The organism is Pantoea sp. CFCC18179, assembly GCF_059412405.1.
Map to the genome: position 1 here is coordinate 57,672 of NZ_JBNBPM010000014.1, position 56,843 is coordinate 114,514.

At 53.3% G+C, this 56,843-nt stretch carries 61 protein-coding genes and 1 pseudogene (2 of these 62 cut by a window edge); 23 read left to right on the forward strand and 39 right to left on the reverse strand.

Features of this window, described 5'->3' with window-relative positions; translation table 11 throughout:
• The 4 genes in view from ACPUC7_RS20380 to ACPUC7_RS20395 are tightly spaced (at most 13 nt apart) and all read right to left on the reverse strand, a layout consistent with a single transcriptional unit that may run on beyond the window.
• A protein-coding gene (locus ACPUC7_RS20380) for an ABC transporter permease (protein WP_494924263.1) crosses the window boundary here: on the reverse strand, positions 1–1,051 show its 5' portion. Its footprint begins 47 nt before the window's first position; 1,051 of the gene's 1,098 nt are visible here — the first part of the coding sequence; its start codon is at positions 1,049–1,051; its stop codon lies off the left edge, out of view.
• A 1-nt stretch (position 1,052) separates the two neighbouring features.
• The gene (locus tag ACPUC7_RS20385) at positions 1,053–2,567 is read right to left on the reverse strand and encodes a sugar ABC transporter ATP-binding protein (RefSeq protein WP_494924305.1); all 1,515 of its coding nucleotides are present in this window, start codon (positions 2,565–2,567) and stop codon (positions 1,053–1,055) included.
• Positions 2,567–3,178: a DUF2291 family protein gene (locus tag ACPUC7_RS20390; RefSeq protein WP_494924264.1), complete on the reverse strand. Its 612-nt coding sequence runs from the start codon at positions 3,176–3,178 to the stop codon at positions 2,567–2,569. The genes ACPUC7_RS20385 and ACPUC7_RS20390 overlap by 1 nt, the downstream gene beginning before the upstream one ends.
• 13 nt (positions 3,179–3,191) lie before the next feature.
• Positions 3,192–4,133 (reverse strand): D-ribose ABC transporter substrate-binding protein, encoded by a 942-nt coding sequence (locus ACPUC7_RS20395; RefSeq protein ID WP_343553166.1) that lies wholly within the window; start codon positions 4,131–4,133, stop codon positions 3,192–3,194.
• 183 nt (positions 4,134–4,316) lie between these two features.
• Between ACPUC7_RS20395 and ACPUC7_RS20400 the strand changes: the two genes are divergently transcribed.
• Complete coding sequence (locus ACPUC7_RS20400; protein ID WP_494924265.1) at positions 4,317–5,267, forward strand: sugar-binding transcriptional regulator; 951 nt, start codon at positions 4,317–4,319, stop codon at positions 5,265–5,267.
• A gap of 50 nt (positions 5,268–5,317) precedes the next feature.
• On the opposite strand, the gene emtA is transcribed toward ACPUC7_RS20400, so the two are convergent.
• Entirely contained in the window at positions 5,318–5,947 is a 630-nt protein-coding gene (gene emtA, locus ACPUC7_RS20405) for a membrane-bound lytic murein transglycosylase EmtA (RefSeq protein ID WP_343553168.1), read from the reverse strand.
• Positions 5,948–6,110: 163 nt separating this feature from the next.
• On the opposite strand from emtA, the gene ldcA reads away from it, so the two are divergent.
• Positions 6,111–7,034: a muramoyltetrapeptide carboxypeptidase gene (ldcA, locus tag ACPUC7_RS20410; protein ID WP_494924266.1), complete on the forward strand. Its 924-nt coding sequence runs from the start codon at positions 6,111–6,113 to the stop codon at positions 7,032–7,034.
• A gap of 23 nt (positions 7,035–7,057) precedes the next feature.
• On the forward strand, positions 7,058–7,726 hold the full coding sequence (locus ACPUC7_RS20415; protein ID WP_494924267.1) for an MBL fold metallo-hydrolase: 669 nt from the start codon (positions 7,058–7,060) through the stop codon (positions 7,724–7,726).
• Between the two features lie 54 nt (positions 7,727–7,780).
• On the opposite strand, the gene ACPUC7_RS20420 is transcribed toward ACPUC7_RS20415, so the two are convergent.
• Complete coding sequence (locus ACPUC7_RS20420; RefSeq protein WP_343553171.1) at positions 7,781–8,002, reverse strand: YgdI/YgdR family lipoprotein; 222 nt, start codon at positions 8,000–8,002, stop codon at positions 7,781–7,783.
• 137 nt (positions 8,003–8,139) lie between these two features.
• Positions 8,140–8,319 carry a hypothetical protein gene (locus ACPUC7_RS20425; RefSeq protein WP_494924268.1) on the reverse strand — a complete coding sequence of 60 codons (180 nt, stop codon included), beginning with the start codon at positions 8,317–8,319 and terminating at the stop codon, positions 8,140–8,142.
• Between the two features lie 199 nt (positions 8,320–8,518).
• Between ACPUC7_RS20425 and ACPUC7_RS20430 the strand changes: the two genes are divergently transcribed.
• Together ACPUC7_RS20430 and ACPUC7_RS20435 are read left to right on the forward strand one after the other, a co-directional pair.
• Positions 8,519–8,848 (forward strand): hypothetical protein, encoded by a 330-nt coding sequence (locus tag ACPUC7_RS20430; RefSeq protein ID WP_343553173.1) that lies wholly within the window; start codon positions 8,519–8,521, stop codon positions 8,846–8,848.
• Between the two features lie 61 nt (positions 8,849–8,909).
• Positions 8,910–9,461, forward strand: coding sequence for a hypothetical protein (locus ACPUC7_RS20435; RefSeq protein ID WP_494924306.1), 552 nt, complete (start codon positions 8,910–8,912; stop codon positions 9,459–9,461).
• Positions 9,462–9,466: 5 nt separating this feature from the next.
• Here ACPUC7_RS20435 and ACPUC7_RS20440 read toward each other — a convergent pair whose 3' ends face one another.
• Entirely contained in the window at positions 9,467–9,673 is a 207-nt protein-coding gene (locus ACPUC7_RS20440; protein ID WP_343553175.1) for a DUF2767 family protein, read from the reverse strand.
• 183 nt (positions 9,674–9,856) lie between these two features.
• On the opposite strand from ACPUC7_RS20440, the gene ACPUC7_RS20445 reads away from it, so the two are divergent.
• Entirely contained in the window at positions 9,857–10,105 is a 249-nt protein-coding gene (locus ACPUC7_RS20445; protein ID WP_343553176.1) for a CsbD family protein, read from the forward strand.
• Between the two features lie 32 nt (positions 10,106–10,137).
• Here ACPUC7_RS20445 and ACPUC7_RS20450 read toward each other — a convergent pair whose 3' ends face one another.
• Positions 10,138–10,335, reverse strand: coding sequence for a hypothetical protein (locus ACPUC7_RS20450; RefSeq protein WP_494924269.1), 198 nt, complete (start codon positions 10,333–10,335; stop codon positions 10,138–10,140).
• A 101-nt stretch (positions 10,336–10,436) separates the two neighbouring features.
• Positions 10,437–10,634 carry a DUF6404 family protein gene (locus ACPUC7_RS20455; RefSeq protein ID WP_494924270.1) on the reverse strand — a complete coding sequence of 66 codons (198 nt, stop codon included), beginning with the start codon at positions 10,632–10,634 and terminating at the stop codon, positions 10,437–10,439.
• A 225-nt stretch (positions 10,635–10,859) separates the two neighbouring features.
• On the opposite strand from ACPUC7_RS20455, the gene ACPUC7_RS20460 reads away from it, so the two are divergent.
• The 4 genes from ACPUC7_RS20460 (at position 10,860) to ACPUC7_RS20475 (ending at position 15,124) form a co-directional block, all read left to right on the forward strand.
• Entirely contained in the window at positions 10,860–12,116 is a 1,257-nt protein-coding gene (locus ACPUC7_RS20460; RefSeq protein WP_343553178.1) for a mechanosensitive ion channel family protein, read from the forward strand.
• Between the two features lie 214 nt (positions 12,117–12,330).
• Positions 12,331–12,690 (forward strand): GtrA family protein, encoded by a 360-nt coding sequence (locus tag ACPUC7_RS20465; RefSeq protein WP_494924307.1) that lies wholly within the window; start codon positions 12,331–12,333, stop codon positions 12,688–12,690.
• Positions 12,687–13,610 carry a glycosyltransferase family 2 protein gene (locus ACPUC7_RS20470; RefSeq protein ID WP_494924271.1) on the forward strand — a complete coding sequence of 308 codons (924 nt, stop codon included), beginning with the start codon at positions 12,687–12,689 and terminating at the stop codon, positions 13,608–13,610. Before ACPUC7_RS20465 ends, ACPUC7_RS20470 begins: the two co-directional genes overlap by 4 nt.
• Entirely contained in the window at positions 13,607–15,124 is a 1,518-nt protein-coding gene (locus ACPUC7_RS20475) for a hypothetical protein (protein WP_494924272.1), read from the forward strand. Before ACPUC7_RS20470 ends, ACPUC7_RS20475 begins: the two co-directional genes overlap by 4 nt.
• A gap of 67 nt (positions 15,125–15,191) precedes the next feature.
• Here ACPUC7_RS20475 and icd read toward each other — a convergent pair whose 3' ends face one another.
• Entirely contained in the window at positions 15,192–16,442 is a 1,251-nt protein-coding gene (gene icd / locus ACPUC7_RS20480) for an NADP-dependent isocitrate dehydrogenase (protein WP_494924273.1), read from the reverse strand.
• Positions 16,443–16,543: 101 nt separating this feature from the next.
• On the opposite strand from icd, the gene rluE reads away from it, so the two are divergent.
• The 8 genes from rluE (at position 16,544) to ACPUC7_RS20520 (ending at position 24,397) form a co-directional block, all read left to right on the forward strand.
• On the forward strand, positions 16,544–17,212 hold the full coding sequence (gene rluE, locus ACPUC7_RS20485) for a 23S rRNA pseudouridine(2457) synthase RluE (protein WP_494924274.1): 669 nt from the start codon (positions 16,544–16,546) through the stop codon (positions 17,210–17,212).
• A gap of 30 nt (positions 17,213–17,242) precedes the next feature.
• Positions 17,243–17,716: an NUDIX domain-containing protein gene (locus ACPUC7_RS20490; protein WP_494924275.1), complete on the forward strand. Its 474-nt coding sequence runs from the start codon at positions 17,243–17,245 to the stop codon at positions 17,714–17,716.
• Positions 17,717–17,758: 42 nt separating this feature from the next.
• Entirely contained in the window at positions 17,759–18,871 is a 1,113-nt protein-coding gene (mnmA, locus tag ACPUC7_RS20495; RefSeq protein ID WP_494924276.1) for a tRNA 2-thiouridine(34) synthase MnmA, read from the forward strand.
• 36 nt (positions 18,872–18,907) lie between these two features.
• Positions 18,908–19,549, forward strand: coding sequence for a high frequency lysogenization protein HflD (gene hflD / locus ACPUC7_RS20500; RefSeq protein ID WP_494924277.1), 642 nt, complete (start codon positions 18,908–18,910; stop codon positions 19,547–19,549).
• Positions 19,550–19,593: 44 nt separating this feature from the next.
• The gene (gene purB / locus ACPUC7_RS20505) at positions 19,594–20,964 is read left to right on the forward strand and encodes an adenylosuccinate lyase (RefSeq protein ID WP_494924278.1); all 1,371 of its coding nucleotides are present in this window, start codon (positions 19,594–19,596) and stop codon (positions 20,962–20,964) included.
• Positions 20,965–21,085: 121 nt separating this feature from the next.
• Complete coding sequence (gene phoP, locus ACPUC7_RS20510) at positions 21,086–21,754, forward strand: two-component system response regulator PhoP (RefSeq protein WP_343553187.1); 669 nt, start codon at positions 21,086–21,088, stop codon at positions 21,752–21,754.
• A gap of 3 nt (positions 21,755–21,757) precedes the next feature.
• Positions 21,758–23,218, forward strand: a complete 1,461-nt coding sequence (phoQ, locus tag ACPUC7_RS20515) for a two-component system sensor histidine kinase PhoQ (RefSeq protein WP_494924279.1) — start codon at positions 21,758–21,760, stop codon at positions 23,216–23,218.
• Between the two features lie 57 nt (positions 23,219–23,275).
• Positions 23,276–24,397 (forward strand): ribosomal protein uL16 3-hydroxylase, encoded by a 1,122-nt coding sequence (locus ACPUC7_RS20520; RefSeq protein ID WP_343553189.1) that lies wholly within the window; start codon positions 23,276–23,278, stop codon positions 24,395–24,397.
• Positions 24,398–24,478: 81 nt separating this feature from the next.
• Here the strand turns inward: ACPUC7_RS20520 and pepT are convergent, their stop codons facing one another.
• From pepT to lolC, 5 genes are all read right to left on the reverse strand, one after another.
• Entirely contained in the window at positions 24,479–25,705 is a 1,227-nt protein-coding gene (gene pepT, locus ACPUC7_RS20525) for a peptidase T (protein WP_494924280.1), read from the reverse strand.
• A 130-nt stretch (positions 25,706–25,835) separates the two neighbouring features.
• Positions 25,836–26,669, reverse strand: a complete 834-nt coding sequence (gene cobB, locus ACPUC7_RS20530; RefSeq protein ID WP_494924281.1) for a Sir2 family NAD+-dependent deacetylase — start codon at positions 26,667–26,669, stop codon at positions 25,836–25,838.
• Positions 26,670–26,815: 146 nt separating this feature from the next.
• Entirely contained in the window at positions 26,816–28,060 is a 1,245-nt protein-coding gene (gene lolE, locus ACPUC7_RS20535; RefSeq protein ID WP_494924282.1) for a lipoprotein-releasing ABC transporter permease subunit LolE, read from the reverse strand.
• Positions 28,060–28,761, reverse strand: coding sequence for a lipoprotein-releasing ABC transporter ATP-binding protein LolD (gene lolD, locus ACPUC7_RS20540; RefSeq protein ID WP_494924283.1), 702 nt, complete (start codon positions 28,759–28,761; stop codon positions 28,060–28,062). Before lolD ends, lolE begins: the two co-directional genes overlap by 1 nt.
• Positions 28,754–29,953, reverse strand: a complete 1,200-nt coding sequence (gene lolC / locus ACPUC7_RS20545) for a lipoprotein-releasing ABC transporter permease subunit LolC (RefSeq protein WP_494924284.1) — start codon at positions 29,951–29,953, stop codon at positions 28,754–28,756. Before lolC ends, lolD begins: the two co-directional genes overlap by 8 nt.
• A gap of 240 nt (positions 29,954–30,193) precedes the next feature.
• On the opposite strand from lolC, the gene ACPUC7_RS20550 reads away from it, so the two are divergent.
• On the forward strand, positions 30,194–30,403 hold the full coding sequence (locus ACPUC7_RS20550) for a hypothetical protein (protein ID WP_343553195.1): 210 nt from the start codon (positions 30,194–30,196) through the stop codon (positions 30,401–30,403).
• A 146-nt stretch (positions 30,404–30,549) separates the two neighbouring features.
• Complete coding sequence (mfd, locus tag ACPUC7_RS20555; protein ID WP_494924285.1) at positions 30,550–33,993, forward strand: transcription-repair coupling factor; 3,444 nt, start codon at positions 30,550–30,552, stop codon at positions 33,991–33,993.
• Between the two features lie 137 nt (positions 33,994–34,130).
• Here the strand turns inward: mfd and ACPUC7_RS20560 are convergent, their stop codons facing one another.
• The 8 genes from ACPUC7_RS20560 to hinT all read right to left on the reverse strand — a co-directional run bounded on the left by ACPUC7_RS20560 (position 34,131) and on the right by hinT (position 40,260).
• A complete protein-coding gene (locus tag ACPUC7_RS20560) occupies positions 34,131–34,673 on the reverse strand; it encodes a glycine zipper 2TM domain-containing protein (protein WP_494924286.1) in 543 nt (180 codons plus the stop codon).
• 287 nt (positions 34,674–34,960) lie between these two features.
• The gene (locus ACPUC7_RS20565; RefSeq protein WP_494924287.1) at positions 34,961–36,265 is read right to left on the reverse strand and encodes an NAD(P)/FAD-dependent oxidoreductase; all 1,305 of its coding nucleotides are present in this window, start codon (positions 36,263–36,265) and stop codon (positions 34,961–34,963) included.
• A 212-nt stretch (positions 36,266–36,477) separates the two neighbouring features.
• Positions 36,478–37,020, reverse strand: coding sequence for an alpha/beta hydrolase YcfP (ycfP, locus tag ACPUC7_RS20570; protein ID WP_494924288.1), 543 nt, complete (start codon positions 37,018–37,020; stop codon positions 36,478–36,480).
• 39 nt (positions 37,021–37,059) lie between these two features.
• Complete coding sequence (nagZ, locus tag ACPUC7_RS20575) at positions 37,060–38,103, reverse strand: beta-N-acetylhexosaminidase (RefSeq protein ID WP_494924289.1); 1,044 nt, start codon at positions 38,101–38,103, stop codon at positions 37,060–37,062.
• Between the two features lie 14 nt (positions 38,104–38,117).
• Positions 38,118–38,933, reverse strand: a complete 816-nt coding sequence (gene thiK / locus ACPUC7_RS20580; RefSeq protein WP_494924308.1) for a thiamine kinase — start codon at positions 38,931–38,933, stop codon at positions 38,118–38,120.
• On the reverse strand, positions 38,920–39,516 hold the full coding sequence (gene lpoB, locus ACPUC7_RS20585; RefSeq protein ID WP_343553202.1) for a penicillin-binding protein activator LpoB: 597 nt from the start codon (positions 39,514–39,516) through the stop codon (positions 38,920–38,922). The genes thiK and lpoB overlap by 14 nt, the downstream gene beginning before the upstream one ends.
• Before the next feature lie 10 nt (positions 39,517–39,526).
• Positions 39,527–39,892 (reverse strand): YcfL family putative periplasmic lipoprotein, encoded by a 366-nt coding sequence (locus ACPUC7_RS20590; RefSeq protein ID WP_343553214.1) that lies wholly within the window; start codon positions 39,890–39,892, stop codon positions 39,527–39,529.
• A gap of 17 nt (positions 39,893–39,909) precedes the next feature.
• Positions 39,910–40,260, reverse strand: coding sequence for a purine nucleoside phosphoramidase (gene hinT / locus ACPUC7_RS20595; RefSeq protein ID WP_007885755.1), 351 nt, complete (start codon positions 40,258–40,260; stop codon positions 39,910–39,912).
• A gap of 358 nt (positions 40,261–40,618) precedes the next feature.
• On the opposite strand from hinT, the gene ACPUC7_RS20600 reads away from it, so the two are divergent.
• Together ACPUC7_RS20600 and bglB are read left to right on the forward strand one after the other, a co-directional pair.
• Positions 40,619–42,223: an MFS transporter gene (locus ACPUC7_RS20600; RefSeq protein ID WP_494924290.1), complete on the forward strand. Its 1,605-nt coding sequence runs from the start codon at positions 40,619–40,621 to the stop codon at positions 42,221–42,223.
• Positions 42,220–43,359, forward strand: coding sequence for a beta-galactosidase BglB (gene bglB / locus ACPUC7_RS20605; protein ID WP_494924291.1), 1,140 nt, complete (start codon positions 42,220–42,222; stop codon positions 43,357–43,359). Before ACPUC7_RS20600 ends, bglB begins: the two co-directional genes overlap by 4 nt.
• Before the next feature lie 88 nt (positions 43,360–43,447).
• Here bglB and ptsG read toward each other — a convergent pair whose 3' ends face one another.
• From ptsG to yceD, 14 genes and pseudogenes are all read right to left on the reverse strand, one after another.
• Positions 43,448–44,881 carry a PTS glucose transporter subunit IIBC gene (gene ptsG, locus ACPUC7_RS20610; protein WP_494924292.1) on the reverse strand — a complete coding sequence of 478 codons (1,434 nt, stop codon included), beginning with the start codon at positions 44,879–44,881 and terminating at the stop codon, positions 43,448–43,450.
• Between the two features lie 287 nt (positions 44,882–45,168).
• Positions 45,169–46,032: pseudogene (locus ACPUC7_RS20615) on the reverse strand (TatD family hydrolase); the annotation flags it as partial.
• Positions 46,033–46,079: 47 nt separating this feature from the next.
• A complete protein-coding gene (gene holB, locus ACPUC7_RS20620) occupies positions 46,080–47,069 on the reverse strand; it encodes a DNA polymerase III subunit delta' (RefSeq protein ID WP_494924293.1) in 990 nt (329 codons plus the stop codon).
• Positions 47,069–47,701 (reverse strand): dTMP kinase, encoded by a 633-nt coding sequence (gene tmk / locus ACPUC7_RS20625; RefSeq protein ID WP_494924294.1) that lies wholly within the window; start codon positions 47,699–47,701, stop codon positions 47,069–47,071. Before tmk ends, holB begins: the two co-directional genes overlap by 1 nt.
• A complete protein-coding gene (mltG, locus tag ACPUC7_RS20630; protein WP_494924295.1) occupies positions 47,691–48,710 on the reverse strand; it encodes an endolytic transglycosylase MltG in 1,020 nt (339 codons plus the stop codon). The genes tmk and mltG overlap by 11 nt, the downstream gene beginning before the upstream one ends.
• Entirely contained in the window at positions 48,707–49,519 is an 813-nt protein-coding gene (pabC, locus tag ACPUC7_RS20635) for an aminodeoxychorismate lyase (RefSeq protein WP_494924296.1), read from the reverse strand. Before pabC ends, mltG begins: the two co-directional genes overlap by 4 nt.
• 71 nt (positions 49,520–49,590) lie before the next feature.
• Positions 49,591–50,832 (reverse strand): beta-ketoacyl-ACP synthase II, encoded by a 1,242-nt coding sequence (gene fabF / locus ACPUC7_RS20640; RefSeq protein ID WP_494924297.1) that lies wholly within the window; start codon positions 50,830–50,832, stop codon positions 49,591–49,593.
• Between the two features lie 86 nt (positions 50,833–50,918).
• A complete protein-coding gene (gene acpP, locus ACPUC7_RS20645) occupies positions 50,919–51,155 on the reverse strand; it encodes an acyl carrier protein (protein ID WP_007885774.1) in 237 nt (78 codons plus the stop codon).
• A gap of 153 nt (positions 51,156–51,308) precedes the next feature.
• Positions 51,309–52,043 carry a 3-oxoacyl-ACP reductase FabG gene (gene fabG, locus ACPUC7_RS20650; RefSeq protein WP_007885776.1) on the reverse strand — a complete coding sequence of 245 codons (735 nt, stop codon included), beginning with the start codon at positions 52,041–52,043 and terminating at the stop codon, positions 51,309–51,311.
• A gap of 10 nt (positions 52,044–52,053) precedes the next feature.
• Positions 52,054–52,986: an ACP S-malonyltransferase gene (gene fabD, locus ACPUC7_RS20655; RefSeq protein WP_494924298.1), complete on the reverse strand. Its 933-nt coding sequence runs from the start codon at positions 52,984–52,986 to the stop codon at positions 52,054–52,056.
• A 16-nt stretch (positions 52,987–53,002) separates the two neighbouring features.
• The gene (locus ACPUC7_RS20660) at positions 53,003–53,956 is read right to left on the reverse strand and encodes a beta-ketoacyl-ACP synthase III (protein WP_494924299.1); all 954 of its coding nucleotides are present in this window, start codon (positions 53,954–53,956) and stop codon (positions 53,003–53,005) included.
• Positions 53,957–54,997: a phosphate acyltransferase PlsX gene (gene plsX / locus ACPUC7_RS20665; protein WP_494924300.1), complete on the reverse strand. Its 1,041-nt coding sequence runs from the start codon at positions 54,995–54,997 to the stop codon at positions 53,957–53,959.
• A gap of 26 nt (positions 54,998–55,023) precedes the next feature.
• Positions 55,024–55,194: a 50S ribosomal protein L32 gene (gene rpmF / locus ACPUC7_RS20670; protein ID WP_007885783.1), complete on the reverse strand. Its 171-nt coding sequence runs from the start codon at positions 55,192–55,194 to the stop codon at positions 55,024–55,026.
• 14 nt (positions 55,195–55,208) lie between these two features.
• Entirely contained in the window at positions 55,209–55,730 is a 522-nt protein-coding gene (yceD, locus tag ACPUC7_RS20675) for a 23S rRNA accumulation protein YceD (protein WP_494924301.1), read from the reverse strand.
• A gap of 143 nt (positions 55,731–55,873) precedes the next feature.
• Here yceD and ACPUC7_RS20680 point away from each other — a divergent pair, with 143 nt between their 5' ends.
• A complete protein-coding gene (locus tag ACPUC7_RS20680) occupies positions 55,874–56,455 on the forward strand; it encodes a Maf family protein (protein ID WP_494924309.1) in 582 nt (193 codons plus the stop codon).
• 11 nt (positions 56,456–56,466) lie between these two features.
• Here ACPUC7_RS20680 and rluC read toward each other — a convergent pair whose 3' ends face one another.
• Positions 56,467–56,843: the 3' end of a 23S rRNA pseudouridine(955/2504/2580) synthase RluC gene (gene rluC, locus ACPUC7_RS20685; protein WP_494924302.1), read on the reverse strand. It continues 580 nt past the right edge of the window; the window shows 377 of its 957 coding nt (coding positions 581–957); the start codon falls outside the window, past its right edge; the stop codon is at positions 56,467–56,469.

Genomic DNA, 56,843 nt, shown 5'->3' on the forward strand with positions numbered 1-56,843 from the left:
CCGCCTTTTGCTGCATGCGGCTTTGCATTTGGTCGATGATCACCGCCACGATAATCACGATGCCTTTGATCACCATTTGCCAAAATTCGCTGACGCCCATCATGATCAAACCGTCGGCAAGGAAACCGATAACAAAGGCACCAATCAATGTGCCGAGAATGGTGCCGCGTCCACCGGCCAGCGAAGTACCGCCCAGCACCACTGCCGCAATCGCGTTCATTTCAAATGAAGTGCCGTTAGCCGGATGGCTCGCCACCAATTGTGAAGAGACCACGATGCCAGCAATCGCCGCGCAGAAACCGGAGATGGCGTACACCCAGATTTTCACTGACTTCACTTTCACGCCGGAGAGTTCCGCCGCACGTTCGTTGTCACCAATCGCATACACCTGACGACCAAACGGCAGGCGGCGCGCAACGTAGGCAATCACCAGCGCCAGCACCACCATCATCCAAATCGCCCACGGCAGACCGAGGAAGTAACCAGCACCAATTTTGTCGAAACCGGTATTGCCGAGCAGTTCGTTGCCCTGTAAGCCGGGGAACGTTTCACCGCCAGAGGTCAGCATCGCGGTGCCGCGCAGGATGTACATGGTGCCAAGCGTGCAGATGAAGGGTGCGACGTTATAGCGGGTGATGATCCAGCCGTTGACCGCACCAATCAGCCCACCAATCAGCAACACCACGGGCACAATCACCCACACGCTGGGGAAGATGGCGATGCCAAACATCGGCAGCACAATACCTTTGGTGATCAGCCAACCGGCGATCATGCCGCACAGACCGAGCGTGGCGCCGATCGACAGATCGATACCGGCAGTGATGATGACAAAGGTGATACCGAGCGCGAGGAAGGCGTTAATGGCGATGTGTTTCACCATGATCACCATGCTGCCAACCGCGAGGAAATCCGGCACCGTGATGGCAAAGAAGCCGACAATCAGGATCAGCGCAATAAAGGTGCGCAGTTTTAACAGCAACAGAATCAGGCTTTCACGCGAGTTAAAGGCTTTGCCTTGCGTTGCGAGCGCGAGCGCGCCGTGATTTTTCATATCAGAACCCTTGTGCGCTTGCTTTAACCAGCGCTGCCTCTTCCGCTTCTGCACGCGGGAGATCAGCCGTCAATTTGCCGCCGGACATCACGATGATGCGATCGGCAACCGCCATGATTTCTTTTAAATCCGAGGTGGAGAACACCACCGCAATCCCCTGCTCCGACAGCTTCACCATCATGCGGAACACTTCGCCTTTCGCGCCCACGTCGATGCCACGGCTCGGCTCATCCAGCAGCAGCAAACGCGGATTGGTCAGCAACGAACGGCCAATCACCACCTTTTGCTGATTGCCGCCGCTCAAGGCGCTGATGGCAACGTCTGGCGACGAGATTTTGATCGCCAGATTGCCCACCGTGCTCGCCACCACTTCGCGCTCGGCTTGTTCGGAGATCACCGTGCGATGGGAAAGACGCCGCCACAAACTGGCGATGGTGAGATTACTTGCCACCGAAGAGATGGGAAAAATGCCAGAACGTTTGCGATCTTCCGGCACCAAACTCATGCCCATACGAATGCGCTCCGCAGTCGGCAGACGCGTCGGCAGCGGTTTGCTGTCGAGCCACAGTTTGCCGAGATAGTTACGCTGGCTGCCAAGCAGGCACTCAAACAGTTCGGTACGCCCCGCGCCCATCAAGCCGTAAATGCCGACAATTTCACCGGATCGCACCTGGAAACTGACATCATCCACCAGCGTGTTGCCGTTGGGGCTAACGCAGGTGATGTGCTCGGCTTCCAGAATTGGCGCACCAAACTGGCGATTCGGCGGCAGGAAAGTGCTGATCGGCTCGCTACCGAGCATTTCACGTACAATCCACGGCACATCGATGTCGCTGACCTTGGCTTCGGCCTGAAAGCGCCCGTCGCGCAGAATGGTGATCACATCGCCAATCGCCATCAGCTCTTCCAGCCGATGTGAGATGTAGATGATAGAAACGTTCTGCCGTGTCAGTTCACGAATCACCCGGAACAGAATCTCCACTTCGGTTTTGCTCAGTGCCGAGGTCGGTTCATCCAGGATCAAAATGTCAGCATCCTCGGCCAGCGCTTTGGCGATCTCCACCAACTGTTGCTGACCGACTTTCAAGTTGCCGACTTTTTCATCCGGTGAAATCGGTTGATCGAGGCGCTGCATCAACCCCGCAGTGCGACGTTTTTGTTCTGCCTCATTGATCGGACGGATACCGCTTTGGATCTCACGACCGAGGAAAATGTTTTCCGCGACGCTGAGGTTTTCAAACAGATTTAGTTCCTGATGCACCATGCCAATGCCGTGGCGTGCGGCGTCACGCGTGCTGCTAAAGGCGACTTTCTGCCCATTCAGGAACATTTCGCCACTGCTCGGTTGCTGCACGCCCGCCAGAATCTTCATCAACGTCGATTTGCCCGCGCCGTTTTCGCCGATGATGACGTTGACCTTGCCGCGCCACACACGATAATCCACGCGATCCAGCGCTAAGGTGCCGGGGAACAACATCGACATCTGATTGGCTTGCAGGATAATGTCGTCGCTCATCATGGATTCCCCTGCTGTAGCTGAATGGCCACCACGTCATCCACCGTGCCTGCGCCCATGCTCACCGCTAACAGCGCGCTGACCGGTTTGCCGACCCAACTGGCATCCACCGCAGGCAACTGTTTCACCGCATGACGGTTCAACGCTTTGGTCAGCTGCGCGTACTGCACCTGATTGGTGAACTCTTCAAAGCGGAAACCGGCGGCATCACGAATCGCATTACCGCGCAGCACCGGACCGATCAATACTTTCACCGCTTTGCCGTTGATAGTGACGGTCAACGTGCGTTCACGATCGTTACTGTTATCAAATGCCGTTACCGTACCCGATGCACGCACAAACACACTTTCGCTGCCGCCCGCTTTGACGGTGTGGCTTTTGGTTTCCATATCGGCCCAACTCAGCGCCTTCTGCTCTGCCGGTTGTTGCACGCGGCTGGCCCAACTGGCTTCGGCGATCTGTTGCGGCGTTTGGTTGCTGTAACTCGGTTTTGCATTAGGATCTTTCGGCATGATGGGATTGCCGTTGGCATCGAGATCCACCACGGTGCAGGCGGCTAACAGCAACGTCAGCAGCGCGATACTCAGTTTGCCCGCCACTTTCCCCTTCATGCCGACCTCCATGTTATTGCGCCAGCTTGAAGGTTTTCAGCTTCGCCGCGTTGCTGTCGTCAATCAGCACGCAATCCATCAACTGCTTCTCTTCTTTCTGCGCTTTGCCGTTTTTCAGGTAGTAATCAACCTGTTCAACCGCCATCTGCGCCTGATCCCAACCCGGCTGCAATACCGTGGCCTTGATGTTGCCTTTATTGATGATGGAGTCGCGGGTGTAATCGCTGCCGTCGAAGCCGACCACAATCACGTTGGTTTTACCGGCCGCTTTTAACGCCGCTTCTGCACCCAGCGCCATGGTGTCGTTACCGGAGATCACACCGACGATGTTGGGATTTTTTTGCAGGATGGTTTCCATGCGGCTGAAGGCTTCGGTTTGGCTCCAGTTGGCACTTTGCTGCGCCACCATTTTCAGATCGGGATAATCATCCAATACATCGTGATAGCCCTGCGAACGTACGCCCGCATTGGTATCCGACTCTTTGCCCAGCAGCTCAACGTAATCCCCTTTACCGTTCAGCAGCTTGGCAAACTTCTCAGCCCCCAATTGCGCGCCTTGATAGTTGTTAGAAACGATCTGCGCCACCGCAATGCCGGTTTTGTTGATTTCACGGTCAATCAGGAAAGTAGGAATGCCGGCATCTTTGGCCTTTTGCACCGGTCCTACCGTGGCGTCGGCACCGGCGTTATCGAGGATGATGGCTTTGGCTTTACGCGCAATCGCGGTTTCGATCAGCTGGTTTTGCTTGTTCACGTCATCGTCGTGCGAGGCCACCAGCGTGGTGTAGCCGAGCGCTTTGGCCTTTTCCTGCGCACCATCGGCTTCCGCTTTAAAGAAAGGGTTGTCGTGCGATGGCGTGATGATCGCCAGCAAGCCTTTATCTGCCGCCATTGAGGCAGCCGACATCATCATGATTGAAGCCAGTAGGGTGACTTTAAGGACAGATGCTTTCATTTATTTTCTCCGCCTGAATATATATTCAATTGCGATTTTATATGCATAATGACTATGCGCTGGCTTTTCGAGCACGTCCAATGCCCGATCCCGAAAAAGCGAAAACGATCACAAAATGTTCTGCGTTGTTATTTATGACCGGCTGATTAACAATACCAGGCAGGTTAAGAGAGAGAAAAAACCATGGCAAAACAGGATGAACAGCGGCTGATGGTGAAAATCGCCACGCTTTATTATGTGGAAGGCAGGAAGCAATCCGACATTGCCCAGTTGCTGAAATTGTCGCAATCCTTTGTCTCGCGCATTCTCAATCGCAGCGTGAAAGAAGGTGTGGTGAAGATCAGCGTGGTGCCGCCCGCCAATGTGTTTCCTGAACTGGAAAAGGCCATTGAGCAGACGTATAACTTGCCGCAAGTGATTGTGGTGGATGTGCCGGAACAGGCTTCTGCGCTGCAAATTAAGCAATCCATTGGTTCTGCGGCGGCGCACTATCTGGAAACCCGCTTGCGTGCTGATGAACTGATCGGCATCTCTTCGTGGAGCGGCACCATCCGCGCGATGGTCGATGCGCTGCATCCGCTGAGCGCGCCGTGCAAAGGCGTGATTCAACTGCTGGGCGGCGTCGGCGCTAACGGCAACGTGCAGGCGACGATTCTGACGCAGAATCTGGCGGCGCTGCTGGATTGCCCGGCGTGGCTGCTGCCGTCGCAATCGATTGAACATTCGGTGCAGGATCGCCAGCGTTTATCAGTTAATCCGGATGTGGCGGTGGTACTGGAGAAGTTTGATCAGGTTGATTTGGCGATTGTCGGCATCGGCGATCTGGAGCCTTCCGCCCTGCTGCGTAATTCCGGCAACTATTACGACGGCGAGTTGCTACGCATGCTGGCTGAGCGTGGCGCGGTGGGCGATATTTGCCTGCACTATTTTGATGCCGATGGTCAGCCGGTGCTGAGCGCGGCGGAAGATCCGGTGATTGGTATGGAACTGGCGCAGGTGAAACGTTGTCCGCAGGTGGTAGCGTTGGCCGGAGGCGTAGAAAAAGCGCAGGCGATTCGTGGGGCGTTACGCGGCGGCTATGTGCAGGTGTTGATTGTCGATTATCCGACGGCGAGATTGTTGGTGGAAGGTTAGTGCATTGCGGTAGTTAACCAGGTCGCCATAAATGGCGACCCTACTGAATATCAGCCAATGGTGCGGTAGGCGGTAGTGACTTTCCACAAGTAGCGCGGAGCTTGTGCCGCCGGATGTTTGTTCTGCACGTGTTGATAAAACTCATCTGGCGACATGGCGTTAATCATCGCAATGGCGCGATCGCGATCGCGTGAGAAGGTGCGCAATAACGCGCCCGCGCCGTTGGCATACGACACAATGGTGGCGTAACGCAGCGTCAACGGATCGCGAATACCGGCTAACGCGGAATCTTGCAGAATCTTCAGATACGCGGCGCCAATATCAATATTTCTTGCCGGGTCGCGCAGTTCTGATGAGCTTGGCTGACCATGGCGGCCCTGCGTACGATAGACTTCGCGCCCTGCGGTTGACGCTTTAATCTGCATCAATCCGACCGCATTAGAACGGCTCACCACGGTAGGATTGCCCCCGGATTCGACACTAATAATGGCGCTGATTAACTTCTCATCAACGCCATAATGACTGGCGGCATCTTCGGTAAACATTGACCATGCATCATTCACTTTCGACGGCGGTGCCTGGGTTAATGGCGTATTTTTCTCGGGCATTACCGGTTTTTCTGGCTCGCTGGAACAACCAGCAAGCACCAGTGCAGACAGCATAAGTAGTCGAATTTTCACTGATTTTTGGTTCCGCAATAGGATTGGCGCAAGCTATCATACCTGGCGCAGCGCAATGCAAAATTACCGTTTATCCTAAATCGGTAAAAAACCTTGTGCAGTCGTGACATCAATAACGCATTTCGTCATCATCGGCAGGCCAATTTTTAGCAGGATGGAAGGTATGGTTACTCCTCGCACGCTACGTCTGATCGCCCCTTCGGGCTATTGTCACAATCAAGATGCCGCCCAACGCGCGGTGAACCGTTTACAAGCTGAAGGCCATCATCTGCAGAATCTCTCCGCGATTGAGCGTCGTTTTCAGCGCTTTGCCGGTGATGATGCGCAGCGGCTGGATGATGTAAATGGCTTGGCCGCGCTGGAATCGCTGCCCGATATCGTGCTGGCGGTGCGTGGCGGTTACGGTGCTTCGCGTTTGCTCGATAAGATCGATTACATCGGCTTGCAACGCGCGTTGCTCAATCAACCGCTGGCATTGTGCGGTCACAGCGATTTCACCGCCATTCAGTTAGCCTTGCTGGCGCAAATTGGCCTTACCACTTTTAGCGGTCCGATGTTAGCGGGGAATTTTGGTGCAGAGACATTATCTGAATTTACCTACTCTCACTTTTGGCAGGCACTAACTTCACCTACAGTCAAGATAGGTTGGCCTAGCGCCAGCCCCGATCAAGGCCGCTGGCAAGGTACGTTATGGGGCGGCAATCTGGCGATGATTTGCTCGCTGATTGGCACGCCGTGGATGCCGCAGATTGAAGGCGGAATTCTGGTGATCGAGGATGTGAATGAACATCCGTTCCGCATCGAGCGCATGCTAATTCAACTGCAGCAAAGTGGCATTTTGCCGCGCCAGCAGGCGATCATCACCGGTAGCTTTACCAGCACCTCGCTGACGGATTACGACAATGGTTTTGATTTTTCCACCGTTTGGCAGCGTATCCGTGATGAATGGCAGATTCCTGTCATCAGCGATTTGGCATTTGGTCACGGTGTCGATACCGTGACGTTGCCGCTCGGTGCCAGCAGCACCTTGCAGATTGAGAACGGAGAAGCACAGCTCGCCTTCACCGGCCATCCGACTTTGCGCTAACGTTTTGCCGCAGGAGACCGCCAATGAAGCCACTGTATGACGATTTGTGGATCTCCACGCCAGAATTCCCCGCCGAAGAGACGGCGAGTGATTTAATGATGCATGGGTTTATGCTGCGCCATCCGCGCGGCAACTTGCTGATTGGTCGCGTGGAGCATCCGCTCGACCATGAGTTTCTCGACGATGCCGGTGGCATTATCCGTCACTATTTTACCCATTGGCATGAAGCTGCGCCGGGCGCGCTGGCAATTCAGCAGCGTTTTAATAGCGCGCTTTATTGCCACAGCCGTTCGTTGGGGCCGGTGAGTTTGATTATCGAACCCGACGAAACCTTTACTCAGCAAGACACGCATTTCGGCGATTTCCATCTGCTACCGACACCGGGACACACGCCCGGCAGCAGCAGTTTTTTGTATCACTCGCCGCTCGGCCAAACCTACCTGTTTGTCGGCGATACCCTTACCCGTGATTACAATCGCTGGATCAGCGTGCTGATGCCGGAAAGTAATACTACAGAGTTACAGCAGTCGTTGGAGCTGTATCGTTCGTTGCGGCCGGATGTCGTGTTGATGAGCACCACGCGCGGTCATTTGTCGTGGGCGAAGGTGACTTTGCAAAGTTGGCTGGCGGCGATTGATGAAGCTGAGCAGTCACCGCTGGATCTGCGGCAAAGACAATTGATACCGAAATAAATTGCAGTCGGCCCGCTTAAGGCGGGCCGAAACGTCAAAGACAGAAACCTAGAATCAATTAATTGAATTCATATCTTTAATCTGATTGCGATTGATCTGCTGTTCCTTACCATCAATATCTTTGTAAGTAATCATGCCGGTATCGTCATCAACCTTCGGTTTGCCCTGCACCACAATGGTTTGACCATCGGTGGTGTGCAAGACGTGATCGGATGCGCAACCTGCCAGCAGTAGGCCAAGGCTAAAAGTTCCAACTAACAACAGTGTCTTTTTCATCTCATCCTCCTTTTGGATTCACAAACAGGTTTAGCACATCTGACCAGAAAGGAAACCAGGAGAAAGATTAATACCAGAGGACATTGCTGCTGCGTATTGATGTCAGCAGCAATGTTTGCACGATGGGATGCGGGGAATTACTCGGCAGCCACTTGCGCGGCAACCAGCATTAATGCCAAACCGGCCTCTTCGCTGGAATATCCCTGCATCACTTCCTGGATGGCCGCTACACAGTTCATGACCTGCTGTTTTTTGTCGGCTTCTAATTTATCGATCGCGTGCTGAAGAATCATTAAACTCGCTTCTTCTTCTTTCATTAATATGCCCTTGTTTTGCTTACCCGGTGCGCAACGCTGGCAAGAATACCGTTTATCTGCTAGTTAAGTCACCCCTTTACATTCCTTCCGCTTAACGATTATACAAATGACAAATGGGAAGCGGCGTCAGACCTGCTATGATCCAATTATCAGTACGCATTGGCGTGCCATTGCAAACCAGGGAATGAGGCAGGTACTCATGTGGCGAATTACGGTTGTACTCACCTTTTTACTTTTGGCTGGCTGTAGTTCTGCGCCAAAGGGTGTCGATTGTCCCGGCGAAGTCTCGACCATTTATGGTCAGTCGATGGGCAATACGCAAGCGCGTATTTTTGATTTGGTGAGCGCATTTGCCGTCACGCGTGATGGCGTGAAAGTGGAGAGTGGCCCTTTGCACTCCACCGATCGCTTCCAATATGTGCCATCGGCGATTACCGCTGAAGGGTTCTACGCACAACGCCTGTCGGACAAACAGTTCCGCCTGATCAATCCTTATCAGAACACCATGATTACCTGGACCTGCCCTTAAGCCGTGCGTCGCGGCGCGAGATGGTTTATTGTCAGGCAATCTCACGCTGCGGACCTGCATGATGGAAAAGAGTCTGGATAATAACGGCTATATCGATTTCCCCTTCCCTGCGACAACTAATACCGATGGTTCTATCAATCCCTGTGGCTTTGATCTGACGCTGGAAACCGATCGCATCGATGAGATCGCCGTGGTTAAACATTCCGAAAATTTGCGGCGCTTGCTGGAAGAAGTGAATTTGCAGGACGGTTTGTTCATGACGCTGGCTTGCGATTGGCAGCAGCGAGACGATGGTGTATGCGGTTTTATCGATGTGGCGTTTCGCCCTTCACTCGCCAATATCAGCAGCGAAGAGACGCAGAGTTTGGATCAGGCGTTTGAGATGTACCTCAGCCGACAGGAAAAACAACACAGCATGCAAAGCGGCACCTTGATCAACTATGCCCGCGCGGTGCTGGATTGGGGCTGGTCGCCGCTGCACCAGCGCCACATTCGTTATGAGAAAGTCACCGTGCGCTATTACTGCCAGCAAGCGGATGATGCCGAATGGTGTTTTGATCATCTGCGCCACTTTTTGGTCAGCTGGTATCCGGCCTTTCGCGGTAATGCGTAACGCCGTTACGGCCTGACCAGGCGGATGGCGTGTTCCAGCATGCGCTGTTCATCGCGTTCATCATGTGCACGTTGATGGCGCGTGCGCTGTAATAGCTCGGTGATCTCCGCCCTTTTGGTTTCATGACCACATTCCGTTAGCACAATTACCGCATCGCCGATCACCCGGCACACTTCGTCATAATCGTCTTCACTTAATACATCGCGTTTCATGACTCCTCCTGTTGGTGATGAACCGCCTGGCATGGATGCAAAATGCATTTGACCACTTTTCAGTCTGGACAGGATTTTTGCTCCCTGCAAACTGCTGTTACATCCTTTGCTGCTGCGTGATTTGCTGACGGCAGTTTCTCTGACTACGCTATGTAATACATTCATCACGATCAGGGAGTTAACATGAGCGATAAAGCGGAAGCAAAATTGAATGAAGCAGCCGGTGCCGTTCAGGAAAAATTTGGTGAGGTGACGGGTTCACGCCGCCAGCAAGCAAAAGGTGCCGCGCGCCGTTATCCGGCTCAGGCCAGTTATGCCGTCCAGGATGCAGCAGATTGTGTGGTGAAATCAGTGCGGGATAATCCCGTTTCCGGCCTCGCTGTAGCCGCGAGCGTCGGCGTGATTATAGGGTTCCTATTGGGACGTAAATAATCCGACAAAAAGGGGCCATACTGGCCCCATTTTTATTGGTGATAACCGACATCATCAGTGCGTTCTTTAATATGTTCATCCGGCGTTTCTGCCACATCCACCGTATTATTCCCTTCCTGCAAATGCCGCCCCTGATGCGTGGGCAGAGTGATTGAACTCTCAGGTAATTGTGCACAGGCACCAAACGACAGCAGCAGAAAAAACCACGCGGCAATACTCGTCTTTCCCATCGTTCACATTCCAGCAAGCTGATTTAAGTTGGCTCAGATTGCCCGAACGAGTGCAAATTAGCGTCAGCGTCCCGCAAAGCTGTGTGGGGAGTTGTGAACAATCAAACCTGTGAACGCCGCGCTTTGTAACGCGCCACCATCGTCATTAAAGCTTGATATATCAGCCCCGCGTACAAGCTCATCACAATCACCATGCCAAACTCTTTGCCCTGCGCTTTCCAGGAAACAAACCACATGAAGATGCCCCACAACAAGGAAAACAGCAGCCAGCCTTTAACAAACTTGATTACACCTTGCATATCACCTCCTAAACTGAAGCGCTGAAGATAGCGGTTTGCGACGCAATAAACACCGCTGTCAGTGTATAAATGCTAAGTGATTCAAACTTCCGTGCAATGGATTGTAAATATGAATTCAACACCAACAAAACACCGCTCAAAACGATTAATTGCGCACCCATCGCATACCATCAGTGGCCAATTTATGGTTGAATTCCCGCAAACTTTGTCCGGCATGTGGTTGAAATGAATTACTTGAGTACTATTCAAAATTTTATTGAAGGCAATACGGTATTGTCTGCCGGTTTTAGCCTGATATTGCTGATGATCGCGGGCATGTTTGCTCACCTGATCTGCAAATTCTTTGTAGTGAAAGTGGTGAGGAAAGTGTTCTTCAGCACGCATAAGAATCAGGTACCGCTGGATAAAGACGTGCGACTGTCGGAAAAGCTCTCCAACTTTATTCCGGTTATCACCGTCTATTACCTGCTGCAATTTATGCCGGACTTGCCCGAGCATCTATTGATTGCGATAAAAACCATCTGCGGCATTCTGTTCTTTGTCTATTTATCGCTGTTCTTTACCGAAGTGCTGGAAATCGTCAACAACTCGTACTCGAAAAAAGCCAAGCGTAAGAACCACTCGATCAAAGGGTATATTCAGGTCGGCAAGATTCTGGTGCATATTATTTCGGCGATTATGATTCTGGCCATTATGTCGAATAAGTCGCCGGTGATTATTATCTCCAGTTTGGGGGCGGTAGCAGCGGTATTAATGTTGGTATTCCAGCATACGCTGATGTCGTTGGTAGCGAATATTCAGGTGTCATCCAATGACGTGCTGCAACTCGGCGATTGGATTGAAATGCCGGACAACGGCATCAGTGGCGAAGTGATCGATATCGCGCTGCACACCATCACCATTCGCAATTGGGACAATACGCTGTCGCGCATCCCCACTAAAAACTTTCTTACCGAGACCTACACCAACTGGCAAGCGATGTTCTCTTCTGGTGCACGCCGCATTATGCGCAGCTTCCATCTCGATCAGATGTCGATACGTTTTCTTGATCACGAAATGGTGCAGCAAATGAGCCAGATTCGCGGTGTAAACGAGCAACTTTCCGCGCTGATGGATGGCCGCGATACCAATGCAGTCGGCGAGCGTTGGTTCGCCGAAAACGGCATCACCAATCTCACGGTGTTTCGTAAATATCTCACGGCGTGGTTGTCGCAGCGTGACGATATCAAGAAAGATATGTACATCGTGGTACGTGCGATGAAGCCGTCGCCAGAAGGCTTGCCGGTGGAAGTGTACTGCTTTACGTCTTCGGTATTGTGGGTGGATTACGAGAACTCGCAGTCGGCGATTTTCGAGTACATCTACGCGATTGTTGGGCAGTTCTCATTGCGCATGTACCAACATCCCGGCGGCAGTGATTTTTGGCGGTTGTCGCAACCACGTGAAACTTCCGTCAGCCAGGCTGATTCTTCACAAGGCTGACCCCAATCAATGCGTTTAAAACAGGAACTTTTGCTTCCTGTTTTGCGCTTTGTCCTGCAGTGATAAGGTTTTTTCTCCAGGCTCGTTCTGATACCATTTTCAGCCAATTTGGCTGTTGCCGTTTAAAATTTCATTTATTTTGAGAAGTATTTGTTGCGTGCTAGTTGCGCCGGACATAATCATCTTTTCGCCAGGATAACACTGCCCTTTCATGATGCTAAAACTGTTCGCGCGATATTCCTCGATTGGTGTCATCAACACGTTGTTGCATTGGGCAGTTTTTGCTCTGCTTTATGCATTGGGTTCAAGCCAGTCCATTGCCAACATTACTGCGTTTTGTCTCGCCGTCACTTTTTCTTTTTATGCCAATGCACGCTGGACCTTTAATAGCGAGGCGACTGGTAAACGTTATTCTCTGTATGTCATTTTCATGGGTGCAGTCGCGCTAGGAATTGGCCATCTAGCTGATCGAATCGTCCTCAACCCGCTGATCACCTTGATAACATTTTCGCTGGTCAGTTTAATCACTGGCTTTATCTACTCACATTTCATTGTTTTCAGGATTAAAAAGTGAAAATTTCCCTTATCGTTCCCGTCTTCAATGAACAAGACGCGATTCCCATTTTTTATCGGGCAGTGAAAGAAAAACTCAGTGGCTACGAAATCGAAATTCTGTTCGTCAATGACGGCAGTCATGATGCAAGTGAACGCGTGATCAATGCGCTAGCTGATGCCGATCCCACAGTGAAAGCGCTGAATTTTGTGCGTAACTTCGGCAAAGAACCGGCATTGCTGGCCGGACTTGAACATGCAACCGGTGATGCGATGATCCCGATTGACGTTGATTTGCAGGATCCGATTGAAGTGATCCCGGCGTTAATCCGTAAATGGCAAGAGGGTTGGCCGGTAGTGCTGGCAAAACGCACTGACCGCAGCAGCGACACGAACTTCAAGCGTAAAAGTGCCGAGTGGTTTTATCGTCTGCATAATAAAATCAGCTCACCAAGAATAGAAGAGAACGTCGGCGATTTCCGCTTATTATCCCGTGAAACCGTAGAAAATATTAAACAATTGCAGGAGCGCAATCTGTTTATGAAAGGCTTGCTGAGTTGGGTGGAGGGCGAAGCAGCAATTGTTGAGTATTCCCGCTCAGAGCGTATTACCGGTGAAAGTAAATTCAATGGCTGGAGGTTATGGAATTTAGCGTTAGAGGGACTGACCAGTTTCTCAACTTTCCCCCTGCGGGTCTGGAGCTATATTGGTTTTACCGTGGCGCTATTCTCGCTTCTTTATGGCTTGTGGATGACGATTGATAAATTGATATGGGGCAATCCAGTTCCTGGCTACTCATCCATATTGGTGTCGATTCTGTTTCTGGGTGGTGTGCAATTAATTGGCATTGGTGTATTGGGTGAATATATCGGTCGCATTTATGTCGAGACCAAAAGAAGACCACGTTATTTAGTTAAAAACTCAAAAGGATTTAATAAATGATAGCTTCACAATTGACGAACAGGCTAGTGTGGTTGTTCGTTATAGTAGTGACCTTTGCAGCTTCGTGGTATTTAACTTTCCGTTATTTCCCTTTTGAGCCTGATGTGGCTAACAGCCCGCTAGTATGGCGTGCTTTTCTTGACGAAGGTTTTTCGGTATTACGCGACTGGAAGCCAACACCAGACAACTGGTACTTCACCGTTTACCCCATCAATTTTTTATTCTATGCACTTTTTTCCAGTGATGACCGTTTCGTCCTGACGCTCTCTACACTATTTTTCGTATTTTTGACTCCGTTGATTGTGACAGCGGTCGTTCAGTCAACGCAGCGCAAATATACCGCGTTTATCGCATCCGCGTTGATCGTCTTGCTACCAGCGTATTGCTACATTTATGGTTTCATCGCTCATCCGTTCTCTCATTATTCCACCAATTTTTTTGGTGTGGTTATTTTTGCTCTGAGTTTTTATAACCTTAGAAAAAAATCAACGGCGATAACCGCATTATACAGTCTACTTTCGCTACTGACGGCAGTGTCCGATCCGTGGTTTTCAGCAACCTGGTTTTTACCACTGTTACTAGTGCATGGCTACTTCAGCTGGCAAAAAATAATCAGTAAGAAAACCACTATAATTTATTTGCTAACGTTTATCTTTACTATGATTCAGGCGGTACCACGCTGGTTACATATTCCGGTGCAGCATTTTAAAGTGGTTCCGATAGATCAATGGTGGGGTAATGCTGAGTGGGCAGTGCATATTCTCGGCCGCAGTCTGAATTTATTTTTTATTGATAACAATATTGCTTATTTCACTTCGTTGGCAATTTGGGTGCTGGTATTTTTGCGCGCAGCAGTGGTTTGCTGGCAACTGGGAGAGAAGGCACGTTTTATCGCCCTGTTCTCATTCCTGAGTATCGCGGCGATTATTACCTCCTTCGTTATTGGCTATGACATGGCATCTGAAGGAAGCGCGCGATTTTTCCTGAATGTTTTCTGCTGCCTGGTCATGGTTGTCACATTATATTTGGGTGCTAAAAAGAATGTTGTCCTCAGTGGCATTCTGGCGCTGTTTGTCGCCTCATCTTGCTATTCTTATACGCAAAATCCTGGCCCGTACGCCGATGATGAGGCGCAAACCCGTGCGTATATCACCTTCCTTAATCAAAACAACCTGAGTTTTGGCTATGGTGACTTCTGGAAGTGGTCAAATAACGTTAATTGGCTCTCAGAGAATAAAATCCACATTACGCCAGTAATATGGGAAGACGATTATAAAATTATGTTCTCAAGTTCACGTGGGCAAACGATGCGCTCGTGGCTGGAACCAGAATTTGTTGCACGCTCCCCAGAGCGCCAATTTGTGGCTATTCCGGCTATTGCAACTAATGATAATAACGGCGACGCCAACCGTCGTCTGGAGGCGATACGCCAGCAATTTGGCACACCAGATGAAGTACTAACCTTCTCTGGTATGACGATTTTTGTTTATAACCATCGTCTGCCAATTAATTAAAGCTGATTCTTACGCATAAAAAACGGGAGCCAGTGGCTCCCGTTATGCTTTCTACCGTAACGGCAAATTACATGTTGTTGATGATCGCATCACCAAACTCTGAACATTTCAGCAGTTTAGCGCCATCCATCAGACGTTCGAAATCGTAGGTCACGGTTTTGTTAGCGATAGCGCCTTCAACACCTTTCACGATCAGGTCAGCCGCTTCGAACCACTCCAGGTGACGCAGCATCATTTCTGCTGACAGGATTACTGAACCTGGGTTCACTTTATCCTGACCGGCATACTTAGGTGCAGTACCGTGAGTCGCTTCGAACAGTGCACATTCGTCACCGATGTTCGCGCCAGGTGCGATACCGATACCGCCAACCTGCGCCGCCAAGGCATCAGAGATGTAGTCACCGTTCAGGTTCATACACGCGATAACGTCGTATTCAGCTGGACGCAGCAGGATTTGCTGCAAGAAGGCATCCGCGATCACGTCTTTAACGATGATCTCTTTGCCGGTGTTCGGATTCTTGAACTTCATCCACGGGCCACCATCGATCAGCTCGCCGCCGAACTCTTCTTTCACCAACTGGTAGCCCCAGTCTTTGAAAGAGCCTTCGGTGAACTTCATGATGTTGCCTTTGTGAACCAAGGTCAGAGAATCACGATCGTTGGTGATGGTGTATTCAACCGCTGCACGCACCAGACGCTTAGTACCCTCTTCCGAGCATGGCTTAACGCCGATACCGCACTGCTCAGGGAAGCGAATTTTCTTCACGCCCATCTCTTCGCGCAGGAACTTGATCACTTTGTCGGCTTCTGCCGTACCCGCTTTCCACTCGATACCAGCATAGATATCTTCTGAGTTTTCGCGGAAGATCACCATATCGGTATCTTCTGGACGCTTAACCGGGCTTGGCGTGCCTTTGTAGTAGCGAACCGGACGCAGACATACGTACAGATCCAGCTCCTGACGCAGTGCAACGTTCAGAGAACGAATACCGCCGCCAACTGGCGTAGTCAGTGGGCCTTTGATGGCAACGCGATATTCTTTGATTAAATCGAGGGTTTCTTGCGGCAGCCAGACGTCCTGGCCGTAAAGTTCTACTGATTTCTCACCAGTATAAATTTCCATCCAGGAAATTTTACGCTCGCCGTTGTAGGCTTTCTTCACAGCGGCATCAACCACTTTCAACATTACCGGGGAAACATCAACACCGATACCGTCACCTTCAATGTAAGGAATAATCGGGTTATTCGGAACTGTAAGTTTTCCCTGAGCCAGGGTGATTTTTTGACCTTCCGCCGGAACAACTACTTTGCTTTCCATCAACCTCTCCTTCGAGCGATTTTTTGTTAATGATTTGTAAGATGCGGGTCAATACTACTTGATAATTTCCGCTACGCCAATCACCGTAGTTTCGCGCTATAATGCGCCGAATGTTTCCGACTGCAAAGCCCATGCGAAAAACTTCTCAACGAATTCACCGGGATAAGCGCACAAACGCCCCGGTGCGTAAGCCTGTGCGCCGCGATACCCGACCTAAAGGCCCGCGACGCGTCATACTCTTTAACAAACCTTTCGATGTTTTACCGCAATTCAGTGATGAGGCCGGACGCCGTACTTTGAAGGATTTCGTGCCGGTAACCGACGTCTATGCCGCAGGACGCCTTGATCGCGACAGCGAAGGGTTGATGATTTTGACCAATGACGGCGCGCTGCAAGCGCAGTTAACGCAGCCCGGCAAACGCACCGGAAAAATCTATTTTGTGCAGGTGGAAGGCGCACCGCAGGAATCAGATTTATCCCTGCTGCGCAGCGGCGTGACGCTCAACGATGGTCCCACGTTGCCCGCAGGTGTTGAGTTAATGCCGGAACCCGAGTGGCTGTGGCCGCGTCAGCCGCCCATCCGCGAGCGCAAAGCCATCCCCACAAGTTGGTTGAAAATCACCTTGTACGAAGGGCGTAATCGCCAGGTGCGTCGTATGACCGCACACATCGGTTTCCCTACGCTGCGTTTAATTCGTTTCGCCATGGGCGAACATCAATTGGGCGATTTAGCGCCAGGCGAATGGCGCGATATCAGCGCGGCCGTTTAATAACTTTTAGTTAACAATTTCGGAGGAAGGATGTTTAAACCTCATGTAACGGTCGCTTGTATTGTACAGGCTGAGGGTGAGTTGCTGGTGGTAGAAGAGCGCGTACACGGTCGCATTACCTGGAATCAACCCGCCGGACATCTTGAAGCCAACGAAACCATTATTGAAGCCGCGCAACGTGAGCTGTTCGAAGAAACCGGTATTGATGCGCAACCCGAATATTTCCTCGGCGTGCAGCAGTGGATTGCGCCGGACGATACACCTTTTGTGCGTTTCCTGTTTGGCCTCGATCTGACCAAAAAAATGGAAACCTCGCCTCACGATCGCGACATTGATTGCTGCTGGTGGCTGCCGCCAGAGCAGATTCTCACGGCCAATCGCCTGCGTTCGCCGCTAGTCGCCGAAAGCGTGCGATTGTGGCAACAAGGTGATCGCTATCCGCTGCATCTGGTCGCGCCGTTCCAATGGCCGTTTCACGAGGGTGCGCGCCCCGCTTCTGCATGATAGAATGCGCCGCCTGTTTTTATCGTAATTTAAGAGTGCGTCATGTCTGACAACAGCCAGAAAAAAGTGATCGTCGGAATGTCCGGCGGCGTCGATTCTTCCGTTTCCGCCTGGTTACTGCAACAGCAGGGCTACCAGGTTGAAGGCCTGTTCATGAAGAACTGGGAGGAAGACGATGGCGAGGAGTATTGCACCGCCGCCGATGATCTGGCTGACGCACAAGCCGTGTGTGACAAACTCGGCATCAAGCTGCACAAAATCAACTTCGCCGCTGAGTACTGGGATAATGTGTTCGAGCATTTCCTCGAAGAGTACAAAGCCGGCCGCACGCCGAATCCCGATATCCTATGCAACAAAGAGATCAAGTTCAAAGCCTTCCTCGAATTCGCGGCAGACGATCTCGGCGCAGATTACATCGCCACCGGCCACTATGTGCGCCGCCAGGACGTTGACGGTCAAAGTCGCCTGCTGCGCGGCCTCGACGGCAATAAAGATCAGAGCTACTTCCTCTACACGCTCAGCCATCAGCAGATTGCGCAAAGTCTGTTCCCGGTTGGCGAGTTGGAGAAACCCGAAGTACGCCGCATCGCCGAAGAACTCGATCTGATCACCGCGAAGAAAAAAGATTCCACCGGCATCTGCTTTATCGGCGAGCGCAAATTCCGTGACTTCCTGGGTCGTTACCTGCCAGCCCAGCCAGGCGAGATTGAAACCGTTGATGGCGAAATTGTCGGTGAACATCAGGGTTTGATGTACCACACGCTGGGTCAACGCAAAGGTTTGGGTATCGGCGGACGCAAAGAGAGCAATGACGATCCGTGGTATGTAGTGGATAAAGATGTGGCGCGCAATCGCCTGATTGTGGCGCAAGGCGGCGAACATCCACGTTTGATGTCAGTGGGTTTGATTGCACAACAGCTGCATTGGGTGGATCGCCAGCCGATCACCGCCCCGCTGCGCTGCACGGTGAAAACCCGTTATCGCCAAACGGATATTCCATGCGACATCATTCCACACGGCGATGACCGTATTGAAGTGCGTTTTGACGAGCCGGTTGCAGCCGTCACGCCAGGCCAATCCGCGGTATTTTATCTTGGCGATGTTTGCCTCGGCGGCGGCATTATTGAACAACGCCTGCCTCTGGCAGAAGCCTAAGGTCGGCGCTGCCCGACGCGATGACAGGAGTTAAGCGTGGCTAAGAACTATTATGAGATTACGCTGGCGCTGGCAGGTGTCTGCCAGGCCGCACATGTGGTGCAGCAACTGGCGCATCAGGGGCAATGCAACAACGATGCACTAAACGTGTCGCTGCGCAGTTTGCTCGATCTCAATCCAGGTTCGACGCTGGCGGTTTATGGCAATGATGAAGCCAATCTGCGCGTAGGATTAGAAACCTTGATGGCGGTACTGAACAGCAGCAACCGTCAAGGTGCCAGTGCGGAACTGACGCGCTACACCCTGAGCATGATGGTGCTGGAGCGTAAGCTGCACGGCAATAAAACCGCCATGAACACGCTGGCGCAACGCATCAGCCAACTCGATCGTCAACTGGCGCATTATGAGCTGGAATCCGACACCATCGTCAGCGCGATGGCCGGCATTTATGTGGATGTGATTAGCCCGCTGGGGCCGCGTATTCAAGTCACCGGTTCGCCGCAGGTGTTACAGAATTCACAAGTGCAGAGTAAAGTGCGCGCCGCCCTGCTGGCGGGCATTCGCTCTGCGGTGTTATGGCAGCAAGTTGGCGGTGGCCGCTTGCAGCTGATGTTTTCGCGCCAGCGTTTGTTGGGCGAAGCCAAAACCCTTTTATCCCGCCTGGGTCCGGCGTACTAAGCGCCGCCCCGGCATAATTGTTAAACGATTCAGGAGTTGCACTGATGGAATTATCCTCTCTGACCGCCGTTTCACCTGTTGATGGTCGTTATGGCGATAAAGTCAGCCCACTGCGCGCTATCTTCAGCGAATTCGGTTTGCTGAAATTCCGCGTTGAGGTTGAGGTTCGTTGGTTACAAAAATTGGCCACGACTGTCGAGATCAAGGAAGTTCCTGCATTTGATGCCGACGCAAACGCTTTCCTTGATGCTATTGTCGCCAATTTCAGCGAAGAAGACGCTGCGCGCATCAAAACCATCGAGCGCACCACCAACCACGACGTGAAAGCGGTGGAATATTTCCTGAAAGAGAAAGTGGAAAATGTGCCCGCGCTGCACGCCGTTTCGGAATTCATCCACTTCGCTTGCACCTCCGAAGATATCAACAACCTGTCGCACGCTTTGATGCTGGAAACTGCGCGTCGTGATGTCATCGTGCCATTCTGGAACAAGCTGATTGATGCGGTGAAAGGCCTGGCGCACGAATATCGCGACATTCCGCTGTTGTCACGTACTCACGGTCAGCCAGCCACGCCTTCAACTATGGGCAAAGAGATGGCGAACGTCGCCTATCGTCTGGAGCGTCAACTGCGTCAGCTGAGCAAAATTGAAGTGCTGGGCAAAATCAACGGCGCGGTCGGCAACTACAACGCACACATCTCAGCGTATCCGGAAGTGGATTGGCATCAGTTGAGCGAGCAATTTGTCACCTCGCTGGGCATTACCTGGAACCCGTACACCACGCAGATTGAGCCGCACGATTACATCGCTGAGCTGTTCGATTGCATCGCGCGTTTCAACACCATCTTGATCGACTTTGACCGTGATATCTGGGGCTATGTCGCGCTGAATCACTTCAAACAGAAAACCATCGCCGGTGAAATTGGTTCCTCAACCATGCCGCACAAAGTGAACCCGATCGACTTCGAGAACTCCGAAGGCAACCTCGGTCTGGCGAACGCGATGATGCAGCATCTGGCCAGCAAACTGCCGGTTTCCCGCTGGCAGCGCGATCTGACCGATTCCACCGTGCTGCGTAACCTCGGCGTTGGTATTGGTTATGCGCTGATTGCCTATCAAGCGACGCTGAAAGGCATCTCTAAGCTGGAAGTGAACCGCGATCGTCTGTTGGACGAACTGGATCACAACTGGGAAGTGCTGGCAGAGCCAATCCAGACCGTGATGCGTCGTTATGGCATCGAGAAGCCGTACGAGAAGCTGAAAGAGTTGACGCGCGGTAAACGCGTTGATGCGGCAGGCATGCAAACCTTTATCGATAGCCTCGAGTTGCCGGAAGATGAAAAAGTGCGTCTGAAGCAGATGACGCCAGCTAACTACATTGGCCGTGCGATCCAGATGGTTGATGATTTGAAGTAATGGTTTATTCGGGCGGCCAAAGGGTCGCCCGATAACGAACCCATCAATGTTCACCAACGGTTTAATCGTCTTCGCATATACTCTTTTCCATCATCACTACGTTGGAAGCTAAGGAAATACTATGCGTGTACTGGTTGTGGAAGATAATGCGCTGTTGCGCCATCACCTCGCCGTGCAGCTGCGTGAAATGGGCCATCAGGTCGATGCCGCAGAAGATGCCAAAGAAGCCGATTATTTCCTGCAAGAGCACATCCCGGATATCGCCTTGGTTGATCTCGGTTTGCCCGACGAAGACGGCATGTCGCTGATTCGCCGCTGGCGCACCGATGCTGTTCGTCAACCGATTCTGGTTTTGACTGCGCGTGAGGGCTGGCAGGCAAAAGTGGAAGCGCTGGAAGCCGGTGCCGATGACTATGTGACCAAACCGTTCCACATTGAAGAAGTGGCTGCACGCTTGCAGGCGCTGATGCGTCGCAACAGCGGGCACGCCTCGCAAATTATCTCAATGCCGCCGTTCCAGGTAGATCTGTCGCGCCGCGAACTCACAGTGGAAGATGCGCCGGTTAAACTGACCGCGTTTGAATACACCATTGTCGAGACGCTGATCCGTAACGCGGGCAAAGTGGTGAGCAAAGATTCGTTGATGTTACAGCTTTATCCCGACGCGGAACTGCGCGAAAGCCACACCATCGACGTACTGATGGGTCGCCTGCGCAAAAAGATTCTTTCACTTTATCCGACCGAAGTTATCAACACAGTACGCGGCCAGGGATACCGATTTGATCTCTGATTTATGACGTTGTTTCGTCGCTTTCGCCCTTTCTCTTTACGCGCCCGTTTCCTGTTGGCGACGGCCGCGATCGTGCTGTTTTTGTCACTCTCCTACGGCATGGTTGCCGTGGTCGGTTATGTGGTCAGCTTCGATAAAAATACCTATCGCGTGATGCGCGGCGAGAGCAACCTGTTCTTTACGCTGGCGCAATGGCAAGACAATAAACTGACCATCGCGCAACCCGAGCGCATGACGCTCAATTTCCCGACGCTGGTGTTTATCTACGATGAACACGGCAAGTTGTTGTGGCAGCAGCGCGACGTGCCGGATATCCGCAAAAAAATCCGCCGCGAGTGGCTACTCAAACCTGATTTCTATGAAATCGACACCAGCAATCGCACCAGCCAGGCGGCAATTGGCAATAACTCGCAGGCCAAAGAGCGCTTGCACGCGCTGGATAGCGACAGCAACGATACCTTTACCCACTCGGTCGCGGTCAATCGTTACGACGCCACCACCAATTTGCCGGCGCTGACGATTGTGGTGGTGGATTCGATTCCGCAAGAGTTGCAGCATTCCGATGTGGTGTGGTCGTGGTTTAGCTATGTGCTGGCCGCCAATCTGCTACTGATCATTCCCCTGCTGTGGCTGGCGGCGCACTGGAGCTTGCGGCCAATTGGCGACCTGACAGCGCAAGTGCGCGAGCTGGAAAAGGGGCAACGCGACAGCATTGATGATAACCCGCCGCAAGAGCTGCGCAGCCTGGTGCGTAATCTGAATTTGCTGCTGACCAACGAACGCCAGCGCTATACGCGCTATCGCACCACGCTTTCTGACGTCACGCACAGCCTGAAAACCCCGTTAGCGGTGCTGCAAAGCACATTACGCTCGCTACGCAGCGGCAAAGAGATCACCGTGGAACAAGCGGAACCGGTGATGCTGGAGCAGATTAGCCGGATTTCACAGCAGATTGGCTATTATCTGCATCGCGCCAGCATGCAAGCCGATCACAATCCGTTGCAGCGCGATTTGCACTCGGTCTCCGCGTTACTGGATAGTCTGTGTTCCGCGTTGAATAAGGTTTATCAGCGCAAAGGCGTCGAGATCACGCTGGATATCTCGCCGGAACTGACTTTTGTCGGCGATAAGAATGATTTTATGGAAGTGCTCGGCAACGTGCTGGATAACGCCTGCAAATATTGCCTCGAATTTATTGAAGTCACTGCCCGCCAAACCGACAATACGCTGCATCTGTTTATCGACGATGATGGCCCTGGCATTCCGGTCAGCAAACGCGATCTGATCTTCGTGCGTGGTCAACGCGCCGATACATTGCGTCCCGGTCAAGGCTTGGGTTTAGCGGTGGTACGCGACATCCTCGAACAGTACGCGGGGCAAGTGATCGCCACCACCAGCCCACTCGGCGGCGCGCGCATGGAAGTGATATTCCAGCGTCAGGAAGTCGAGCATCACCGCGAGTAGAAAAAGGCGCGGGCTGTTATACTTGCCAACATTCTTTGCCGCATACGGACTCCCCATATGGACTATCAGCTCGACATCAACTGGCCCGATTTTATTCAGCGCTACTGGCAGAAACGCCCGGTGGTGCTCAAACGTGGTTTTAAAAATTTCATCGATCCTATTTCCCCTGATGAGCTGGCCGGTTTGGCGATGGAAAATGAGGTGGATAGCCGCCTCGTCAGCCATAACAACGGCAAATGGCAGGTAAGTCACGGTCCGTTTGAAAGCTATGATCATCTGGGCGAAAGCAATTGGTCGCTGCTGGTACAAGCGGTGAATCATTGGCACGAACCTTCAGCCGCGCTGATGCGCCCTTTCCGTTTCCTGCCTGATTGGCGCATTGACGATCTGATGATCTCTTTCGCAGTACCGGGCGGCGGTGTGGGCCCGCATTTCGATCAATACGATGTGTTCATCATTCAGGGCACCGGCCGTCGTCGCTGGCGCGTAGGCGAAAAAGTGGCGCTGAAGCAGCATTGCCCGCACCCGGATCTGCTGCAGGTTGAGCCGTTCGACGCCATCATTGATGAAGAGATGGAGCCCGGCGATATTCTGTATATTCCACCAGGATTCCCGCATGAAGGTTATTCGCTGGAAAATGCCATCAACTATTCGGTGGGCTTCCGCGCGCCAAATGGCCGTGAGTTGATCAGCGGTTTTGCCGACCATATGTTGGCGAACGAGTTGGGCAGCTACCGTTATAGCGATCCGGATGTGCCATCACGCGATTGCCCGTCACAGATTTTGCCGTCTGAAATCGAAGGCATCCGCAAAGTAATGATGGATGTGATTAACCAGCCGGAGCAGTTTAATCAGTGGTTCGGTGAGTTTATTTCGCAATCGCGTCACGAGCTGGATATCGCGCCGCCGGAGCCACCGTATCAGCCGGATGAAATCTACGATGCGTTGCAGCAAGGTGATGCGCTGACGCGTCTCGGTGGCTTGCGTGTCTTGACGCTGGGCGATGCGGTGTTTGTCAACGGTGAATCGATCACCTGCAACCATCCAGCAGTGCTGGCGGCATTGGCACATAATCACGTATTGACGTTAGAGGATTTCGGCGATGCGCTGGATGATCCATCGATGCTGGCACAGCTGGCGGCGTTGGTGAATAGCGGCTATTGGTTCTTCGGCGAGTAAGCTGATTAAGCGGTCGCCATAAATGGCGACCCCACTAAGTAAAATGTTGCAGGGTGCGCATTGATGCGCACCGCGTTGTGGCTACTTCTTCTGCCCAGCCAATTCACACAAACGTACAATCACATCCACCGACTGCGCCATCACATTGAGTGAGGCGAACTCGTGCTTGCCGTGATAGTTATAGCCGCCAGTAAACAGGTTCGGGCACGGCAAACCTTTCCATGACAACGCCGAGCCGTCGGTGCCGCCGCGAATCGGTTTAACATTCGGTTCGATGCCGCAATCGCGCATCGCCTGCAAGGCCAACTCAATGATGTGCGGATGCGGTTCGACTTTCTCGCGCATGTTGCGATAACTGTCCGTGATTTCGACTTTGATCGAGCACTCACTTTGCAGCCCTTTACCCACACGCTGACCAATCTCTTCCAGCAGCTGTTTACGCTGCGCATAACTATCGGCGTCGAAGTCACGAATCAAATACATCAGCTCGGCATTTTCCACCGTGCCTTTAATGGTGTGCAAATGGAAAAAGCCTTCGTAGCCATCGGTGAACTGCGGTTTCTCTTTGGCCGGCAATTCAGCGTGGAAGCGCATCGCCAGATCCAATGCATTGACCATGACATTTTTGGCGCTGCCAGGATGCACATTGTTGCCGGTGATTCTGACCATGGCGGTGGCGGCGTTGAAGTTTTCGAATTCAAACTCGCCTAAATCGCTGCCATCTACGGTATACGCCCAATCGGCGGCAAACCCTTCGACGTCAAAGTGCGATGCACCACGACCAATCTCTTCATCTGGCGTGAATGCCACGCGAATCGCGCCGTGCGGAATATCACTTCGTGCGAGGCGCGCCATGGCGGTCATGATTTCGGCGATGCCAGCTTTATCATCCGCGCCGAGCAAAGTTTTACCGTCAGTGGTGATCAGCGTATGGCCCATCAGCTTATGCAAGATCGGGAACATCACCGGTGACAAAATTTCATCGCCGTTGCCCAGCGCAATGTCGCCGCCGCGATAGTTTTCAATAATCTGCGGATTGACGTTTTTGGCGGTGAAATCGGGCGAGGTGTCCATATGCGAAATGAAACCGATCACCGGCGTGGGCCAATCGACGTTCGCCGGTAACGTGCCCATCACGCAGCAATGATCGCTCAGCGAGACATCAACAAAGCCTAACGCAATCAACTCTTCCTGTAATTGACGCGCCAGCGTCCACTGCCCTTCGCTGCTCGGCACCTGTCGCGCCTGAGGTTTTGACTGAGTTTCTACTGCGACATAACTGAGAAAACGCTCAAGTAATTGATCCATCTGTCATCCCTCTAAAGAACCTGCGTCATTATCATGGCGGCGCATCGCCACCATGTTGCGTCAAATCATTATCCTTCAGGTTAGCTTCCGTGACGCGAAATGCAGAGTCAGGCGTGCATCCTACAAAGGTTTATTTATATAAGCCGCGCAAGAAAGTATGCACAAACTCCGGCACCACTTCGCTTGCCAAGCCGTATTGGTTCTCGGCGAACTCGTTGCCCACCTGGCTTGGCTCCAGATTCAATTCAACGGTATGCGCGCCCTGCAATTTGGCCTCATGAACAAAGCCAGCCGCCGGATAAACGTGTCCAGACGTGCCGATGGCGATAAACAGATTGGCTTGCTCAATTGCCTGATAAATCTCTTCCATGCCGAGTGGCATTTCACCGAACCACACCACATGCGGGCGCAGCATTGACGGGAACTGGCAGCAAGTGCAGCGATCGTCTGGCGTAAGATCTTCGGTCCAATCCAGCACCTGGCCGCTGCTGACACAGCGCACTTTCAGCAATTCGCCGTGCATGTGTAACACGCGCTGGCTGCCCGCGCGTTCGTGCAAGTTATCGATGTTCTGCGTCACCAGCAGGAAGTTATCGCCCAGCACTTGCTCGAGTTCGGCTAACGCTTTATGGGCTTCGTTGGGCTGAATTTCCGGCTGCTGCAACTGACGGCGGCGCGCATTGTAAAACGCCTGAACCAGCGCCGGATCGCGATGGAAACCTTCTGGCGTTGCTACATCCTCAACGCGATGCTCTTCCCACAAACCATCCGCGGCACGGAAGGTGCGAATACCGGACTCAGCGGAAATCCCGGCGCCAGTCAGCACCACCACTCGCGGCTGCGGATGCGCGGCCAGTTCTGCTTTGCGATCGCGCTCGAAGATACGCTGGCGAAAGCGCTGATGCACTTTGCGGCGGTTTTTTTTGTCGCGGGCAAGTCGTAGACGGCGGCGCGGTATGCGCATAAAAGCTCCTTAATCTGCGGCGATTGTCGCCGCGCTTCGGGTATTTTTCGGGTTAATTTGCCCGATAATAGCGGCTGCACGTGACGGCTGCATGCGACAGACGCTGAAAATGTGCGCAGCCGCTAAAGCGGCTGCGCGGTTAACACTTATTGCCCGCTTAATACGCGGGCCGGATCGATACGGCTGGCGCGGCGTGCCGGATACCAGCTGGCAATCAGGCTCAGCACAATCGCCGTCGCCAGCACCGAAATCACATCAATCCAATGCAATTCCGAGGGCAAGAAATCGATAAAGTAGATATCGCCCGCCAACAGCTGATGGCCGGTGATATGCTCAAACACCCGCATCACCGGCGTGAGATTTAGTGCCACCAGCACGCCAACCACCACGCCGCTGACGCTGCCAAGCAGGCCAGCCAGCAAACCGTACCAGATAAAGATGGCGCGAATCAGACCATCTTTCGCCCCCAACGTACGCAACACCGCAATGTCGCTGCTCTTGTCTTTCACCGCCATTACCAGCGTTGACACGATGTTGAAGCAGGCCACGCCAATCACCAGCACCATGGCTAAATACATAATGGCGCGGATCATCTGAATGTCGCGATACATGTAACCGTAAGTGCCGATCCAGCTTTTGATGTACACGTATGAATGCGTCACTTCACCGGCATCACGCACCAGCTTTTGCGCCTGGAACGGATCGTTCATTTTCAGCGCAATGCCGCTCACGCTGTCGCCCATATCCAGATATTTCTGCGCATCCGCCAACGGCACCAGCGCCAAACTATGATCGAGCATGCCGCTCAATTGCAGCACGCCGCTCACCTGCAAGCGGATACGTTTTGGCTGTAACAGCTTATTTTCACCGTCATTGTTAGGAATCATGATGGTGATCCAATCGCCTTGTTTGACGTTCAGCGATTTGGCGATGCCGCCACCCAAAATGATCTGCTGCTTACCGGCGGCAAACTGCGACCACGCATCACCAGCGACAAAGCTTGGTAAGGCGCTGAGACGCGATTCCTGCTGCGGATCGACGCCTTTCACCTGCAACGCCTGCAATTTGGCACCGCTTTCAATCAATCCAGTGAAATTGACGTAAGGCGCTGCTGCCGCGATGCCCGCCACTTGCTCAATTGGCTTAATCATCGGCTGCCAGTTGCGGAACGGCTGATTCACCGGCTCGATTTCACCGTGCGGCACCACCGCCAAAATACGGTTGTTCAATTCACGTTCGAAACCGTTCATCGCGCTGAGGCCGATGATTAACACCGCTACGCCCAACGCAATGCCAATGGTGGAAATGATGGAGATCAGCGAGACCATGCCACCACGCCGCCGACCGCGGCTAAAACGCAGCCCGAGCAGCAGGGATAATGACGAAGCCATTAGATCACTCCCAGCGTCAGTTGATCGCTCAATTCACCGTCGCGCATTTCCATTTGGCGGCTCAGGCGCTTCGCCAACTGCAAATCGTGTGTCACCACGAGGAACGCGGTGCCTTGCTTGACGTTGAGTTCGCCCAGCAGTTCAAAGATCGCATCGGCATTGCGCGCATCGAGGTTACCGGTCGGTTCATCGGCCATCACCAAACGCGGGCGATTCACCAGCGCGCGCGCAATCGCCACACGCTGACGTTCGCCGCCCGACAGTTCGGAAGGGCGATGCGCCGCGCGTTTTTCCAGCCCCACCGCCGCTAGCATTTCACGCGCGCGTGATTCCGCTTCGGCTTTGCCGGTTTTGCCAATCAGCAACGGCATCGCCACGTTTTCTATCGCGCTGAAGTCAGGCAGCAGATGGTGGAACTGATAGATAAAGCCCAGTTCGCGGTTGCGCAGTTCCGCTTTAGCGGCGGATGACATCGCGTTCAGCGATTTGCCATCAAAAATCACATCGCCGGAAGTGGGCGCATCCAGGCCACCTAACAGGTGCAGCAGCGTACTTTTACCCGAGCCGGAGCTGCCAACAATTGCCGTCAGTTCACCCGGCTGTAAGCTGAAAGCCACATTGCGCAGCACATCGGTCTGCACGCTGCCTTCCTGATAGCGTTTGCACAGGTCACGACACTGCAACAAAGGAGTATTACTCATAACGTAAAGCCTCAGCGGGTTGAACGGCGGCAGCGCGCCATGACGGATAAAGAGTGGAAAGCAGCGCGACAGCCATTGAGACCAGCGCAATAGTGATCACCTGCCACGCATTGATGTCGACCGGCAGCGCCGCGCCATCAAGGAACAGCCCGATCACCGGCATCAAATTATTCAGTTGGCTCGCCAGCAGCACGCCGAGCACGGTGCCAAGCAATGCGCCAATAATCCCCGCGCTGGCGCCCTGCACCATAAACACTGCGACAATCTGGCGACGGGTTAAGCCCAGCGTTTGCAGAATCGCCACTTCACCCTGCTTCTCCATGATCAGCAAACCCAGCGAGGTGATGATGTTAAACGCGGCGACGGCGATGATCAGGCTGAGCAGCAGGCCCATCATGTTTTTCTCCATGCGCACCGCCTGGAACAGATCGCCTTTGCGCTCACGCCAGTCTTTCCACGTCAGGCCATCCGGCAGTTTCTGCTGGCTCAGCGCATCCACGTTCAGCGGTTTGTCGAGCCATAAACGCCAGCCAGTGACGTTGCCCAACGGATAACGCATCACGCGTGAGGCATCTTGTTGATTGACCAGAATTTGATAGCCATCGACTTCACTGTTCGCCGCGTAAGTCCCGGCCACGGTGAATATGCGCTGGCTTGGTAAGCGGCCAACCGGCGTGAACTGGCTGACCGATGGCACCATCAAACGCAGCTGATCGCCGCGCTTGACGCCAAGCTGTGAGGCCAACTGTTCGCCGAGAATCACGTTGTATTGGCCCGCTTGCAGCACGCTTTGCTGAGTGTTGACCAGAAACGGCGTCAGCGGATCCTGTTCGTCGGGATTGATGCCGAGCATCACGCCCACCGAGACGTTACGCGCGCTTTGCAACACCACATCGGCGGTGGTGAGCGGTGCCATGCGCGTTACGCCTTGCAGTTTGAGATCCTGCGCCGGTAATTGTTGCGGATTGATGCTGCCTTTATCGCTGGTCACCAGCGCTTGCGGCATCAGGCCGAGGATATTGCCTTCCAACTCACGTTCGAAGCCGTTCATCACCGATAACACGGTGACCAGCGCCAATACGCCGAGCGTGATGCCGATGGTTGAAAGCCAGGAGACGAAGCGACCAAAGCGGTCTGAGGCACGTCCACGCATGTAGCGCAAACCGATGAATAACGCGACTGGTTGATACATGAGATCCGTCTTGGCAGTTGCCTGAAAATAAGTAGTGGGATGATAAAGGAGGTGTCTGCTTTATGAAACCTCTAACCCTCTGAGTCTGCGGCAAAGTTGTGTCAAAAACCGTCCCGAAGCGCCTCTAAGCATAAATTTGCGACAAATTAATGATGTTATTTGTACGTTTATTGTTCATTCATTATCGTAGACTTGAGGTGGTGTTATTCAAGATGTTAGCCAGGCGCAGAGGTACTCACTATGTTCAGATTTCCCAAAGGCAGTATCGTGAAACACAAATCGGGAGAGATCAAAGGCGAGATTGTTAACGTTTTTGAGCAGGGAGATGCGCCAACCGGTTATTACGTGAAGTGGGACGACGGCAACCACAGTTACCATGTCGAACGGGAGCTGCTATGGGCTAACGTTGATCGTCCGCGTATGCACTATACACAGCAATCGACGAAGTAATTTCAGCTATTCGGTCACCATAAATGGCGACCCTACGAGATTCGCCAGATGCGCATCTGGCAGAAACTCCGAAACGACAGATGATCCTCAGGGCGGATTATGGAATGATGACGCCCTGTAATCCAAGGAGAGAATGTCGAGATCCCATGTCGGAACAGAGTCGTTATACCCTGCCAGTGAAAGCCGGCGACCATCGTCAGCTTGGGCAATTAGTCGGTGCCGCGCAAGCCCTTGAATGCGCCAGCATCACCGAACGCCACAGCGGTCCGGTGTTGATGATTACCCCGGATATGCAATCTGCCCTGCGTTTGCAGGAGGAGATTCGTCAGTTTACCGATCTGCCGGTCACCAATCTCGCTGACTGGGAAACGCTGCCGTACGACAGCTTCTCGCCGCATCAGGACATTATCTCCGCTCGCCTTTCTACGCTGTATCAATTACCTAATTTAACGCGCGGCATGCTGATTATGCCGGTTAACACGCTGATGCAGCGCGTGTGTCCGCACAGCTTCTTGCATGGCCATGCATTAGTGATGCAGCAGGGACAAAAACTGTCACGCGATGCGTTGCGCAATCAGCTGGAACAAGCCGGTTATCGCCACGTCGATCAGGTGATGGAGCATGGCGAATATGCCACACGCGGTGCGCTACTTGATCTGTTCCCGATGGGTAGCGATCAACCTTATCGCATCGACTTCTTTGATGATGAAATCGACAGCCTGCGTTTGTTCGATGTCGATTCCCAGCGCACGCAGGAAGCGGTTAACGCCATCAATTTGCTGCCCGCGCATGAATTCCCCACCGATAAAGCTGCCATCGAACTGTTCCGTAGCCGCTGGCGCGAAACCTTTGATGTTCGCCGCGAGCCGGAACACGTTTATCAGCAGGTCAGTAAAGGCACGTTGCCCGCCGGTATCGAATATTGGCAACCGCTGTTCTTTGAACAAGAGCTGCCAACGTTGTTCAGTTATCTGCCCGCCAATACGCTGCTGCTGAACAGCGGTGATGTGCTGACCAGCGCCGATCGTTTCTGGCTGGATGCCAATGCGCGCTTCGAAAATCGACGTATCGATCCGATGCGCCCGCTGCTGGAACCGCAAACGCTGTGGCTGCGCCCGGAAGCGCTGATGAGCGAATTAAAAGCCTGGCCGCGCATGCAACTCAGCAGCGAAACGCTGCCGGAAAAAGCCGCCAACACCAATCTCGGTTATCAGCCGCTGCCGGAACTCACCGTGCAAGCGCAAGCCAAAGCGCCGCTTGATCTGCTGCGCCAGTTCCTCGAACAGTTCAGCGGCCAGGTGATTTTCTCGGTGGAGAGCGAAGGCCGCCGCGAAAGCCTGCAAGAGCTACTGACGCGCATCAAACTGCGCCCGCAGCCTATCGATCATTTTGATCAAGCCGCGCAACAGCCGCACAGCTTGATGATTGGTGCCAGCGAACGTGGATTTATCGATACGCAACGCCAGTTAGCGCTGATCTGCGAAAGTGATTTGCTTGGCGAACGCGTTAGCCGTCGTCGTCAGGATAATCGCCGCACCATTAATCCAGATGTGCTGATTCGCAACCTCGCCGAGCTGCACCCTGGCCAGCCGGTGGTGCATCTGGAGCATGGCGTCGGACGTTACATCGGCTTAACCACGCTGGAAGCCGGCGGTATTGTGGCGGAATATCTGATGCTGTCGTATGCCGGTGATGCCAAGCTGTATGTGCCGGTTTCCTCGCTGCACCTGATCAGCCGCTATGCCGGTGGCGCCGATGAAAATGCGCCGCTACACAAATTGGGCAGTGATGCCTGGTCACGTGCGCGGCAGAAAGCGGCGGAAAAAGTGCGCGATGTGGCGGCAGAATTGCTGGATATCTACGCCCAGCGCGCCGCCAAAACCGGCTTCGCCTTCAAGCACGATCGCGATCAATATCAACTGTTCTGCGAAGGCTTCCCGTTTGAAACCACACCAGATCAAGGCCAGGCGATTAACGCAGTATTAAGCGATATGTGTCAGCCGCTGGCGATGGATCGTTTGGTATGCGGCGATGTCGGATTTGGTAAAACCGAAGTAGCGATGCGCGCCGCTTTCCTCGCGGTGGAAAACAGCAAGCAAGTGGCGGTGCTGGTGCCCACCACCTTGCTGGCGCAGCAGCATTACGATAACTTCCGCGACCGCTTCGCCAACTGGCCGGTACGCATCGAGATGCTTTCACGCTTCCGAACTGCCAAAGAGCAAAATCAGGTGCTGGAAGAGGCGCGCGAGGGCAAAGTCGATATTCTGATTGGCACGCATAAATTGCTGTCGAACGACCTTAAATGGCACGATCTAGGCCTGCTGATCGTCGATGAAGAGCACCGCTTTGGCGTGCGCCACAAAGAACGTATCAAAGCGATGCGCGCCGATGTCGATATTCTGACACTTACCGCCACGCCGATTCCACGCACATTGAATATGGCAATGAGCGGCATGCGTGATCTGTCAATCATCGCCACGCCACCGGCGCGTCGTATGGCGGTAAAAACCTTCGTGCGCGAGTACGACAGCCTGGTGGTGCGCGAAGCGATTCTGCGTGAAGTGCTGCGCGGCGGACAAGTTTACTATCTCTACAATGACGTGGAAAACATCGAAAAAGCCGCGCAGCGTTTAGCCGAATTGGTTCCGGAAGCGCGCATCGCCATTGGTCACGGCCAAATGCGTGAACGCGATTTGGAACGGGTGATGAATGATTTCCACCATCAACGTTTCAACGTGTTGGTGTGTACCACCATCATCGAAACCGGCATCGATGTGCCGAGCGCCAACACCATTATTATCGAACGCGCTGATCACTTTGGTTTGGCGCAGCTGCATCAGTTGCGCGGCCGCGTTGGACGTTCGCACCACCAAGCCTATGCGTGGCTGTTAACGCCGCATCCAAAAGCCATGACCACCGATGCGCAGAAGCGTTTGGAAGCGATTGCTTCGCTGGAAGATTTGGGAGCCGGTTTCGCGCTGGCGACCCATGATCTGGAGATTCGCGGTGCCGGTGAACTGCTCGGAGAAGATCAGAGCGGGCAGATGGAAACCATTGGTTTCACGCTGTATATGGAGCTGCTGGAAAACGCAGTTGATGCGTTGAAAGCTGGCCGCGAGCCGTCGCTGGAAGATCTCACCAGCAATCAAACCGAAATCGAACTGCGCATGCCTGCGCTGCTGCCGGATGATTTTATCCCGGATGTGAATACCCGTTTGTCACTCTACAAGCGCGTTGCCAGCGCGGCAGATGAACAAGATTTGGCGGAACTGAAAGTGGAGATGATCGATCGCTTCGGCAAGCTGCCGGATGCGGCGCGCAATTTGCTGGATATCGCCGGTTTGCGTTTAATCGCGCGCGAGTTGGGTATTCGCAAGATTGAAGCCAGCGAGAAAGGCGGATTCTTCGAGTTTGCGCCACAGAATAAAGTTGATCCTGGTTGGTTGATTGGCTTGCTGCAAAAAGATCCAAAACAGTGGAAGCTGGATGGCCCAACGCGGCTGAAATTTACCCGCGAGATGGCGGATCGCAAGATTCGTATGGAATGGGTGCAGAGTTTTGTCAGCGAATTGGCGAAAAACCGCGCGTAACACCGTAGGGTCGCCATTTATGGTGACCGATATATGTAAACCGAGTAGAAGGTCACCATAAATGGCGACCCTACACATAAAAAAAGCGCCTTGCGGCGCTTTTTTCGTTACTGCTGCTGTGTCGTATCTTTGCCCAATTAGGCCTGATTCGAATTCAGGACCAGCTGACCATTACGGTCGAGCGGAATGCGGGTGCCAGGGTCATTTTCCATGCGGATTTTGCCCTGCTGGTCGCCTATTTTATAGGTCACATCATAACCCAGCATTTTTTCCTGCTTGTCGTATACCGTTTTGCAACGCTGCTCGTTGGTGGTGTAAGTGTCTCGATCCTGCATGGCACCCTGCACCTGATTTCCGCCGTAACCACCGGCCAGCGCACCGGCAACGGTAGCAACATCACGACCACGTCCGCCGCCAAACTGGTGGCCCAACACGCCACCGGCAACCGCACCCAACACAGAACCGGCGATGCGGTTTTCATCCTGTACCGCACGACGATGGGTTAGCGTCACATTGCGGCACTCCTGACGCGGCTGCTTGATACTTTCTTTGATCGGCGTGGCCGACAACACTTGTGCATACTGCGGGCCGCGATCAAACACATCCATGCTGGCGACGGCGGCAACGCCTAACGCTGCTGCTACGCCAATACCGATACCCGCTAACATTGATTTATTCACAGGAATATCCTCCTGAAGGTTGTTACCGCGCAATCCTGCCGCTACAAAACCCTGTGTAGCCGAGGCATAACCGGCGTGCGCGCCGCGCCGTGTTCGTTGGTAATAAGTTTTACAGATGGACCGTAATTGCAACATCAGATTAATGGAGGAAACGCAGCGGAAAGGCGTCAGGGCCAGTTTTTAGGAGAGTTCCGAGAGCGGATGAAATGGCGCCGTAACCTTGAGCTGAAACAGGGCTTTTCAGCAGGTTACGGCGCGTCAGGCGGCGTTATCGCGCCGAAGACGGATTAGTGCAGCTTGAGACGTGGACGCAGTACGCGGTTCAAACTGCCGACTAACATCATCAGGCCGGTTTTGAAGTATCCGTGGAGCGCAATCTGGTGCATACGATATAGAGAGATGTAGACAAAACGGGCAATGCGCCCTTCTACCATCATCGAGCCGCGCATCAGGTTGCCCATCAAACTGCCGACGGTGCTAAAGCGTGACAGCGACACCAGCGAACCGTGATCTTTATAGACGTAAGCTTTCAGCGGTTTGCCTTTGCGCTGCGCCAGAATGTTCTCCAGTGCGCGCGACGCCATTTGGTGCGCCGACTGCGCACGCGGTGGCACAAATCCGCCGCCCGGCAAGGCGCAAGACGCACAATCGCCAATCGCGTAGATATCGTCGTCCAGCGTGGTTTGCAGCGTCTCTTTCACCACCAGTTGATTGATGCGGTTGGTTTCCAGACCGCCAATCTCTTTCATAAAATCTGGCGCTTTAATGCCCGCAGCCCACACCATCAAATCAGCATTGATGAATTCGCCGCCTTTGGTGTTGAGGCCGTCTGCGGTGGCGCTGGTAACCATGGTTTGCGTCAACACGCGCACGCCAAGTTTGGTCAGCTCTTGATGCGCCGCAGCAGAAATGCGCGGTGGCAAGGCCGGCAGAATACGCTCACCGGCTTCCACCAGCGTCACGTTCAGCGAGGTGCTATCCAGACCTTTGTAGCCGTAGCTGTGCAGCTGTTTCACTGCGTTATACAGCTCAGCCGACAATTCAACGCCGGTAGCGCCGCCGCCCACGATGGCGATATTCACTTTTTCCAGGCTGCCTTCGCTGGCCGAGAAACGCAGGAACAGGTTGAGCATTTCATTATGGAAACGACGCGCCTGATGCGGATTATCGAGGAAGATGCAGTGATCTTTGACGCCTGGCGTGCCGAAATCATTGGACGCACTGCCCAACGCCACCACCAGACGATCATAAGCCAGTTCACGCTGCGGCACTAACAACACGCCTTCGGCATCGCGAATATCTGCCAACTCAAGGGTTTTGGCTTCACGGTTGATTTGCGTCAGCGATCCCAGCTGGAACTGGAAGCCGTGATTACGCGCATGCGCCAGGTAACTCAGCGCATCGATACCTTCATCCATCGAACCGGTCGCCACTTCATGCAGCAGCGGTTTCCATAAATGGCTGTGGTTGCGATCGACCAAAATTATCTCGGCTTTCTTGCTGCGTCCCAGCTTGTGACCGAGCTGAGTTGCCAGCTCTAAGCCGCCAGCACCACCGCCGATGATAACGATTTTTTCCGTAGATGTAGTCAACAAAGACCCCCTCAAAGTTGTAAACCAATAGTTAATTAATGGTTAATAAAAACCTTAATAAACATAGGGTTGGCGACGTTAAATCGCGAGCTGAGGGCAGAATATCACGGCCTCGGAGACATATCATAAGAAAATTGATGTACATCAATCTTTGCGCTGCATTATCAGAATGTTACACGTTTTGTGCGCCGCATCACGCGGCGCGTTTATCGTTACGCGAGGAGTTTGAAGGCTTTAATGCGTTGCAAATGCGGGGCAATGTTCTTGAATTTATGGCTGGCTTCATCATCCCAAATGATTTCATAGAAAGGCTCAAGCACCGACGCGCTGCGTTGATTGTCCAGCGCTTCATCCTGACGGGAAAGAATGGCAAGGCAGCGATCGCGGTTTTTCTCGCGGAAGTCGCTGACGCACTTAGTGGCGATATCAAGATACTCTTCGGGGCGATCGATCTTGCCTTCCATGTTTTCGAACGGGAACAGGTTGGGATTAAAAATCGCCTGGCGCATGCCGCAGAGAAAACCGATGCGCTCAGCCCAATAACCGCCCAACCCCACGCCACAAATCAGCGGATGTGCATCGTCGCCTTGTTGCAGCAGCTTGTCGCACTCTTTCAGCAGAAACTGCATGTCGTGTTTCGGATGACGGGTGCTGTAACTGACTAATCTGACGTCCGGGTCAATAAATTGCAGTTGCAGCACTTTTTCATGGTTGCCCGGACTGTTGGAATCAAAACCGTGCAGATAGATGATCATGATGTTCCTCAGCGTGGTATGAAATCCGGGCAGCGCGGCTTATCTGCCCGAAGCTTTATGCGCCAGCCAACGCTCTTGCAGTGCGCTGAGTTGACGCTGATTTTGCCGCCAGCGCTCGCTTGCCAGCAGATTTTGACGGGTAAAACGGCCTTGATGGTATAACTGCGTGACGCGCTCTGCCCCGATCGGCGTCAAATTATCTAGCACGCTCACCGCACCAGCGCGTTGATTGCACACCAGGATCATATCGCAACCGGCATTCAGTGATTGCTGCGCGCGCTCGGCATAACCGCCCATCACCGCGGCACCTTCCATCGATAAATCGTCGGAGAAAATCACGCCGTTGAAACCCAGCTCTTTGCGTAGCACGGTTTGCAGCCAATATGGCGAACCGCTGGCTGGCAACGGATCCACCTCAGTATAGATAACGTGCGCGGGCATCACCGCATCCAGCAGCTGCTCATCAATCAGTTGCTTGAAGATCGCCATATCATGCTGACGCAGCGTGGCGGCGTCGCGGTTATCACGCGGCGTCTCTTTGTGTGAATCTGCACTCACTGCACCGTGGCCAGGGAAATGTTTGCCAGTGGTTTTCATGCCTGCTTCGTGCATGCCATTGATAAAGCGACGTGCGACCTGCAAAGCAATCGCCGGATCTTCATGGAATGAGCGATCGCCAATCGCCGCGCTGATATGACCAATATCCAGTACCGGCGCGAAGCTGATGTCGATGTCCATGGCGATCATCTCGGAAGCCATCTGCCAACCGGCCTGCTGCGCCAGTTCACCGGCTTGCGGCAGATCGTGCAGCGCGGCAAAGGATTGCATTGCGGGCAACTGGGTAAAACCGTCACGGAAACGCTGAACGCGACCGCCTTCCTGATCCACCGCCACCACCAGACGATGACGCGACGCCGCACGAATCTGCCGCACCAGCTCCGCCAATTGCTCGACATCGTGGAAGTTGCGCGCAAACAGAATCAGCCCGCCGACCAGCGGATGTTGCAGAATTTCGCGTTCTTCGGCGTCAAGCTCATAGCTTGCGACGTCCAGCATCAGCGGTCCGGGAGTGTTCATGGTCATAATTAAATCCTGAGTTAAAGATCCTGCCAGCTGGCCTGCGCCAACTGTTGTAATGTCTCGTCGTGACTTTGCTCGGCGCGCAGTTGATACCAGCTCGCCATTAAAAGATGCAGCCACGGCTGCCAGCGCTGCATTTGACGCGCCAACTGATGTTCATCAAGATGCGCGCGCTCGGCGTAACCGGCAATCCACGCCGCTCGCGTATCGCCATCAACCGCGCAGACTGCCGCCAGCTCCAGCGCCACATCGCCATCGGCGGCATATTCCCAATCAATCAGGCGTAAACCGGCAGGCGTGGCAATCAGGTTTCCCGCATGCACATCCATATGTAATGGCGCGAGGCGCAGCGGGTGCGGCTCGCCTTGCTGCAACAAGCGCTGCAAACGGCGCTGCCAGCGCCAGTGACGCTGCTGGCACAGTTGCCAATAACGCTGCAACAGCGGCGCCAGACGTAAACGATAGCCGGTGAGCGGCTGCTGATGCAGGCGCTGCAACAGCGCCAAAACGTCTTCGCGCTGCTGATTAAACTGTGCGTTGCTCAGCACATCACCCGGCAGCCAACTTTGCAGCAGCCACGGATCGCGCCACGCCAATGGCTGCGGCCCCACGTCAGCATGCCGCAACTGGCGCAGCACGCGATATTCGCGTTGACGATCGACAAAGGGAATCGGCTGCAGCGGCGCACGACGCGCCAGCAACTCCACGCTTTCACTTCGCACATGCACGCTCTGTCCGCTCAATCCCGGCAGCGCGAAAAAATGACCGGCAGCTTGCGCCGTCGGCCATTGTTGCTGAATCAATTGTTGCAGCTGCGGATCAGGGTTGTGCAACACCGTTTCCTGACCAGATGATTTCGCCGGTCTGCACCAACATCAATTGCATTTGCAGCGTTGGCGCTTTCACATCGCCCTGCGCGTTGCTGTACAACACATATTGCGCGTTGACGTTACGCGCCAGGCCAATCGCTTTGCTGCGCGAATTCAGGCTGTCATCTGGCGATAAGCCCAGCGTTTGCTTGGCCTGCGCCAGCTGTTCTGGGGTGATCAGCGTGAATTTGCCGTTATTCGCCAGCGCGTTCTGAATCGCATCGGTGGCCTTATCGGTTTGCAGCGATCCGTTGGTGCTGTTCTTGATGCGATCCACCAGCAGCACGCTACCCGGATTCACGCCCGATGATTGCACCATCTTGCCTACTAAAGGCTGGACGCTGGCATCCCAGTTGATGGTTTTCAGCTTCGGCGGTTGTGGCACATTTTCCGGCGGCGGCACTGGCTGGGTTGGCGGTTCTACCGGCTGGGTTGGCGTGGTCGGCTGTGTTGGTTCTACCGGTGCCGGCGTTTGTTGTTTCACCACACAACCGGTGAGCATTAGCGCAAATAACAGCGCGCCCGAACGTTTTACACTGCGAATCACAGCTTACTCCTCAAAGATAAAGATAGAGACGCACCTTGCTGGCGGTCGGATTGCCCATTTGTGAGGCGACTTCCACACTGCCATGGGCCGGTACGATTTGGGTTTGCGCTGGCTCTTCTGGCGTGATTTCCAGCCCTTTATCGTCGTACCAATAGAAACGATAGTGCACTTTCACCGGCGTTTCACGCTGGTTGTACAGCACGCTTAAGGCACGTTGCTGGCCGTCACGTTCGGTCAGCGTCGGCTCATCAGTAATGATGCCCGCGGATAATACGGCGGATTCCATCACCAGCGACTGCGAGGTATTGATCATCGGCTTATCACTGCTGCAACCCGCCAGGGTCAACAATAACAAGCCGCTCAGCCATTGACGCATCATCGGTATCGCCTGCGTTAGATAGCCAACATCGGGCCCAGCGGCTGACCGCCAACCAGGTGCATATGAATGTGATAAACCTCCTGCCCGCCGTGGCTATTGCAGTTCATGATCAAGCGGTAGCCATCTTCGGCAATCCCTTCATCACGCGCAATTTTCGCCGCCACGGTGATCATGCGGCCCAGCGCCTGCTCATGTGCGGCTTGCACATCGTTGGCGGTGGGAATCAATACGTTCGGAATAATTAAAATGTGGGTCGGCGCTTTGGGCGCGATATCACGAAAGGCAGTGACCAGTTCGTCCTGATAAACCACGTCAGCGGGGATTTCGCGACGGATGATTTTACTGAAAATGGTTTCTTCAGCCATGGTGCATTTCCTTAAGCCTGAGTTCAGTCAGGCAGTATGCGTGAGGAATTCCATTTCTTTCAACCTCAGGACCACATTTCCTCGATTAAATGCCTGCCTTTGCGCCGTTTTTTTCCACTCGGCAACACATTGTGCAGCGCCTCGCATTTTTAACACCTGATTAACCACAAAAATGAAACGCTGTTTTATAAATTAGAGATATCGCGCCAATTTCTTTGTGATTTTGCCACCGATCCTTAAATCGTTGCGAAATCGCGAAGGTTTGCCGGTCTGAGCCGCCTTATTTTCAATCCAATCCGAGCGAGTTGTACGGAGTGATGAGGGATGTGTTTACCGCCTATTTCAAGGAGAACCTGCCATGCGCTCTCGTAAGATTGGTTTGGGCCATTATCTGGCTTACGGTTCCGGGGATTTCCTCGGCGCGGGCACCACGGCGCTCACTGCCGCCTGGCTGCTCTACTTCTACACCACCTTTTGTGGGCTTTCGCCGATTCAAGCCACCTTCATCTTTGCCGCCGCGCGCGTGCTGGATGCGGTGGTCAGCCCGCTGATGGGTTTCCTGACTGATAACTTCGGCTCGACCTGGCTCGGCAAACGTTTTGGTCGCCGCAAATTCTTTATTCTGCTCGGCATCCCATGCGTATTCAGTTACAGCCTGATGTGGGTTGGCGACATGAGTTTCTGGTGGTATCTGCTGACCTATCTGCTGTTCGATATGGTCTACACCATGATTCTGGTGCCGTACGAAACACTGGTGCCAGAGATGACCGATGATTTCAAACAGAAAACCCGCTTCTCCGGCGCGCGCATCGGCCTGGCACAACTTTCAGCGATTCTGGCGGCTTTCCTGCCTGGCGTGTTAATTGGCTGGTTTGGCAAAGACAATCCCATCTCCTTTTTCTACGCCAGCCTGGTGTTCTCCGTGATTTGCGCGCTGGTACTAACGCTGGTGTGGCTGTTTACCTGGGAACGCGATCCGGACGATTTTTCAGCCGAATCGCGTCGTGCTGAGCAAGAAAAATCACAGCTCACGCTGCTGCAAAGTCTCAAACGTCTGTATACCGAATTGGCCTCCACGCTGCGGATTCGTATCTTCCGTCAGCATTTGGGCATGTACCTCGGCGGCTACATCGCGCAGGACGTGTTCAACGCCGTCTTCACCTGGTATGTGGTGTTTGTGTTGATGCAAAGCGCGCAAATCGCCTCAAATCTGATGGGCACTATGGCGGTGATGCAGTTTATTGCGGTGATGGCGATGATCCCGCTGTGCATTCGCCTTGGTCCGGCGCCCGCCTATCGCATGGTGGTGGTACTGTTTGGGCTTAGCGCCCTCTCCTACGCTGGATTGTGGTACACCGGCATGAATGACAACTTCGCACTGCTGGTGCTGATTTCCGCTTTCGCCGGTTTGGGTCGCGGCGGCATTAATTATGTGCCGTGGAATACGTACACCTATATCGCCGATGTGGATGAGGTGATCACCGGGCAACGCCGCGAAGGCATTTTCGCCGGCATCATGACGTTGACGCGCAAAGCCTCGCAGGCAGGTGCGGTGATGTTCGTCGGCATCGTATTGCAACTGGCCGGATTTTCTTCTGGCCATGCGACGCAAGCGCCTGCTGTCGGTCATACCATTTTGGCGATTCTCAGCGTCGGCACTCTTTGCGTACTGACCTGCGGCTTTATCATTTCCCTGCGCTTTAAGCTCAACCTGCAAACCCACACCGTGCTGCGTGAAGAGACGCTGAAGATGCGTGCCGCTGGACACGTGGTGCCGGAACAGATTACGCCGCAGGCGCGTGAAATCGTCGAAACCCTGGCGGGCATGCCGTATGAAAATTTGTGGGGCAATAACAACGTTGGCTATCTCAACCGCCACAAACCTGCCGCATCACCGTTACCGCGCCAGCCGCGCGTTTTAGCCTCTATCCCAACTTTGATCAATCACAGGAATGAACCATGACTGTATTTCCCGTAAAACACAGCGCGCTGTTGCGCCAGCCGGAATATCTGCTGCCACGCGCTGAGCTGGTACAACTGATTCAACGTGTAACCGACAATCTGGTGAATATTACCGATCACAGCGGCGAATTTTTGCTGCGACTGGATGATGGTCGGGTGATTGATACCAAGGGCTGGCACGGCTGGGAGTGGACGCACGGCATCGGCTTGTACGGCATGTTGCATTACTATCAGCAGACCGGCGATCAGGCGACGTTGAAGATTATTGATGATTGGTTCAAAGCGCGGCTAGCAGAAGGTACGCCCACCAAGAACGTCAATACGGTTTGTCCATTCCTGACGCTGGCTTATCGTTATGAAGAAACGCGCAATGCTGCATGGCGCCCGGTGCTGGAACGTTGGGCTGAATGGGTGATGTATGAGATGCCGCGTACCGAGCAAGGCGGCTTACAGCATATCGTTTATAACAACGAGAACACCCAGCAGTTGTGGGACGATACGTTGATGATGAGCGTGATGGCGCTGGCGAAAATCGGCCAGTTACTGGATCGCCCTGAATTCGTCGAAGAAGCCAGCTATCAGTTCCTGATTCACACCCAATACCTGATGGATCGCCAAACTGGCCTTTGGTTCCACGGCTGGACTTTTGAAGGACGCCACAATTTTGCCAATGCGCGTTGGGCGCGCGGCAACAGTTGGTTGACGATTGTGATCCCCGACTTCCTCGAAATGATGAATTGGCCGGAACAACACGCCACGCGGCGCTTCCTGCAACAAGTGTTAGCAAGCCAGGTTAAGGCTTTGAGTACCTGCCAGCACAGCAGCGGTTTGTGGCACACCTTGCTCGATGATCCCAATAGTTACCCGGAAGCCTCGGCAACGGCCGGTTTTGCCTACGGGATTTTGAAAGCGGTACGCAAACATTATTTGCCCGCTGAATATCTGCCGATGGCAGAGAAAGCGTTACGCGGTGTGATTGGCAATATCGATCAGCAAGGTGAGTTGAAACAGGTGTCGTTTGGTACCGCGATGGGTAGCGATCTGGAGTATTACCGCCAGGTGCCGCTGACATCAATGCCGTACGGTCAGGCTATGGCGCTGCTGTGTTTGACCGAGTATTTGCGCGTGTATTTATAATGAAAAATGCCCTCAGTTGAGGGCATTTTATTGCACCGATGTAAAAGTGCGATGCAGCGGCGGCAGAGGAGCTGCTCTGCAACCTTAATTACATGCTGCGGATATAGTCGTCCATTTCCGTTTTCAGGTTATCGGACTTAGTACCGAAGATCGCCTGCACACCGGAACCCGCGACCACTACGCCACGTGCGCCCAGGCTCTTCAGTTCCGCCTGATCCACTTTCGCCACATCCGCCACGCTCACACGCAGACGCGTAATACAGGCGTCAAGGTTGGTGATGTTCTCTTTGCCACCAAATGCGGTGACCAGTTTGCCCGCCATTTCGCTGCCGGTTGCACTGCTTTGCTCCATTGCGGTGTCCTCACGACCTGGCGTTTTCAGGTTCAGTTTTACAATCAGGAAACGGAATACGCTGTAATAAATCAGGCCGTAGATAACCCCGACCACCGGGAACAGCCAGATTTTGCTGCTGTTGCCGCTCAGCACGATAAAGTCGATCAAACCGTGTGAGAAGCTGGTGCCATCACGCATGCCCAACAGAATACAGATTGGGAATGCCAGGCCAGCCAGAATGGCGTGGATCACATACAGAATCGGTGCCACGAACATGAAGGAGAACTCGATCGGCTCGGTAATACCGGTCAGGAACGAGGTCAACGCCGCAGAGATCATGATGCCGCCGACTTTGGCGCGGTTTTCAGGTTTCGCTGAATGCCAGATGGCAATGGCTGCCGCTGGCAAACCGTACATTTTGAACAGGAAGCCGCCCGACAGTTTGCCTGCGGTTGGGTCGCCTGCCATATAGCGTGGAATGTCACCGTGGAACACCTGACCTGCGGCGTTGGTGAATTCACCAATCTGCATCTGGAAAGGTACGTTCCAGATGTGATGCAGACCAAACGGCACCAGCGAACGCTCAATCAGGCCATACAGACCAAAGGCTACAACCGGGTTCTGATAGGCAGCCCATTGTGAGAAGTCCTGAATCGCGGTACCGATTGGTGGCCAGATGAACGACAGCACTACACCGGTGAAGATCGCCGTCAGACCCGAGATGATTGGTACAAAACGCTTACCGGCAAAGAAGCCAAGATACTCAGGCAGTTTGATGCGGTAGAAGCGATTAAACATGTACGCCGCGATTGAACCGGCGATAATCCCGCCGAGTACCCCGGTATCTGCCAGATGTTTGGCTTCGATTTCCGCAGGCGGTAAATGCAGTACCAATGGTGCAACGACTGCCATGGTTTTCACCATGATGCCGTAAGCCACCACCGCTGCCAGCGCCGAGACGCCGTCGTTATTAGTGAAACCCAATGCCACACCGATGGCAAAAATCAGCGGCATATTGGCGAACACTGAACCACCCGCCTCCGCCATGACGTGAGAAACCACCGCCGGCAGCCAGCTAAAGTTTGCAGAACCAACACCTAACAAAATACCGGCAATCGGCAGAACCGATACCGGCAACATCAGCGATTTACCCACTTTCTGTAGGTTCGCAAATGCGTTCTTGAACATAGAAACTCCTGAGTATGAGTGCAATTTTTAGCGCGGTGCGCATGGCTCAGGGGGAGGATCCTTCGCCGGGTGACGCTGAGCGTCTTTTGATTTATTACGAAGAGTAAAATAAATCGCTAAATGTTAAATTGACGGCCATCACATTTCGTTAAGGAAGCACTTGTGATTTCAGTCATTTCTTACTGACTTGGTGTAATAAACAGCAATAAAACACTGCCTGCGCCGGTTAAGGCACAGTGCAGTGGGTCAATTTCTGATTAATTACAGAGTTTGAAATAAAGCGGTTAGCCGCCGAGACGGCTCATCGGAATGTGGAACAGGCGGGAGAAGTTTTCAGTGGTCACAGCAGCCAGCGTTTCGATATCAACGCCTTTCAATACCGCCATGTAATCGGCGACATCACGGGTAAACGCCGGTTGGTTCTCTTTGCCGCGATGCGGTACTGGCGCCAAATATGGCGAATCGGTTTCCACCAACATACGATCCAGTGGCACATAGCGCGCGGCGTCACGGATCTGCTCAGCATTGCGGAAAGTCAAAATGCCGGAAAACGAGATGTAGAACCCTAAGTCGAGCAACTTAGCTGCGGTTTCTTTATCTTCGGTAAAACAGTGCAGCACACCGCCGCATTTTTCCACCTGCTCTTCACGCAGAATTGCCAGCGTATCGTCGCGCGCGTCGCGAGTGTGCACGATGATCGGTTTATTTAGGGCGATGCCGGTACGGATATGCTCGCGGAAAGAAGCTTGTTGCTGCGCCTTGGTTTCCTGCTGATAAAAGTAATCCAGCCCGGTTTCACCCAACGCCACAACGCGCTCTTCCGCAGCCAGGCGGCGGAACTCTTCAACATCGTATGGCGCTTCCTGGTTGAGCGGATGGACACCGCAAGCGAGCGCCACGTTGTCGCGATCGCCGACCNCGCTCTTCCGCAGCCAGGCGGCGGAACTCTTCAACATCGTATGGCGCTTCCTGGTTGAGCGGATGGACACCGCAAGCGAGCGCCACGTTGTCGCGATCGCCGACCAATTGTTTGATTTTGTAGTAATCAGGCAAGGTTGTGGCGATCGCCAGCATAAACTTCACATCGCGCGCCGCGGCCTTGGCGATCACATCATCCAAATCACGATGGTGTTTTTCATAGTCGAGGCCATCAAGGTGGCAGTGCGAATCCACAATAAACATACTTATCTCTTTAGGCTTAGCCGATTGTCGCGGGCGTGAGCAAACGTTCCCAGGCGAGTAAACAATCGGTCAGAATTAATTCTCGGTTCAATGACGCGACTTGCAACAGCCGATCGCGGCACTGCATCCATTGTTGTGCGCAGCTATTCAGTGCGCTGCTATTCAGCTGTTGTGCCAGCTGATTGACCACATCGGGACGATCGCCATTGCTTAACCACTGACTTGCGCCCTGCTGCACTTTCATTGCATCCACCAGCAATGAAATCAGCCAGCTTAGGCGCTCGGCGGCATCGTCACTGTTCAACGCGGGAAGTAGTTGCAGCACATCGCCATTGAGGGCTTTTAACAGCGTTTCACACAGAGTTTCACGTGCCTGCCAGCGCTCAGGCTGTAACAACGTTAAGGCCGCCGCAGGAGCGCCATTACTCAGACGTAACGCAGCGCGCAGTTTCATTTCCGGCTGTGGCTGCTGTTTTTGCAACCAATGCAGACTGTGTGCCTCTTCCGGCGGCGATAAATGCCAGGTCATGCAGCGGCTGCGCAGCGTTGCCAGCAAGCGCGAGGGTTCACGCACGCTGAGGAAAAACCAGCAGTTGGCGGGTGGCTCTTCCAGCGTTTTCAACAGCGCATTAGCCGCAGCTTCGGTGAGCTGCGCCGCATCGGGCAACCAGACGATTTTCGCGCCACCTTGCTGAGCAAAGTGATAGAGCTTTTCAGTCACATCACGAACAGCATCAATACCAAGCGACGCTTTGCCCTTCTCGGCTTCGAGGCGATACCAATCGGGATGAGTTTGCGCTTGCATCAGTTGGCAACCGTGGCAATGCCCGCAACTCTTTAATCCATCGGGTTGCAAACACATTAACCAACGGCTCACGCCCCAAATCAACGCGTCATCGCCCATGCCGGCAATCGCCTGTACTAATAAGGCGTGATGCGCCTGGCCGCTTTGGTGGCGGGCAATAATCTGCCGATATGGCTGATTTAGCCACGGATACCAATTCATTATGATTGACCTGCCAGCCAGTTACGTAGCGTTGATTTAAGTGACAACGTCACCTCATCAATATTTTGTGTGGCATCAATGGTAATAATGGCAGAATCTTGTGCCGCCAGGGCCAGATAGCGTTCACGTGTACGCTCAAAGAAACGCAGTGATTCCTGCTCAATGCGATCCAACTCGCCGCGAGCACGCGCACGTTGCAGACCAATCTCCGGCGTGACGTCAAGATAAAGCGTGAGATCAGGACGAAAATCGCCTAGCACCGCATCACGCAATGTAGTCATCAGCGTGGTATCCAAACCTCGTCCGCCGCCTTGATAAGCTTGCGAAGAGAGATCATGTCGATCGCCCACCACCCACGCACCACGCGCTAAAGCTGGTTTTATCACGTTCTCAACCAGTTGTATCCGCGCCGCATACAGCATCAGCAATTCGGCTTTATCGGTAACCTGTTCGCCCTCAATGCCTTGCTTGACCAGAACACGTAGTTTCTCGGCCAGCGGTGTACCGCCAGGTTCGCGGGTGAAAACCACATCATGAATACCCTGCTCATTGAGCACGGCAACCAGCGCATCGCGCGCGGTGGTTTTGCCTGCGCCTTCCAGGCCTTCAATGACGATAAACTTACTTTTCATTTTTTTCCTTCATTGCCAGCCGATAGACCTGTACGGCTTTGTTGTGGCTGGCGAGATTGGTGGTAAAGGTGTGTCCACCTTTGCCGTCCGCGACAAAATAGAGGTAATTGGTTTTTTCCGGATGCGCGGCAGCTTCCAACGATGCGCGGCTCGGCATCGCAATCGGGCCCGGCGGCAAACCGCTAATAGTGTAGGTATTGTAATCGGTCGGCGTTTCGAGATTCTTACGCGTAATGGTACCGGTGTAACTATCACCCATACCGTAAATTACCGTTGGATCGGTTTGCAGTTTCATGCCGGTACGTAGGCGGTTGATGAATACCGACGCCACGCGCGCACGTTCTTCACTCACGCCGGTTTCTTTCTCAATGATTGACGCCATGGTGAGCAGATCCTGCTCTTTTTTATAAGGCAGATTCTCCATGCGCCCCTGCCAAATCTCATCGACCAGCTTTTTCATACGCGTATGCGCACGCTCGAGTACTGCAACATCGCTGGTGTTGGCGGTGTAGAGATAGGTATCAGGATAGAAACTGCCTTCCAGTTCATTTACGTCCAGCTTGAGCGCGGCGGCGAGCGTGGCAAATTGATCATCGGTCAACGTGTGCTTCATATACGGCGCTTTACGTAGCTCTTCGAGCCACTCTTTCAACCGAGAACCCTCGATAAAACGCACCGGGAATTGTGCTTCTTTGCCGCTCGCCAGCAATTGCAGCAACTGGCGTACCGTCATGTTGGACTCCAGCCGATAAGTGCCGGCTTTGAAACGCGCCAGTTCTGGCTCCAGTTTCAGCAACGGGCCAAACCAGATACTTTTTGGAATGATGTGCTGGCTTTCCAGTTGTGCTTCCAACACTACGCGACCGCTACCGGCTGGCAGCGTATAAATGGTTTCTTGCTGGATGGTTAACGGCGTATCGGCTAAACGTTCGATCTGCCAATAGCTAAAGGCGGCACCAAGGCCGGCAATCGCCACTACACTGGCGAGAATTTTTTTCATTCGAGTCATGATGCTTCCATCTTCAGGCAACTGGCGCGCAGTTGCTGGTACAGCGAGCGAGCGGTGAACGTCACATCGTCAATTTGGCGTACGGGTAAAACTGGCATCAGCGCATTGCAAATCACCACTTCATCGGCGTTGATTATAGCGTCCCGCTTTGCTTCAACCAGATGACAAGTCTGGCCAAATGCAGCCATCTGTGCCATCAGATAACGGCGCATAATGCCATCAACACCCGCCTGTTCAAGGCGTGGCGTGTAAATTTCATCGCCGTTGCGCCAGAATAAATTGGCCGCACAGCATTCCACCACCGTCCCTTCAGTGTCAAGCACCAGCGCCTCATCGCCGCCCGTCTGGTCAAGATGCTGGCGGATCAACACTTGTTCCAGCCGATTAAGATGCTTGACGCCTGCCAGCAATGGATTGCGCGCCAGACGAATCGGGCTGGTTTGTAGCAGTGCGCCCTGCTGTTGCAACGTGGCGTAATGTTGCGGCCAAGCCGAAAGCGCCATAATACGCGTGGGAGAATCACAGCCTGCGCGGCTATATCCTCGCCCGCCAGCGCCCGGCGTGAGAATCACTTTTAACACCGCCTGATCTTGCCCGCTGGCGGCGTGACGCATTTCAGCTTCAAGCTGTTGCAGGTCTGTCACCGGCATGAAGAGGCGCTCGCAACCCTCTTTGAGCCGTTGCAGATGGGCGTGGAGCAGCAGCACATTGCCGTTGCGTACCGCAGCGGTAGTAAAACAGCCATCACCAAATTGCACCGCGCGATCGCGTGCTGAAAGCTCGGTTTGCAGTTGACCGTTTATCCACATGTTGCCGATCCCATTCCACGTTAGATAGAAAAAAGGCCCGCATTGCGGGCCTCGATATGGCTAAGTAGCGATTAGACCTTACGGAAGATCAGCGAGCCGTTAGTGCCGCCAAATCCAAAGGAGTTACACAAGGTGTACTCCAGTCCGCTGACCTGACGCGCCGTATTTGGCACGAAATCAAGGTCACAACCTTCGTCTGGATTGTCGAGGTTGATGGTTGGTGGAATCGCCTGGTCACGCAGCGCCAGAATCGAATAAATCGCTTCTACTGCGCCCGCCGCGCCCAACAAGTGGCCAGTCATCGATTTGGTGGAACTCACCATCACGCTGTTGGCTGCCGCACCAAACACCGATTTCACCGCCTGCGCTTCCGCTTTGTCACCGGCTGGCGTCGAAGTGCCGTGCGCGTTGACATAACCGATTTGCTCCGCATTCAACTGCGCATCACGCAAGGCGTTAACCATTGCCGCTGCTGCACCTGAACCGTCTTCTGGAGGTGACGTCATGTGATAGGCATCGCTGCTCATGCCAAAACCAATGATTTCAGCATAAATCTTCGCACCGCGTTTCTTCGCGTGTTCGTACTCTTCCAGTACGATAATGCCTGCACCGTCACCCAACACGAAACCGTCACGATCTTTATCCCACGGACGGCTTGCCGCCTGAGGATTGTCGTTACGCGTGGAGAGCGCGCGCGCAGCACCAAATCCACCCACGCCCAATGGCGTACTGGCTTTCTCTGCACCACCTGCCAACATCACATCCGCATCGTTGTACGCGATGATACGCGCAGCATGGCCGATGTTATGCACACCAGAAGTACATGCCGTGGCGATTGAGATGCTTGGGCCTTTCAGGCCGTACATGATGGTGAGATGTCCTGCCACCATGTTAACGATGGTAGAAGGCACAAAGAATGGGCTGATTTTGCGCGGTCCACCGTTGACCAGCGAGCTGTGGTTATCTTCGATTAAACCCAGTCCGCCAATGCCAGAACCGATTGCCGCACCAATGCGACCAGCATTCTCTTCGGTTACAACCAGACCTGAGTCTGCCATAGCCTGAATGCCAGCAACGATGCCGTATTGGATGAAGTCATCCATCTTGCGCTGATCTTTGCGCGAGATGAAATCATCGCAATTGAAATCTCTTACTAAGCCCGCAAAACGTGTTGCGTAGGCACTAGTATCAAAATGGTCGATTAAGCTGATGCCGCTCTGACCGGCAAGGAGAGCACTCCAGGTAGACTCTACGGTATTGCCGACAGGAGACAACATGCCAAGACCAGTCACAACTACACGACGCTTAGACACGTACGTCCTCCAGGGAGGGAAAAAATAACGCTATGTGGGGCAAACATAAAACTCAGGCGGTCGAGGTGACCGCCTGAAGATATTCATTAGCCTTGATGGCTATTGATGTAATCGATCGCTGCCTGAACGGTAGTGATTTTCTCAGCTTCTTCGTCTGGAATTTCAGTATCAAACTCTTCTTCCAGAGCCATTACCAGCTCAACGGTGTCAAGAGAATCTGCACCAAGGTCTTCAACGAAAGAAGCAGTGTTAATCACTTCGTCTTCTTTAACACCCAGCTGCTCAGCTACGATTTTCTTAACGCGTTGTTCGATATCGCTCATACTATTTAATTTCCTATCAAAACTCGCTTTCGCGATGGTTTTCGTAGTGTATAAAATGTTGAAAAAGATGCAACAAAATCCCGGCTGGTCGAACCACGATTTTGCGTTATTCTGCGGTGTTTACCGCAGATAAAGCAAATGTTTTCGTGATTATCAGACCATGTACATGCCGCCATTGACATGAAGCGTCTCACCTGTGATGTAGGCTGCTTCGTCAGAGGCTAAGAATGCAACAGCATTGGCAATTTCCTGCGGGTCGCCTAAACGACCTGCTGGCACTTCTGCCAAAATACCCGAACGTTGATCTTCGTTCAGTGCACGCGTCATATCCGTCTCAATAAAGCCCGGTGCTACGACGTTTACAGTAATGCCACGTGACGCAATTTCTCGCGCCAGTGATTTGCTAAAGCCAATCAAACCTGCTTTTGCTGCCGCATAGTTTGCCTGACCCGCGTTACCCATGGTTCCAACTACAGAACCGATGGTAATGATACGGCCCACGCGTTTTTTCATCATGGCACGCATAACCGCCTTAGAAAGACGGAAGACCGATGTCAGGTTGGTATCGAGGATATCCGCCCACTCATCGTCTTTCATGCGCATCAACAGATTGTCACGCGTAATGCCTGCATTATTGACTAAAATGTCCACTTCGCCAAATTCGGCGCGAACTTGTTCGAGGACGCTCTCAATTGAGGCGGCATCGGTGACGTTCAGCAGCAGGCCTTTGCCCTTGTCACCGAGGTAAGCACTGATTGCTTCCGCACCGCTTGCACTGGTGGCCGTTCCGACCACTTTAGCACCGCGCGCAGCCAGCGTTTCCGCGATGGCACGACCGATACCACGGCTTGCACCGGTAACCAGCGCTACTTTACCTTCAAAGCTCATGTTTTTCCTCTTATTCCTGTGTAAGTGCTGCGCTCAGTGAAGCAGAGTCGTTCACGGCAGCAGCACTCAGGCTATCCACAATACGTTTGGTCAGACCGGTCAGGACTTTACCTGGACCGATCTCCAGCAACTGTTCAACGCCCTGCGCCGCAAGAAACTCGACCGATTCGGTCCAGCGAACGGGGCTATACAGCTGACGTACCAGCGCACTGCGAATCGCAGCGCCATCGGTTTCGCATTTCACGTCAACGTTATTCACCACCGGCACGGCTGGCGCGTTAAACGTAATATTTTCCAGCGCAACCGCCAGTTTATCGGCCGCTGGCTTCATCAATGCACAGTGTGATGGGACGCTCACTGGCAACGGCAGCGCACGTTTAGCACCCGCGGCTTTGCACGCTGCGCCGGCACGTTCAACCGCTTCTTTATTACCGGCGATAACCACCTGGCCTGGCGAGTTGAAGTTAACCGGTGAAACCACCTGGCCTTGTGCGCTCTCTTCACAGGCTTTACGGATTGACGCATCGTCAAGACCGATAATCGCCTGCATCGCGCCAGTACCTTCTGGCACCGCTTCCTGCATCAATTTGCCGCGCAGTTCGACCAATTTGATCGCATCAGCAAAATTCAGTACGCCAGCACATACCAGCGCGGAATATTCACCCAAGCTGTGGCCCGCCATCATCGTTGGCTGCGGCGCATTTTTGCTTTGCAATACGCGATAGATCGCGACAGAAGCCGCCAACAATGCTGGCTGCGTTTGCCAGGTTTTGTTCAGCTCTTCAGCCGGTCCTTGTTGAACCAACTGCCATAAGTCATAGCCCAGTGTGTCTGAAGCCTCTCGAAAAGTGGCTTCAACCTGCGGGTTTTCCGCAGCCAGTTCGGCAAGCATACCGACGGTCTGCGATCCCTGTCCCGGGAAAACAAATGCAAATTGCGTCATCTACTGTTCCTGTCTATCAAAAGCGAACCAGCGCGGAACCCCAGGTGAAACCACCACCAAAGGCTTCCAGCAGAATCAGTTGTCCTGGCTTGATACGACCATCGCGCACCGCTTCGTCGAGCGCGCTTGGCACCGATGCGGCTGAGGTGTTGCCATGACGATCAAGCGTGACCACCACTTTATCCATGCCCATCCCCAGCTTTTTCGCGGTTGCGCTAATAATGCGCAGATTTGCCTGGTGCGGCACCAGCCAATCAAGCTGTTCACGGTCAAGGTTATTGGCTTGCAGGGTTTCATCAACAATATGGGCCAGTTCAGTCACGGCCACTTTGAAGACTTCATTACCCGCCATGGTCAGATAAGCTGGCTCATCCTGATGCGCACGATCCTGATAAGGCAGCGTTAACAGTTTACTGTAACGGCCATCAGCGTGCAGATGCGTAGAAAGGATGCCCGGTTCTTCACTTTGGCTGAGAACCACCGCACCTGCTCCATCACCAAACAGAATAATAGTGCCGCGATCTTCAGGATCGAGCGTACGGGCCAGCACATCCGCGCCGATCACCAGCGCATGCTTAACCGCACCATTTTTGATGTATTGATCGGCCACGCTGAGTGCATAGGTAAAACCTGCACAAGCAGCAGCCAAATCGAAGGCAGCGCAATCATTGATTTCCAGCATTTGCTGGATCATGCACGCTGAACTTGGGAAGGCGTGGCTGGAGGACGTGGTCGCCACAATGATCAGCCCAACGTCATTGGCATCAACACCTGCCATTTCTAACGCACGTTGTGCTGCGGTGAAGCCCATAGTCGCAACGGTTTCATCCGGTGCGGCAATGCGACGCTCACGAATACCGGTACGTGTGACAATCCACTCGTCCGAAGTCTCCACCATTTTTTCCAGATCCGCATTGGAGCGAATCTGCTCAGGCAAATAGCTGCCCGTACCGATAATTTTGGTAAACATCTACGCTTTGTCACTCCTGGCTAATACAGTGTCAAGGCGCGCTGCAATCCTCTCTGGGACTTGCCGCCGCACCGTCTGCTCTGCCTGCTCTATCGCCACGGCAAACGCACGTTGATTCGCCGCACCGTGGCTTTTGATCACTGTTCCGCGCAATCCTAACAGACAAGCGCCATTGTACTGGTCGGGGTTGAGGTGGCCGAAACGTTTAGCCAGACGCTTTTGAATAAAGCGTCCCAGCAATTTAAGCCACCAAGCCCGTTTTTTTCCTTCCCCTGATGATTTCAGCAGAGAAAGAAACATTCTTACCACGCCTTCCATGGTTTTCAACGTGACGTTACCCACGAAGCCATCACAGACCAGCACATCCGTTTTGCCGGTGAGGAGATCATTCCCCTCAAGATAACCAATATAGTTGATTTGCGGCGACGCTCGCAGCACCGCAGATGCGGTACGGATAGTTTCCAACCCTTTGGTCTCTTCCTGACCAATATTTAGCAGCGCCACACGCGGCTGGGCGATTTCCAGTACTTCCTCGGCCATCACTGCGCCCATAATCGCAAACTGCACCAGCATGTCGCTGTCGGAATCCACGTTAGCACCGAGATCCAGTACCACCGTTTTGCCGTGCTGTTGATGCGGCAACACCGTCATCAGCGCCGGACGTTCTATGCCTTCCAGCGGCTTAAGCAACAGTTTCGACAAGCCCATCAATGCGCCGGTATTGCCCGCACTGACACAGCCTTGCGCTTTGCCTTCTTTTACCAACTCTAACGCCACGCGCATCGAACTGCCGCGGCTGTTACGAATCGCCTGGGAAGGTTTGGCATCACTTGCAATAACCGATTCGGCAGGAATAACCTGCACACGCCTCTGTAACGAGGAATCCGCTTTGGCAAGAAATGACGAGATGATGTCGGGATCGCCGACCAGAAGAAGAACCAGCTCCGAATGAGAGGCCAGTGCCTGCAAGGATGCAGGCACTGTCACGCAGGGACCGAAGTCCCCGCCCATGGCATCAACTGCCAGGGTCAAACGTGTCAAGGTATCGCCTTGCGTAACCGCAAGGATTACTTGGTGATAACCTTGCGACCGCGGTAGTAACCATCCGCAGTGATATGGTGACGCAGATGAGTTTCGCCAGAAACTTTATCTACTGACAGAGCAGCAGTGGTCAGAGCATCGTGTGAACGACGCATACCACGCTTAGAACGGGTTGGTTTATTCTGTTGTACGGCCATGGACCTTACTCCTATTACTTACGCTTTAAACTGGCTAATACGGCAAAGGGATTTGGTTTTTCTGCCTCTTCAGGCAATTTGCCAAATACCATGTCCGCGTCGGACACTTCACAGTGTTCAGAATCATGCACCGGAACCACGGGCAGCGCGAGGATGAGTTCATCTTCGATCACTGCCAGCAAGTCGATCTCACCAAAATCATTGACATCAACTGGCTCGTAGGCTTCCGGTAGTGCCTCGGCCTGATCATCCGAAGAGACAGGACTGAAGCAATAGCTTACGTGGATATGATGGGGAAACGATTGGTTGCAGCGCTGACATGACAAAGTCACCTGCGCTTCCGCTGTTCCTTGCAGAACGGCGAGACGCTGGTTGTCAACCGCAAACGACATATCGCATTCAACATCACTGTCCACACTCACGACCGTTTCGGCCAAGCGCGCCACCAATTCAGGTGCATAAACGCCGTGATAATCAAGGCGTTTTTGCGCGGCGCGGACCGGATCGAGCGTCAGGGGTAATTTTACCTTTTGCATAGGGCGCGCATATTAACTTTGTAACGTCATAGAGTCAAAGAAAAAGGCCGGTTTACGGCATCTTTCACCCGTTAGTCGCATCCAGTGCGGCGCATAGTTTAAAATGACTGTCATCTTTACGCTATCTATTCTGAAAAAAAATGATGACACCTTTGGTTTTAGCTTCTACCTCCCCTTTTCGTCAGGCGCTATTAGGTAAATTGGGTCTACCTTTTATTACTGCCGCGCCTGATTGCGATGAAACGCCACAATCGAACGAATCCGCGCCCGAGTTGGTGCAGCGTCTGGCCGTCGCCAAAGCGCAGGCACTGGCGGCACAGTATCCGGAACATTGGATCATTGGCTCCGATCAAGTCTGCGTATTAGAGGGCAAGATCACCGGCAAACCGCATACGGTAGAAAAAGCCTGCCAGCAATTGGCAGCGGCGAGCGGCAATGTGATCACCTTTTATACCGGTCTGGCGTTGATCCGCCCTCAAAGCGGCCAACAGTACGTTATTTGCGAACCCTTTAACGTGCACTTCCGCCGCTTAAGCGCTGAAGAGATTCGTGGCTATGTCGAGAAAGAACAGCCGCTTCAATGTGCAGGGAGCTTTAAAAGTGAAGGACTCGGGATTTGTTTATTTGAACGGCTGGAAGGTCGCGATCCCAACACCTTAATTGGCTTACCGCTGATGGCGTTAGATGAGATGTTAAGAAAAGTGGGCATCAACGCATTGTATTGATGCCCGGATAATCAGTCTTTTTTCTGGCGCAGTTTAGCGAGGCAATTTTTCAGCGCGCTATCCAGCGGTGCTTCCATCCGTAATACTTCGCCAGTGTTCGGATGGGTGAAGGTCAACGCGGCAGCATGCAAGAACAGGCGCGACAAACCGGTTGAACTGAGCTGCGCATCAAAATCACGGTCGCCGTAACGATCGTCGAAAGCGATCGGATGACCGCCGTGCAGCGTGTGCACACGAATCTGGTGTGTACGTCCAGTCACCGGGCTGGCTTTAACTAAGGTGGCAAAACCAAAACGCTCTTCGACCTTAAAGCGCGTTTCAGAAGGTTTGCCTTCCGCGCTGACACGCACCACGCGCTCGCCGCTTTGCAGAATATTCTTCAGTAGCG

Coding starts and splice junctions, on each gene's coding strand:
- icd (WP_494924273.1), bottom strand. CDS start 16,442: ATGGAAAGCAAAGTAGTTGTTCCGGCGGAAGGTCAAAAAATCACCCTG.
- ACPUC7_RS20430 (WP_343553173.1), top strand. CDS start 8,519: ATGTGGCGAATTACGGTTGTACTCACCTTTTTACTTTTGGCTGGCTGT.
- phoP (WP_343553187.1), top strand. CDS start 21,086: ATGCGTGTACTGGTTGTGGAAGATAATGCGCTGTTGCGCCATCACCTC.
- ACPUC7_RS20400 (WP_494924265.1), top strand. CDS start 4,317: ATGGCAAAACAGGATGAACAGCGGCTGATGGTGAAAATCGCCACGCTT.
- ACPUC7_RS20600 (WP_494924290.1), top strand. CDS start 40,619: ATGCGCTCTCGTAAGATTGGTTTGGGCCATTATCTGGCTTACGGTTCC.
- ACPUC7_RS20450 (WP_494924269.1), bottom strand. CDS start 10,335: ATGGGAAAGACGAGTATTGCCGCGTGGTTTTTTCTGCTGCTGTCGTTT.
- ACPUC7_RS20490 (WP_494924275.1), top strand. CDS start 17,243: ATGTTTAAACCTCATGTAACGGTCGCTTGTATTGTACAGGCTGAGGGT.
- ACPUC7_RS20395 (WP_343553166.1), bottom strand. CDS start 4,133: ATGAAAGCATCTGTCCTTAAAGTCACCCTACTGGCTTCAATCATGATG.
- rluE (WP_494924274.1), top strand. CDS start 16,544: ATGCGCCGAATGTTTCCGACTGCAAAGCCCATGCGAAAAACTTCTCAA.
- rpmF (WP_007885783.1), bottom strand. CDS start 55,194: ATGGCCGTACAACAGAATAAACCAACCCGTTCTAAGCGTGGTATGCGT.
- ACPUC7_RS20460 (WP_343553178.1), top strand. CDS start 10,860: ATGAATTACTTGAGTACTATTCAAAATTTTATTGAAGGCAATACGGTA.
- lolC (WP_494924284.1), bottom strand. CDS start 29,953: ATGTATCAACCAGTCGCGTTATTCATCGGTTTGCGCTACATGCGTGGA.
- purB (WP_494924278.1), top strand. CDS start 19,594: ATGGAATTATCCTCTCTGACCGCCGTTTCACCTGTTGATGGTCGTTAT.
- ACPUC7_RS20385 (WP_494924305.1), bottom strand. CDS start 2,567: ATGAGCGACGACATTATCCTGCAAGCCAATCAGATGTCGATGTTGTTC.
- ACPUC7_RS20455 (WP_494924270.1), bottom strand. CDS start 10,634: ATGCAAGGTGTAATCAAGTTTGTTAAAGGCTGGCTGCTGTTTTCCTTG.
- acpP (WP_007885774.1), bottom strand. CDS start 51,155: ATGAGCGATATCGAACAACGCGTTAAGAAAATCGTAGCTGAGCAGCTG.
- ACPUC7_RS20590 (WP_343553214.1), bottom strand. CDS start 39,892: ATGCGTCAATGGCTGAGCGGCTTGTTATTGTTGACCCTGGCGGGTTGC.
- holB (WP_494924293.1), bottom strand. CDS start 47,069: ATGAATTGGTATCCGTGGCTAAATCAGCCATATCGGCAGATTATTGCC.
- ACPUC7_RS20435 (WP_494924306.1), top strand. CDS start 8,910: ATGGAAAAGAGTCTGGATAATAACGGCTATATCGATTTCCCCTTCCCT.
- ldcA (WP_494924266.1), top strand. CDS start 6,111: ATGGTTACTCCTCGCACGCTACGTCTGATCGCCCCTTCGGGCTATTGT.
- phoQ (WP_494924279.1), top strand. CDS start 21,758: ATGACGTTGTTTCGTCGCTTTCGCCCTTTCTCTTTACGCGCCCGTTTC.
- ptsG (WP_494924292.1), bottom strand. CDS start 44,881: ATGTTCAAGAACGCATTTGCGAACCTACAGAAAGTGGGTAAATCGCTG.
- ACPUC7_RS20475 (WP_494924272.1), top strand. CDS start 13,607: ATGATAGCTTCACAATTGACGAACAGGCTAGTGTGGTTGTTCGTTATA.
- bglB (WP_494924291.1), top strand. CDS start 42,220: ATGACTGTATTTCCCGTAAAACACAGCGCGCTGTTGCGCCAGCCGGAA.
- ACPUC7_RS20415 (WP_494924267.1), top strand. CDS start 7,058: ATGAAGCCACTGTATGACGATTTGTGGATCTCCACGCCAGAATTCCCC.
- yceD (WP_494924301.1), bottom strand. CDS start 55,730: ATGCAAAAGGTAAAATTACCCCTGACGCTCGATCCGGTCCGCGCCGCG.
- ACPUC7_RS20680 (WP_494924309.1), top strand. CDS start 55,874: ATGACACCTTTGGTTTTAGCTTCTACCTCCCCTTTTCGTCAGGCGCTA.
- tmk (WP_494924294.1), bottom strand. CDS start 47,701: ATGAAAAGTAAGTTTATCGTCATTGAAGGCCTGGAAGGCGCAGGCAAA.
- mfd (WP_494924285.1), top strand. CDS start 30,550: ATGTCGGAACAGAGTCGTTATACCCTGCCAGTGAAAGCCGGCGACCAT.
- pabC (WP_494924296.1), bottom strand. CDS start 49,519: ATGTGGATAAACGGTCAACTGCAAACCGAGCTTTCAGCACGCGATCGC.
- ACPUC7_RS20660 (WP_494924299.1), bottom strand. CDS start 53,956: ATGTTTACCAAAATTATCGGTACGGGCAGCTATTTGCCTGAGCAGATT.
- ACPUC7_RS20425 (WP_494924268.1), bottom strand. CDS start 8,319: ATGAAAGAAGAAGAAGCGAGTTTAATGATTCTTCAGCACGCGATCGAT.
- cobB (WP_494924281.1), bottom strand. CDS start 26,669: ATGCGCATACCGCGCCGCCGTCTACGACTTGCCCGCGACAAAAAAAAC.
- ACPUC7_RS20390 (WP_494924264.1), bottom strand. CDS start 3,178: ATGAAGGGGAAAGTGGCGGGCAAACTGAGTATCGCGCTGCTGACGTTG.
- mnmA (WP_494924276.1), top strand. CDS start 17,759: ATGTCTGACAACAGCCAGAAAAAAGTGATCGTCGGAATGTCCGGCGGC.
- lolD (WP_494924283.1), bottom strand. CDS start 28,761: ATGAGTAATACTCCTTTGTTGCAGTGTCGTGACCTGTGCAAACGCTAT.
- nagZ (WP_494924289.1), bottom strand. CDS start 38,103: ATGACCATGAACACTCCCGGACCGCTGATGCTGGACGTCGCAAGCTAT.
- ACPUC7_RS20550 (WP_343553195.1), top strand. CDS start 30,194: ATGTTCAGATTTCCCAAAGGCAGTATCGTGAAACACAAATCGGGAGAG.
- hinT (WP_007885755.1), bottom strand. CDS start 40,260: ATGGCTGAAGAAACCATTTTCAGTAAAATCATCCGTCGCGAAATCCCC.
- fabG (WP_007885776.1), bottom strand. CDS start 52,043: ATGAGCTTTGAAGGTAAAGTAGCGCTGGTTACCGGTGCAAGCCGTGGT.
- ACPUC7_RS20465 (WP_494924307.1), top strand. CDS start 12,331: ATGCTAAAACTGTTCGCGCGATATTCCTCGATTGGTGTCATCAACACG.
- ACPUC7_RS20445 (WP_343553176.1), top strand. CDS start 9,857: ATGAGCGATAAAGCGGAAGCAAAATTGAATGAAGCAGCCGGTGCCGTT.
- fabD (WP_494924298.1), bottom strand. CDS start 52,986: ATGACGCAATTTGCATTTGTTTTCCCGGGACAGGGATCGCAGACCGTC.
- pepT (WP_494924280.1), bottom strand. CDS start 25,705: ATGGATCAATTACTTGAGCGTTTTCTCAGTTATGTCGCAGTAGAAACT.
- ACPUC7_RS20520 (WP_343553189.1), top strand. CDS start 23,276: ATGGACTATCAGCTCGACATCAACTGGCCCGATTTTATTCAGCGCTAC.
- ACPUC7_RS20420 (WP_343553171.1), bottom strand. CDS start 8,002: ATGAAAAAGACACTGTTGTTAGTTGGAACTTTTAGCCTTGGCCTACTG.
- mltG (WP_494924295.1), bottom strand. CDS start 48,710: ATGACTCGAATGAAAAAAATTCTCGCCAGTGTAGTGGCGATTGCCGGC.
- ACPUC7_RS20440 (WP_343553175.1), bottom strand. CDS start 9,673: ATGAAACGCGATGTATTAAGTGAAGACGATTATGACGAAGTGTGCCGG.
- lolE (WP_494924282.1), bottom strand. CDS start 28,060: ATGGCTTCGTCATTATCCCTGCTGCTCGGGCTGCGTTTTAGCCGCGGT.
- ycfP (WP_494924288.1), bottom strand. CDS start 37,020: ATGATCATCTATCTGCACGGTTTTGATTCCAACAGTCCGGGCAACCAT.